Here is a 57,671-nt window from a genome sequence, read left to right as displayed (position 1 = left end):
ACCCACCCCGAATGTCAGGATTCGCGCACGAACGCGATTCGCTTGCCGGGCGGCCTCGGCAATCTGGCCTTCGTTGGTCGTGCCGACGGTGGGGAGCCCGTCCGTAAGAAAGAGAATATAACTGGGTCGGGAATCATCCTTCAGTTGTTCCAGTGCCGTCTTGAGAGATCCGGCGATATTGGTGCCACCGCCGGGGTAGAGTCCTTCGACAAAGCCAATCGCCGCTCGTCGGGTTTCGTCAGTGTATCGTTCGAGTTCTGGTCGGAATGATTCGATGTTTCCGTCGTAGGCAATAATGTTGAATAGATCTTCGCTACGGAGATTGTTGAGGACAAACTTGATCGCCGCACGCGCCTGTTCGAATTTTTTACCGCTCATGCTTCCTGAGCGGTCCACAACGAACAAGACAGTCTTGGGAGGGCGTGCCTCATCGATCGGCTTGACCTGGGGGCTGGCCAGCATCAGGAAGTAACCCTCATCCGATGCGGAGGGACGATAGCTGATCACCCGGGCCCCTACGTCACCTTTATCAACGTCATACATCAGTCGAAAGTCTGTCGTGGGGACGTCATTCGTCCGCGAATAACTGATGACTGCGTTTCTGGCGCCAGGCCGCTTGATCTCGATCGCGTGGGTCGGGGAATAGATGTTTTTGATATCAATAGTCGATTCAATCGCAACCTGGATATCGACCTTTTCGACAGCATGCGATGTGTATTTGGCGGTGCTGAGTGGAAAGAGAAAATCGGTCAGGCCTCGATCCTTTTCCAGTAGCTGATGATAGTGGATTGCTACTTTGCGCTCGGCACCCGCCGGCACGGGGAAGACACTCGTCTGGAATAATCCCATGCCCATCCATTCGAGCAGTGCCGGATCTTTGTTCGATCGGACAATCGATTCGTAGACAGATTTGGCTTCATTGGCGGGCAGCAGCTTTCCGGGCATTTCTTTCCCGTCGACAAGCAACGTCAGCTTATCAATTGCACTGTCATGGGGCAGAGGGAAGAGAAACTTGACTTCGATTGGGTTGCTACCCATATTCACAAACGTCTGTGATACCTGGGTTCGAGCGACCTGGTCCGTGATGCGAGAATGAATTGCAAGCTCTTTGATTTTGTAGGACGCAGAACTCACAACCGGGGTTGATGGTGGGTGAGGAGGATGATGTGGACGGGGGAGCGGAACAGGGGAACTTGTAATGATCAGGACCCCTTGGGCAGCAGCGACGGAGTGCATGAGGCCTGTTATGATGCCCAATGCAAGAAACAAGTAACGTTTCATGGAGCCCTCCTGAACAAGACGAATTTCTGAGGCCGATGTGAATGGTCGTCGTGGCGAGAGGATGCAAAGGCCCGACGTTGTTCACCTGGATCTTCGACGTGACCTGTTGAGGAAAGTTCCCGTGAGAACCCGGAAATCGCCAAATGCTCTGGATTTGACTTCACTGCCATCGACCACTCTCCGGATTGGGTTCCCGAATCGTCTCCATTTCCGGACGAGGGTCTTTAACTCCCTGACACGCCTTCGGAACGGGGTGAAACTGACCCAGATCCGTTGAACATGGCGCCATCCGCTTTTACTAAAACACATTCCTGTGTTTGCCACGTTAAAAATTTCGAGAGACCTGCACACATGCCTTCCGATGCTCAATCGATTCTCGAGACGCGCCGTAACGAACTACTCCATCACGAATTGTATCAATCCGTTCAAACTGTCGAGAATCTCCGATGTTTCATGTGTGAGCACGTTTTCGCAGTCTGGGACTTCATGTCACTGCTGAAGCGTCTGCAACAGATTGTGACCTGCTGCGAGGTTCCATGGCTTCCTTCAGCAGATGCGTCGCTTGCACGGTTTATCAACGAAATCGTCCTGGGAGAAGAGTGTGACGAGGATGGGACTGGCGGATATGCCAGTCACTTTGAACTGTATCTGAGCGCCATGGACGAAATCGGCGCCGACTCGCGTCCGATTCGTGCCTTCGTCAAGAAGCTGGAAAATCGTGTGCCCCTTGCCACTGCGCTGGCCGAGGCGGAAATTCTTCCCAGCACTCGCGAATTCGTGCGGACCACAATCCAACTGGCAACGATCGGCCAGCCACACGAAGTTGCCGCAGCATTCTTTTACGGTCGGGAAGATATCATTCCTGACATGTTTACCCGATTAGTGGAATCACTGCCTCAGCAGGGGGTGAGCGTGGGGAGACTTGAGCATTACCTGCGTCGCCACATCGAACTCGACGGCGACGATCATGGACCGCTCGCCGAAAAACTGGTCACCCGGCTCTCCGCCGACCGGCCCTCGAAAAAAGACGAAGTGACAGCAGTCGCGACGCAGGCGATTTCGCAGCGAATTGCGCTGTGGGACGGGATTCTTGCTGAAATTCGACGCAGTCAATGACGACGCGATCTATTCTGCTCGGATTTGGATGACCAAAGTTGAATGCCCAAAGTTCAGGGCCAGCGATTAAGCGGACTCACTGGAGGATTGCCACCCGTGAAGATTACCTGTGAAGATGGTGTCCGCTGACGCAACTCCGGTTCCGTTCGCTCAGGCGTGCGGTGTGGCTAAGGCACTGAAGGTGACTCAAACTAGGAACTCGGTTCAGAATGGGTTGTTGAGTCGAGCGGGTCTCGGGTATGGTTCCGTCACCCTGAAGGGGCGCGTTCAAACAGGTCGAATCGTTTTGTGAGGGCGGTACATGCAACGTTGTCTGGTTACGGGTGGAGCAGGATTTATCGGCAGCCACCTGTCCGAGCGTCTGCTGGAGAAGGGTTACGAAGTGACAATCCTCGACGACCTGTCCACGGGCCGTCGTGAAAACCTGGTCTCGATCGAGAACCATCCTCGACTGACGATTCGTACGGGATCCATCACCGACTCAGTTCTGCTCGCAGAAGTCATGACGAATGTCGACGTGATCTACCACATGGCCGCCGCAGTCGGGGTGAAGCTGGTCGCCGACGATCCGGTTCGCACAATCCAGACGAACATCTATCCCACGGAAGAACTGTTAAGGCTTGCTGTTCAGCGAAAGCAGCGCGTCTTCATCGCTTCGACCAGTGAAGTCTATGGCAAGAACGAGAAGGAACGCTGGACCGAGGAAGACAACCTTGTGTTCGGGCCAACTTCGCGCCCCCGTTGGGCATACGGCTGTTCGAAAGCCATCGACGAGTTTCTGGCACTGGCGTTTCATCGACAGTTCGGTTTACCGGTCGTCATCGGCCGATTCTTCAACGTCGTTGGCCCTCGGCAGGTGGGCCACTACGGAATGGTCATTCCCCGCTTCGTGGATGCGGCGCTCCAGGGTGGCCCGATCGTGGTATACGACGATGGCCAGCAGATCCGCTGCTTTGGCCACGTTCGAGAGATTGTTGAGGCTGTGATCGGGCTGGTGGAGACCCCCGCCGCTCATGGCTCGGTCTATAACATCGGTAGCGATTTCCCTGTGACGATTCGTCAGCTTGCCGAAGAGATTATCCAGCGAGTCAATCCGGCCATCAAAGTCGAATATCTTCCTTACCGAGAGGCCTATGGCGACGATTTTGAAGATGTTCGCCGACGCGTGCCTGATGTGTCCCGTCTGGAAAACATGCTGGGCCGTAAACCAGAGATGTCGCTGGGAGAAATCCTGGATGACATCATCCGCTGGAAGAGAGAACAACTGACTGCAACAACCCGGTAATTCGCTGGGGCAGATGGAAAGGGAGAGGTTTCCCATCTCACGAGAGGGAACTTGTCTGATGACCAGTCTGCCAGGATGGTCCAGCGACATCGCCGAGTTGGTCATTCGAGAGGTAGAGACGCCGATTCTGATGACACCTTTAACGCCGAATCCTGTGCTGATTGATGACGCTGAACTGCTGCATCTGATCGCAACGCCGCGACAGCGTTTGTTTTCCAGCTTGAACCGGGCATCCGCCTTTACACCCTTGATCGTGGTGTGCTGTGCGCTGCCGGCATTCCTGCTGCTTTCGCACAACGGATTGAACGAAATCGCCTCGATGTGGGGATTGCGAAGTCTTGCCGTTGCCAATGCGAATTCGCTGGAAGAACTGCTTCAACCGGGACTCAATGACGCCGGGCAGCCGTTGCTGTTTCAGCCACCGCTGGCAGCTTGGCTGAACGGGTTTGTGGTCCGAATCCTCGGACCGGCTCATCCCCTTTCGCCGGCGCTCGTCTCATTGCTGGCTACAGGCGCGGCGATCTGGCTGGTCACGCGGTGCGCGTGGCGGATTGGGGGCGCGAATACCGCTCTCATTTCGGCGCTGCTGATGTGCAGTCATCCTCAGGTGCTGGAATCGTCCGTCGTACCGACGAATACCGCCATCGGGACTTGTCTATTCCTGGCATCCGTATTCGGTCTGCAGCGTCATCTCGAACGGAAAACATCCCTGCTGTCACCGAGTCTGCTGCTCAGCAGTATCACATGGGGATTTACCCTGCTGGCGATTGGACCGATCGCACTGAGCCTGCCGCTGGTCTTTATTCTTTTTAACTGGACTTCGCGCCGTACCTGTCGGAGGCAACCGACCGAACCGGCGGCCGATTGTGTGACGGGTTGCTGGACATCAAAACGATCGCTGCTGATCTTCATTTGCCTCGGCCTGTTGGTCGGTGGCTGGTGGGAGGTCATGATGCTCTCGAAATATGGGCTGGCGTTCTGGCAACCCTGGTGGGCGTGTGTCCCCAAAGAGTGTCTCGCAGGGGTGGCTTCGGAATGGCAGTCGACCGTCTGTCCCCTCTTACAGCAGTCAGGTGGTGAGTGGATTGTGCAGACAGCGATGGTGCTCGGCTGGATGTTGATCGGCCTGCATCGCACATTGCGTGAGCGACGTCATTCCGAAAATGACACCGCACGACACCGCTTTCAGCTTCTGCTGCTGTGGTGGGCGGTCATGCTGGCAGGGCGTATTCTCGCGGAAATTATGGGAATGGTCTGGTTCCGCAATACATCCATCTGGAATGTGGCACTGGTCACCCCCACGATCCTGCTCGCCTCGTTAGGGTTCGGAACCGTCAGTGAGCGACTGATTTCCCGCCGCGGGGAAGGGGTGCTGATCGTTCTCGTAGTGGGATTGATCGTCTGGCGACTGACTCTTTCTGAGCTGACCAGCGTGATTGCAGGTGGAGTGACCGCCACAATTCTGCTGTTCGGTCCAATCGTGGGTGCATCCAGCAGACAGACCCAGTCAGGCTGGTCAGAGGGAACCTGGCGCCATCTCATGCGAGTGACTGTCTACGGGTCGTTACTGGCGTGCTTGTCGGCAGGGTTGGGGTTACGAACTTCACGACTTGATGACGAAACCCGGTTGGCTCATTTGAAAGAACGTCTGATTACGCTGCCAGACGTCCGGCGGATCTCACTTGTCGCCTCACGCGACCCGATTCCCGTTGCGCTCAGCTACCTGCTTCGTTGTCGCTGGCCGCATGCAGAAATGGTGTCATCCGAGGGCTGGGACGTCGGGATGTCGAACGCCATGGAGAAAGAAGGGCAGATGCCGGCATCCCGGTTCCTGGTCCTTGAATGGACACGACGCGAAATCCGGATGTCGGCCGACGCCAGTCAGTATTGGCAAATGTCTGCGGTCGGAGAGCCCATGCGCTTCTATGGTCGCCGATTGTCACTGGTGTTGATCGAGCCGAAAACCTGATCCGGTTGATCTGATCCGGTTGCTGAACTGTCGTAGATGTGCCAGGCAGTGCTCGCGCGTCGTTGGCTGCAAAGTGCGAGGGTCGCAGCAGTTTACCGTACCCACTATCTGGGATCGAGCATCGGAAAGAACTGCTCGTAACCCATTTCGATCAACCGTTTCTTCAGTAATTCAATCCGCTCGGACTCGGGCAGACCGTTGAAGACGCTGAAAAGCACGCATCCCATCACAATACTGGTCACACGGACCACGCTCATCGGAAGCTGAAACGGAGTCAGATCTGCAAAGATTTCGTCGGCACTGCAGTATTCACCGAACTTCTGTCCGTTGTAGAGCATTTCGACTCCACAAAAATCACCCGCCCATTCGTAGTCGAACGGGCCATAGACCTTGCGCCGGTGTTTCACCCAGAATCGGCTGCCGTTGAGATAGACGCCATGACTGCCGGACACGATCAATTCTCAGTGAAGGGAAAGGGGGTAAACGAGCGAATCGGGTAAACGATAATCTGAGGGTGGTCAGCCTTGTCTGGTTGTTACGAGCGGAACGGAGTCTGATCGCGACAATTCGTCTTCAAAATGAGTCATCATTGCTTCATTCGATTATGAAGATCGCCACGTTTTCAGCAAGATGGATCGTTCGTGCTGTTGAGCGACTTCGGAAGTGGTCGATACGATCAGCAAATCGATCTTGAGTGAGGCTGGGGCAGCATCGGCAATTGCTGCTGGTCTCGGCATTTTTCCCGCTGCGGCGAGTGACAAATGAAAACGGCTGCCCTGCAAAAGCTGCGAAACAAACTGGCTCAGGATTCGTCCGTCTTCGGGCTATGGGTTACCCTCGAATCCCCCAGCATCACGGAAATTGCCGTGGGCCTTGGTCTCGATTGGGTGGTGATTGACGCCGAGCATGGACATCTGGATTGGAAAGAGATCGTCGAACACATCCGAGCGACGGTCCGCAGTGAGACCGTTGCTCTGGTTCGAATCGCCGAACTGAACTCGGGCCTGATCAAGCGCGCCCTCGACATTGGGGCTGATGGCGTCGTCATCCCGTGGATTGAAACGGCGGATCAACTCCGTCAGGCGGTCAATTTCGCGAACTACCCCCTTGAAGGGTCACGCGGGATCGGGGGCGAACGGGCCACCTGCTGGGGACAGTGTCTGGCTGAACATACGGCTGACGCGAACGAGAACGTGCTGGTGGTCCCGATTGTGGAGACCGTGCGCGCGATCAGGCAAGTCCCCGTCATGTGTCAGGTGGACGGAGTGGAATTGATGTTCTTCGGGCCGGCCGATCTCTCCTCGACGGCTGGGCATCGAGGCCTGTGGGAAGGTCCGGGTGTGGCTGATCAGATTCATCAGGCGCGCGAGACGATCCGCCGCGCCGGCCGTCATTGTGGCGTGCTGGCGACTGGTCCTGATGATATCAAAGCGCGGCAACAGCAGGGCTTTCGCATGATTGGCCTGGGGATGGACGCGGGACTGCTCGTCCGGTCCCTCCGCTCGTTGCTGGCCTCCGTTGGACGAGACCGACTGATGCAGTCGTCACTGACACCGACGGAAAAGCCGCTGAACCCCCCACCGCTGGCCCGCCCTCCCGAATCGATGCGGCCTGATCGGGACGAAGTCATGTGTGATGTCGGAAATGGCCCTCGCGCTGAAATTGCCCAGGGGGTGAACTTCGAGTGTCTGGTCGGGCGGCATAACCAGGCCCGCAATCTCACGACAGGGATTGTCACATTCGCCCCCGGTGCCGTATTGCCTTACCATGATCATATCTTCACTGAGTCGATTACTCTGCTGCAGGGAGTAATGACCGTCGAGGTGGAAGGGCGGTCTTACAGTCTCAAAAAGCTCGATAACGTGGTCATTCCTGCCGGACTCGCCCATACGGCACGCAATGTGTCCGCGTCAGAACCCGCAGTGTTGCACGTGGCGATGGGGACAGATTCACCCAGCCGGACACTTGTTGACAAGTTCTTCTCACGCCGCGCGATGCCCGAGACTTCTACCGGAATGCCGGGGGCAGAACGAGTCAATCGCTATGCCACGGCCCCCCGTGTCGTCCCCGGTCCGAATGCCGAATTCATCGATTGCTTTAACGCGTCTCTGGTTCCCGGAATCGAAATGAGCGGTGGATATGGATTGTTTCATCCCGGGGGGCGACTCCCCGCGCACATTCACGATTTCGATGAGTCGATCTGCATTATCTCTGGAACCGCTACCTGCGTCGTTGAAGGGCGAAGGTACTCGATGAGCGACTGTCAAACGGCACTGCAGCCACGCGGACGAGTCCACTACTTTATCAACGAATCCAACGGACCGATGGAGATGCTGTGGGTCTATGCCGGACCAATGCCCGAACGCATTATCGTGGACGAATCGTGCGCAACTGTTGCGGGGAATCCCTGGCGGGCCACGCCCGCAACTGCACCACTGCACCGCTAAACGAACCTTCCTGCGGGGACGCGATTTTTCGAGTTTGTCGATTCCAGACCGTTGGCCTTCCCGAAGCCATGGTCGCTCACGTTTCCACCGCATATCGCTCGCCTCAATCCGACTTCAGCAGCAGGACTCGCAGCGCGGGACCGTTTCGCACGGAGCCGGAGTTGGGTAGCATGAGGCGACGTCTGACGCGCCAAGCGCGGGCGGTCACTCGAAGCAGGACTTCGGGTGTATCGTGTGAGGCCCATCGAAGAATTTTATCCCCGGATGAAATGACCGTCTGATGATGAATGTCGATCCCGCGGACCATCGCCCATCGCGGGCGGAGCAACTGCTAGAGGCCGCAGAGAATTGCGCCGGGGGTTGCCACTGGCAGCAGGCGAACGCACTTTTTCATCAGGCCATCTCGTGCGATGACACGCCCGCCAGTCGTATCGCGTACGGGGCCTATCTTTATCGACGTGGGCATTTTAATCACGCCATCAGCACTCTGATCCCGGTTCTGGATGGGACAGATCTGAAGGCGATTGGAATCGTGTGTCACAATCTGGCCGCGATCTACCGCGAAGTCGGCGAAGTTGACCTTGCACGCCGTTTTCAGTGGCGGTCCACACTCTTGCGGAATGAATCTGACGCGGACGAACTGTTGGCCATGGCCAATGATGCGATCGCCGTAGGGCGTTTGGAAGCGGCCAAGCCCCTGGTTGCGGCGGCGATTGAACTCAACAGCGATGAGTCGGCGGACTGCAGTGACGGGGACCTGATTGCGACGCAGGGATTGCTGCAAGGGATCATGGATTCGCCGCGCAGCGGGTTGGTGACGCTCTTCTGGGCGTATCAGCTTCACAGGTCTCACCGAGACCTGAAGCGGATGGGGACCGACCTGCTGAACATGGCCAACCTGTTCGGTGAACTGAAGCGATTCCGAGCGGAAAAGTCCTGCCTGCTGCGCGCGATTCGCTGTTTCGAGAATGTCAGCGCGCATGATCTGCTTCACCGGGCCCACGGGCGGCTCGAACGGCATGTTCGAATGCATCTGCTTCGCTCGTTCAACAGCGAACTCAACTAGGCCAAAGCGACTCCGGTTCGTCAATCTCTGCCGCGGCTCACCGTGCATCTGTCGCCGACTGATGCACGGTGAGCGGGTGAGTCGAATGGACAGATCGGAAGCGGACTCGTGCCGACTCGTTCCGCTGCGGAAGACCGTGTATGTTATGCAGTGAGCGGAGATGACGGTTTCATCCCCTGAACGTTCAAGAGGAGTCTGCTGATGCTGGCGGTTGTGTGCAGTCGTATTGGATTTGGAAAATCTCTCCTGGTGCTGGGAGCATTTTCGGGGCTTGCCTTCGTCTCAGGTCAGGCTTGCCTGGCTCAGGAAGACAAAGACTTGGTCGTCGTCACCAAGGCGGTCATTGACGGTGTGGGGCCGGACTGGCGGCCACTTGGCGAAGCCGATTTCGAGAATGTGAATACCGATCCAGATACCTGGACCTGGAAGGAAGATGGCGTTCATTGCAAGGGAACACCTGTCGGCGTGACGCGGTCCAAGAAAAAGTACACAAATTTTGAACTGGTCGCGACGTGGCGGCATCTGAAGTCGGGCGGAAATTCGGGGATTTTCGTCTGGGCCACGGAAGAAGCCCTGACAAACCTGAAACCGAATTCGTTGCCACCCGGGGGGATCGAAGTTCAGGTGCTCGATCATGGATATGCGGAACAATATGAAAAGCAGACTGGCAAAAAGCCTGACTGGTTCACGACCAATGGCGATGTCTTTCCGGTCGGCAAATCTGACATGAAGCCGTTTCCCCCGGTCGCACCGGATGGCAAGCGGAGCTTTCCTCGCAAGAACCTGAGTAAAGGTGTGGGGGAATGGAACCACTACTACGTGCGGGCGATTAATGGTGAAGTCCGATTGTGGGTCAATGGCGAAGAAGTCTCCGGCGGGACGAACTGTGAACCGAAAACGGGCTATCTCTGCCTGGAATCCGAAGGGTCACCGGTCGAGTTCAAGGGAATTCGAATTCGGGAACTTCCCTGATTGACCCGTGCGCATGGGCGACTGACTCCGCGTTTCGATTTCCAATCCTCTGCGGACGCAGTCGCCCTTCATCGGGGGACGACCAATCTCAGCGTTGAGTTTCTCGGGGCCGCTGTACCGTGGAGTCAGGGCGCCCCTTCGTGGAATTTGTGTTCAGGTATGGGCTCTTAAATCGCGTCGCGCTAGAAGCAGGTTCCCGTGACCATCGATTTCCACTGTCCTCACTGCGAAAAGTTTCTCAAGACGACTGAGGACAAAGCGGGACTGCAGGCGAAGTGTCCGGGTTGCGGCGGCGTGATTACCATTCCAGGCGCAACGGGGGCTGAACTTCCCCATGAAGCGACGAGCGAAATGAGTCCTCCTCCCGTTCCTGGCGGAACGGGAAGTCAGGTAAGAGAGTGCCCCGTCTGTCGCGCCGAGGTTTCCGACAGCGCAATCCGATGTCGGACTTGCGGTGAGGTCTTCCCCAGCAGATCGGTGATTGTGGCGGGACGCCCGGCCGGTCAGCGTGAAATCCGGCCTTTCCCACCCGGGGAAGTGATTGAGGAAGCCTGGCGGATCTTTATGCAGAAAATGGGGCTGATGTGCGGTGCCCTGTTTGTAATGGTCTTTCTGTGCTTGATCGCAGGAGGCTTCGTCTTTCTGCTGGCTGTCGTTGCAGGATTTCTGTCCGACACAGGCAACGAGGTTGGTGCGGCGGTCGGCTGGACCTGCTTCGGGATTGGCTACCTTCTGCTGCTTTTCTTCAATCTCTACCTTCAAATCGGCTACATGATCCTGTCTTTGAAGGTGGCTCGTGAAGAACATGCAGAACTGAGTGATCTCTTCACCGGCGGGCGTTATGTCGTTCGAGTGCTGCTGAATTCCCTGGTGTTCTCTCTCATCGTGATGGTGGGATTGGTCCTGCTGGTCGTGCCGGGCGTGCTGGCCTTTTTCATGTTGTGGCCATTCAGTTACCTGATCATCGACAAGAATTATCGCGGTTTAGAAGGTCTGAAACGGGCCAAAAGTCTGACCGAGGGGAATCTCGGCTCGATCTTCCTGATCTTCTGCGTTGGTTGCCTCGGCAATTTGGCCGGTAGTCTCGTGTGTTATGTCGGGATGTTTTTGACCATCCCTTATGTCTGTCTGCTTCTGGCTCTCTCGTACGACCGAATGTCGTGCCAGACGCCTCTTGCCGGTGAAGCGACAGCATCGATCTGACCCGCAGCACAAACTTTGTGTGGCGTCTAAGGGCCTGTCGCACTGATCAGTCTTTACCAGGTACGACACTGTGACACGGGCTGAGAGAATGCGACTTCTCTTTTCGATTCCAACCACGAACGACTCGTAGGGAGATCTGGGATTAACAATTGGGCACCGAAGGCTACCGAAGTATTGAGCCTGATTCGTTTCTGCTCGAAATTCTGACTTCTGTCGTCGCCTTTGTCTGGCATGTTCATTCGCCCGATTCGCTTTCACGCCCCTTTACTCTTCGCATCGACGATCGCTATTCTGAAATGTGAATTTCTGGTGATTGCAATCCCTTGTCTGAACTCGGAACAGATCCCATGAGACTTGTCAGATCTCTTACTCTGGTTTTCGCAAGTCTGTTCGTTGGTCTCGTCTCTGCTGAAGAATCAGGGACCGATCACAAGCCCGTCAGTTTCTACCGGCAGGTGAGGCCCATTCTTCAGCGACAGTGTTCCGGGTGCCACCAGCCAGCGAAGCAGGGGGGCAACCTTCAGCTGGTCTCTTATGAGCTGCTGGTGAAAGGGGGCGAGAGCGGGCCGTCGATTGTTCCGGGGAAGCCCGAAGAGAGTGAAATTATTCGCCAGATCTCGGGTGACAAGCCGGAGATGCCTCTGAACAGTGAGCCGCTCGCCGCTGCCCAGATCGAGATTATTCGGAAATGGATTGCGCAGGGAGCCCGGGATGATACTCCGGCGGTCGCGCGGGACGAGGTTTCCGCGGAAGCTCCGCCGATCTATACGACGTCCCCTGTGATCACGGCGCTGGCGTACTCGCCGGACAGTTCACTTCTGGCGGTCTCGGGCTACCACGAAGTCCTTTTGCATAGCGCCGATGGCGCGACACCTGTGGCACGGCTTGTTGGCCGCTCTCCGAAAATTACATCGATTCAATTTTCGCCCGACGGGACCAAATTGGCTGTTGCAGGCGGCGCACCGTCGTTGTTCGGTGAGATCCAGTTATGGGATGTGGCGACTCGAAAGCTGATTCGTTCGGACACCCTGGGCGTTGATACCGTCTACGGGCTCAGTTTCAGCGATGACGGGAAACTCTTGTCGTACGGAACTTTCGACAATCGCGTGCGGGCTCTCCAAGTGGAGGACGGCAAGCAGGTGATGTCGATGGATGCGCACTCGGACCTCGTCTTCGGGACGACGTTCTCGCTCAAGAATGACCACGTCATCAGTGTCAGCCGGGATATGTCGATGAAGCTCACGGAACTGAAGACCTCACAATTCATCGACAACATTACCAGCATCACCCCCGGAGCATTGAAAGGGGGCTTGATGGCCGTCCAGCGACACCCGCGCGAAGAGCAGGTGCTGATTGGAGGGGCTGATGGTGAGCCGAAGCTGTACAAGATCTTCCGCACTCAAGCCCGCCAGATCGGCGATGATTTTAATCGGTTACGTAGTTACTCGCCCATGCCAGGGCGAATCTGCAGTTTGCAGTTTAACGCCAATGGGACCCGGTTCGTGGCAGGAAGCAGTAATGCCACGGTGGGAGCAGCCCGGATCTACCGGACTGACTCGGAAAAAACGGAAGTCGAACTGAAGGGGCACAGCTCGGGCGTGTTTGCTGTGGCGTTCCGGCCCGACGGACTTCAGGTGGCGACGGGTGGACTGGATGGACTGGTGCGAATCTTCAACGCAGAAACAGGCGAACTGCTCCGGGAATTGATCCCCGTGACCATCACTCCCAGCGTAGCTTCACAGCGCTGAGAAGTCCTGAAGGGAGTGGACCTGTGGAGTTGCTTCTCTCGGTTTTGGGCTTTCTCTTTCCGGCCACCTCGGGAACGATCGGCCTGACCCTCGCTCTTGGGGGTGGTTTTTCGGCTGACGCGTCCTTTGACGAAGTTGAAATGCTTGCACAGGTCGCCCCCGAAGTGCGGATAGGGGTTGATTTTGACTTTAATCACGTCGAGGTGGAAGCGGCAGCCGACTGGGATGCACAGAGCCAGGGACTTCTTCCTGACCTGCTGGAGGGCCTTGCCGAGGGACTTTTCAGTGGCTTGTTTGGCGTAGATCCCGTCGCAGAAATTCTGGGATTATTTCTGGACAGAGACGAGGCAAACCCTTTCGTCGATGAGATTCTCGGCGAGTATGAGCCGCTTCTATTCACGGAATTGAACTTCGTGCGGATCGTTGCTTCCGACCTGACAGTCGCCGAAAGGAAAAATGTCCTTGCCGCCGCTCAGCGAGGGTTAAAGGAAGCGTATCTGGTTGCTTCCAGGCACCATGCCGGATTGCTGCAGACAACGGATGGCCTGGACAATGGCTCATCCGATTCAACGAGTGCATTGCGAGCAGGACTGATCAGCAGTCTGAAAGCCGCCTTACCGGAAGACAAGTTTAGCCGCTATGTCTTCCTGTCGGAGTTTCATCAGTCACAACAGAAGCATGCGGCGATCCTTGACATCGTTTCCCGATTGGATGGTGAGCTCATTCTGACTCAGGCACAGAGGGAATGCTTGATTAATGAGCTCACTTCACATTGGAAGCCAAGTTGGGCGTGGCGATGGAACTTCTTATGGATTGACGAAATTGCACCAATTCCCGATTCCATTATGCAGAAATGTCTCACTGAGGCCCAGTTGGATGCATGGGAATCGCTCGCCCACAACTTTTTTGAAGTTTCGGGGAACATGCTGGAATTTCCAGAGCGGGACGAATGGTGGACAGAGACGGATGCGGCGGACCAATCGAGTTCATCAGACCAATCTGATGTGGAACTCGATTCAAAGGGAGCGGGGTTGAATACTCCTTGACGCGACGCCGGAAGTGCCTGACCCCCAAGCGGGCGGTCGGCACTGTCTATCGGCGGATGGTGACTGGGAGCTCAACGGAGCTTCCACGTCTTCCGGGCAATACCGCTGCCCGTTTGAGAAATCAGGCTCGTCGGAAAGTCTGCTCACCCGTGGGACGAGCGAGTCTCACGGGAACGGACAACAAGGGGAAAAACGGACAGCAAGGGGAAAACAGTCTCTTCCTGCCGGGACCCGCGCGTGAGCCTTTCTGGCATTATTTGGCGGGCATCATGGGACTTCAAGCGGACGTATCAAAAAGTGCATCGACGAACTGTTCTGGGTTGAACAGTTCAAGATCATCAATTTGTTCACCGACACCGACGTATTTGACGGGGATTCCCATCTGCTGGCGAATGGCAACGGTAACGCCCCCTTTGGCGGTTCCGTCGAGCTTAGCCAGCACGATTCCGGTGCAGTTTGCGGCTTCGCTGAAATGCTGTGCCTGATTCAAGCCATTCTGCCCGGTTGTGGCGTCGATGACTAAGAGACATTCATGCGGCGCACCGGGTATTTTCTTATCAATAACCCGGCGGATTTTTTCCAGTTCTTTCATCAGATTGATCTGATTGTGTAGGCGACCGGCGGTATCGATAATTAAGACATCGACGCCACTAGCAAGTGCCGCCTCGCATCCCGAGAACGCCACGCTGGCGGGATCGGTGCCGCTGGGACGGGTCACAATTTCGCATCCCAGTCTCTGGCTCCACATCGTCAGTTGTTCCACCGCCGCTGCCCGGAACGTGTCGGCGGCAGCGAGCATGACGCGCTTCCCGCACGATGTCAGTAGCTTGGCGAGTTTCGCGATCGACGTCGTTTTCCCGGTACCGTTCACACCCGTGACGAGAATCACGGTTGGCTTCGTATCTGCAAAACGAAGTGGCGAAAGGGGTTGCTCGGGGTCCCACTTCGTTCCATCGGTTCCCTTCAGTAGTGAAAGAATCGTTTCCTTGACGGTGCCCCAGAGTTCGTCCAGCACGACGGTGCGGCCGAGGTATTTCTTGCGGAGTTCGGCAACGATCAGTGCAGAAGCTGCGACCCCCATATCCGTTCGGATGAGCCGGCCTTCGAACTGTTCCAGTTTCGCTTCGTCGAGGATTTCGCCGGACCGGAAAATATCACGGACGTCCGTCAGCAGCAGTTGCTTGGTGCGCTGCAGCCCCTGCTTTAGCTTCTCAAAGAAACCCATAATTTATACTTCTCACGTAGCCTGCCAATCTTCAACCTAACCGGATCATAGGTTCGCGTATGGGGCAGGGTAAATCCAGTCAGACGCTACCAGAAAGAGGATCAATCGGACTTCACGAGTTCATAGGCCGCTGATACAATCGCAATACTTCACTGCCAACTGAGCGCGCCAGCCCCGTTTGTGAAGAGCTGTGCCAGCCAGTCTGCCCTCTGCGAGTCTTCCGACGACGAAGTTTCTCCCTCACTGGCTGAATCAGTCGGCCTTTCCCCTGTTTTTTAGTTCGCTTCCTGCGTGGAAGCCCGGTTAACGAGTCGCCATGAAAACCCGACGGAATGACATTCGCAACATTGCAATTATTGCTCACGTCGATCACGGCAAAACGACACTGGTCGATTGCCTGATCAAAGCCAGCGGTCAGTTCCGCGAGTCGCAAGTCCAGCAGGACTGCATTCTGGATTCTAACGATCTCGAACGCGAACGCGGGATCACCATTCTCGCCAAAAATATCGCCCTGAACTACATGGGCACTAAAATCAACATTATCGACACCCCGGGCCACGCGGATTTCGGCGGAGAAGTCGAACGCGTGCTGCAGATGGCAGACGGGTGTCTGGTGCTGGTTGATGCTTTCGAAGGCCCCCGTCCACAGACCCGATTCGTGCTTCAGAAGGCACTGGAAGTCGGCCTGCAGCCAATCGTTGTTGTCAATAAGATCGATCGTTCCGATGCCCGCCCCAATGACGTGTTGTCCGAAACATTCGACCTGTTCGTCGAACTCGGGGCCGATGACGCGACGCTCGATTTTCCTTACATTTTCGCAAGCGGCCGTGCAGGTTTCGCAACCCACGATCCGAAAGTCTACGGCGACACGATTCAGCCGCTGCTTGACATGATCATCGAAAAAGTGCCAGGGCCCGTCACGAATGTGGACGGGCCCTTCCAGATGATGGTGACTTCGCTGGCCTATTCCGAATTCGTTGGCCGTATCGCGACCGGTCGTATCGTCGGTGGATCGATCAAGCCAGGCCAGAAAGTCGTCTTGCTCAAGGCCGACGGTTCCAAGGTGGCTGATCAGGTTGTGACGGTCGAGGTCTTCGACAAACTGGGACGAGCCACCGTCGAAGAAGCCACGGCCGGGGATATCGTCGCCCTGACCGGTCTCAAAAATCCTGAGATTGGTGATACCGTCGCCTGCCCGCTCAATCCGATCCCGCTGCCAAGAATCAGCGTGGACGAGCCCACATTGTCGATGCTGTTCACGATCAATTCCTCGCCGCTTGCCGGAAAAGAAGGGGGGGGCAAGTTTCTCACCAGCCGCCACATCCGTGCCCGGCTGATGCGAGAACTGGAATCGAACGTCGCACTTCGCGTAGAAGAATTTGGCGACAAGGACGCTTTTAAGGTTTCGGGCCGCGGCGTGCTGCATCTGTCGATTCTCGTTGAAACCATGCGACGTGAAGGATACGAACTGTCTGTCGGCAAGCCGACCGTCATTCGCAAAGAAGTCGATGGCAAGATGTGCGAGCCATTCGAAATTCTCGTCATTGATGTCCCCACGGAATTTGTGGGTCCTGTCATGGAAATCTGTGGCAATCGCCGCGGTGAACTGATTGAAATGTCGGGCAACGATGCCGGTTCAACGCATCTCGAATTCTCAATCCCTTCACGTGGTCTGATCGGAATTCGAACCCGAATGCTGAACGCCACCAAGGGTGAAGCTGTGATTCACCACCGCTTCGAGCAGTACAAGCCGGTCGAAGGAACACTGCCCCATCGTCAGAACGGTGTGCTGGTATCGCAGGAACGAGGCAAGGCCGTCGGCTTCGCTTTGTTCAAGCTGCAGGAACGAGCGGAAATGTTTGTCGCACCGGGCGACGAAGTCTATGAAGGGATGATCGTGGGTGAGAACTCACGCGATAACGACATGGTCGTGAATCCCATCAAGGAAAAGCAGCTCACCAATATGCGGGCTTCAGGATCCGACGAAAACATCTCTCTGAAGCCACCACGACGATTGTCTCTCGAAGCGGCGCTGGAATATATCGAAGATGACGAATATGTCGAAGTAACGCCGCAGGTTGTTCGTCTCCGTAAGATCCGGCTGACGGAACAGGAACGCAAACGCGAAGTTCGCAGTTCTTCAAACGTCTGATCCCTGCCAGGTAACGTGTCCACCAGCGTCGCCTCGTCGAATTCCAGTTCGATGAGGCGATGCTCTTTCATGGGTGTGCCAAAAACGCAGCCACGATTTCGGTCCTTTGGTCCCCAGGTCGGACTGGGGTGCCGAGATCAAACGAGGCTGCCTGATCCCGAAAACCGTCACAATCGATAGGATGTTCCTCACATTTTCCCCTTCGGTAATCCTCAACATGGATGACGGGGATTTGTCAGATCAGTTTTACCGGACGGAGGGCTTCCATTCCTCCAGCGGGGTCGTAAACTCAATGAAGGGATGGATTGCATCGAAATGACTGGGACTTCTGGTCGATGTAAGACTCGTGGAGCTGTCAGAGATTGATCACATCGACGTTCGGGTAATTCATTATGAAGTTGCGAGTGGGTTGGCTGAGTGTCGTCGGCAAACGCGACAATAATGAAGACGCGTGCTACGTAGACCCCCGTAACCGATTCTTCCTGGTCGCGGACGGGATGGGAGGCCAATCAGCGGGCGAACGGGCTAGCGGGCTGGCGATGGAACTCGTTCCCCGGAAGCTGCAACTGATCGACTTTGAAAAATCCACGCCAGAAGCCGCAATCAAGATCATCGATGAAGCGATTACGCAGGCCAACTACGAAATCATGGCCCTGGGCGAACTCGATCCCAAACTGAAAAACATGGGGACCACGATTACGTTCATCGTGCACGTCGCCGGAACGATGTTCGTGGGGGGCGTGGGAGACAGTCGGGTTTACCTGCTGCGGGGCGATAAATTGCAGCAGCTTACGACCGACCACTCGTTGACCCAGGCGCTGATCGAAGCCGGTACGTTGACTCCGGAAGAGGCAGTGAATCACCGCTATAAGAACGTCCTTTACCGTTATCTCGGTTGCAAAGAAGGGGGCGCCGGCACGAATCCGAAGCAGGTTCGCCCACAGGCCGGAGATCGGTTTCTGATCTGTTCTGACGGGGTCACCGGGGGCGCCGATGATTCGACTCTGTGCGAAGTTCTGGCACGAGGGACCGATCCTCAGAAAACTGCGGAAGCCGTTGTTCAGGCGGCAACCGACGGTGGATCGAAGGACAATATTACCGGTGTTGTGTTGTTCGTCGACCAGGTGTAGTTCTTCCTGAACACATCGCTCTCGCATCGGCGAACAGTCACTTGCCGGCGCATCGACCCGCTTTCATTGCAGTAAATTCTTCTGTCACTTCGACTTGGAAGTCAGCTTGATGTCGAGAGGCGCGGCCTGATGCCCCTCGGTCACGTCTCGCGTCTGCTGTGCCGATTCTGACCACTCCAAAGGAATGACGCTTTTTCCTTTACTGCCGACGTGGGTGATCCAGACACGCGACTTGCCGACCGCCACCCCTTCAATCCGATCTGCAGGGACGTACATCATGCGGAATTCACCCCGCTCGTCCGCAGTCCCCACAGAAGTCCGAATCCGTTCTTTCTTTGAACCTGCCATTTCCGTTTCAAGTGGCGCAAAGTAGATGGTGGCCCCCTGAAGCGGTTTACCGTCGAGGGTAATCGAACCTCGAACGTAACCCAGTTTGGGTAGTCTCAACTGACTTCCGAACATTCGGTCCGCACCGAAATAGATTGCGCACGTGAGTACAATTCCACCGACCAGGACTCCCAGTCCCTGAAAACCAAACTCCCGGAACAGCATGAAGAAGTCGAATCTTTGCTTTGCATCGGCATCGCGCTGGGCCGCTTCGGCGGTGTGATTCTCTTTAATTGCCTTCTTCATCATCCGGGCCGCAGTTGCCAGATCGACTTTTTCGGTGGCGGGCCGCGGTGTGTGGGGTGCTGGTGTCACTCGATTATGTGTGCGGTGCACCGTGGGCGAACGGAAGGTGTCATCGGAATCCCCCGGCAGCGCAATGTCGTCTCCCCGGCTGTCACGTTTGGTTGCAGGCGCTGGTCTGTCGTCGTCAATTTTGGCGACGCTGGGTCGTTCGGTCGGAGTTTCCGGGAGAGTCTTCGTGGGGGGAACTGGTGTGTTGGAGGGGGGAGAGTTATTCAGAAAACTAAACGGGTCGAAATTTGACGGAATCGGTTTGGGGCGTGTCGTGACAGGAGTTTCAGTGACCTTGAATTCACAGGGGCGCGGCGAGCTGGTCGTCGTGTGAGTCGCGTGAGCAACGAGTTCGGATTCACCGGTGGGAAGTAGCGTGAGCATCATGACCGGAGGGCATTCCAGGTCAGCGAGTTCCCAGTCGACGACAGTGGCCGTGGACGTCAGGTGAACTGTGTCGGAGGATGCCGAGGTCTCGCTGGCGAACTCGCTCAGATCCGGCACGTCGCTCGATTTCCTGCCGTCAGCCCCTTCCGGGGCTTCCGACGCGCTGTGCATCTGGTGCTCGGCAGAGGTCTGCCCATTCAGATTCTGTGGCGTTTCGTGAGCCGTCTGGGAGGCTTGAAGTTCACCGGGGGCAGAAGTGGTTAAACCACTTGTCGGGGTCACTGATTCCGTTCGTGTACTGCCGGGGTCGACCAGGTTGGGGGGGGAATGGTTATTGTCTGGTACAACAAACGGGTGCTTGCATTTCGGACAATGCGCGGACGAGCCAGCGAGTTCGTCCTTGATTTTCAGCACCGACTCGCAGTGCTCACACTTCAGGTGAATGGTCATAGCGCTCGCTTTCGCAGATCGATCGTGGAGACGATACGCAGACGGATTGACAACCGCCCCCGCTTAGGAGGTCATCGAAAATCACCCGGCGCGGCAGTCCTGCAGGGGACAAGGGGGCGCGGTGATTGTGGACGCGACGAGTTGCCGAGCTCCGGGGATTCGGCGAGGGCCTTACGACTCGTCGCGATGAGAGAAGAGACGCCGATTCTCGGGTCAGAATGGGATATTTACCGGGGCTCCCTGGCTCATATTTCCCAGGTTCTGCCATGTCCGCAGGTCGATATTAATACCCACCATTTTGACACTGCCGTCGGCGAGCAGAACCTGTACGACTTGATCGTGGGCGCTGTCGGCTTCGTCGTACCACAATCCACTGTGGGGGGCGATGCGGTTGCTGTAGAGAGTGGCGGGACCACCCCAGATCCAGCCATCGCTGCTGCGCAGGTTCGGCGGTCCAATATTGGAGAACAGCCGACGCTCTGAGACCATGATCACGTTTGATGTCCCGTCCGTGATGTCCCTGAATGCCACGGCCGAATTGACACCGAAGATGCCGATATTCGATTGAAACTGCGTGAACAGTGACGTGGAAACGTTCTGACCGTTTACGACACCTACCGTCACAGTAGCGCCGAGTTGTTGTGGCAAGAGCCAATAGGTCTGTCGATCGGTGGAGTCTGTTGCGTCCTCATGGAACGTGATGCCCGATCCTGTGCAACCCGCGTAGTCATTTCCCCCTTGACTCCAGGTGATCCCCGGGGTGGGAGCCGCCGTATCAATCCTGTCGCAGGCGGAATAGGCCGCGGTTGCCTGCATCTGGCTCCTGCGGCTGGGGCAGTAGAAAACAGCGATCTCTGTTCGTGGCGGATAGATCAGGGCCAGGTCCTGAGTCTGGAAACCAAATTCCCCATTCGTCCGAACGTTGTCCCCAAAGAAGTAACTGTTGTAGAGAGGGGCCTGGTCGATATTGGGAAGAATGTGCAACATCCAACTGGTGCCATGCAGGCCAAGATTGTTGGTGTTACGAGGTTGATACGTCCGTGCTTCAGCCGGATTCGCGTATCGCCCGACGTTGTCAGTCAGGAATGTATTGTTGATCTGGCCTGGCGGCAAGACTCGATGCACGTCGTGGTAATTGTGCAATGCCAGGCCGATCTGCTTCAGATTGTTCTGGCATTGGGCACGCCGTGCCGCCTCGCGCGCCTTCTGCACGGCAGGCAACAGCAGAGCGACCAGCATTGCGATAATCGCAATGACGACCAGAAGTTCAATAAGTGTGAAACCCTTTCTGCGCTGTCGAGTTGGCATGACGATCTCCGTGTTGAGTAAGTAAAACGAACAAGGGATAAAACCTTCGACTGATGGATGGTGATGCGATGTGGACGAAGCTCGTCATAGCGAGATTCGACAGGGGTTCATGACTGTACAAACCGTGGCTAGCTCATTTCAGATTCCTCGATTCTCATCTTGTTAACCCGGGAACTGCGACGCTATCGAAATTGTTCCGGTACGGTGAACAACCGCTGGGAATGAATGTACACTCATCGTCGTAGGAAAATTGTTGGATAGTCAAGCAGTTTCTTTGAAGTCGCGTTTGGGCTGAGCAGGAATTCGCTGTGAATTTCACTTTTGTCGAGCGATCGATATCCTGATCGCCGTGTAACGGCCCCATGGCGCGGGCCGAATTGAGACTGAAGCAGAATTTCAATTTGAATCTGGGGAGCCGACTCGTATGCGCGTTGTGACGTTTGGTGAGGTGATGTTGCGCATGATGCCACCAGGTTGGTTGCGTGTTTCGCAGTCGCTGCCGGGAAGTCTCGACGCCACATTCGGTGGTGCGGAAGTGAATGTGGCAGTCTCGATCGCTCGACAGGGTGGTCAGGCGGCATTCTGCACGGCACTTCCCGATAACCCGCTGACCGACGCGTTCGTGGCCCAGCTCCGTTCGTTTGGTGTGGACGTCGATCTGATTTTGCGGACCAGTGAGGGACGTTTCGGTATTTATTTTGTTGAGAACGGTGCCAATCAGCGGGGTGGGACGGTTATCTATGACCGTGCCGGTTCTTCGATTTCGATGACCCCGGCGAGTACCTATCAATGGGACACAATCTTCAAGGGAGCGAGCTGGTTTCACGTGACCGGGATTACGCCGTCACTCAGCCGTGAGGCCGCCGATGCCGCACTGGCCTCCGCCCGGGAAGCCACACAGCGAAAAATTCCGGTTTCATGCGATCTGAACTTCCGTAAGAAGCTCTGGAACTGGGAGTCTGGTACCAAACCGGCCGCACTCGCACGAAAGACGATGGAGCAATTGCTGCCTCACGTCCAGGTTTTGATCGCCAACGAAGAGGATGCTGAGCAGGTCCTGGGAATCCACTCTGCCGAAACAAATGTTGAAGCCGGGGAACTGAATCTCGAAGGTTACCAGGGTGTGGCCCAGCAGATCGTCGAGCGATTTCCAAATATCCGCAAGGTGGCAATCACACTGCGGGAAAGTATCTCGGCCAGCCACAACAACTGGGGCGCGATGCTGTACGACGCTGAACAGAAAAAAGCGGTCTACGCTCCGACGGATGCATCCGGGACGTATACCCCCTACGAAATTCGAAATATTGTTGATCGGGTTGGTGCGGGAGACTCGTTTGCCGGGGCTCTGATTTTTGCCCTTCAGACGCCAGAGCTGGCCGAGTCGGCTACGGCTTTGCATTATGCGGTCGCAGCAAGCTGCCTGAAGCACAGCATTCTGGGTGATTACAACCAGTCATCCCGGGCAGAAATCGAAGCCCTGATGAAAGGTGGTGGTCGAGGTCGGGTCAGCCGATAGGCTCATTGTGTTGAAATGACAGTCGCGATTCAGACCGCTGAGTGCGGGACGTTTCAGTATCCGACTCAAGGAACCGCCAGCCGCAACTCGGGTGCGGTGGGGCGAGTTCAATTTGATGATTCGATGACTGTCACAAGTTTAGTGCCTTGTTGACTGCGGTGAGACCACGATTCACATCAGTCAGCACGATTGGATTCGGCTGGATCTCTTGGCCGTCGAGACTGCTCCGCGTATGCTTACGGTCTTCGACTTCCCCCGGCATGGAACCGGAGTAGGCCGCCGAGATGGCTTGCCGACTGTTTTTGCCCCCTCAACTAATTTTCGAACGACCAGCAATAACCATGTACCGAGTTCTCATCACCGACGATCTTTCCGCTGCAGGTCTTAAGATTCTTCAAGAGACACCTGGCATTGAAGTTGTCGTTCGCAGTGGCAAGCACACACCCGAGCAGGTCCGTGAATATCTTCAGGACTGTGACGGGATCATCATCCGTAGCGCGACAAAGCTGACTCCGGAGATCCTCAAGGATCAACCGCGACTGAAAGTGATTGTCCGCGCTGGCGTGGGAGTCGATAATATTGACCTCCCCGCGGCGACCCGCGAAGGGATCGTCGTGATGAACACCCCGGCAGGGAACACGACCTCCACCGCCGAACAGGCGATGGCTCTGTTGCTGGGACTGGCTCGCAATATCGGTCCCGCCGCCGGGTCCATGAAAGCCGGCAAGTGGGATCGCAAAAGTTTCACGGGAACTCAGCTGGCCGGTAAATCAATTGCCGTCATTGGCCTGGGACGAATTGGTCTGACGGTCGCCCGACGCTGCATCGCCTTTGAAATGAAAGTTCTGGGCTACGACCCATTCCTGTCGGAGGAACGAGCCCGTGCGGAAGGGATTGAACTCTATCGTGACATCGATGATCTGGTCGGCAAGTGCGACTTCTTGACCGTTCACACGCCGATGACTCCGGAAACGGAAGGCCTGATCAACGCCACCCGCATCGCAAAGATGAAGAAGGGTGTGCGACTGATCAACGGTGCTCGCGGTGGTATTATCGACGAGAAGGCTCTCTTCGACGCCATTCAGTCAGGGCACGTGGCTGGCGCTGCACTGGACGTATTCGTCGACGAGCCGCCCAAGGACTGGAGTCTGGCTCAGTTGCCTCAGGTTCTGGCCACACCTCACCTGGGTGCCTCAACCGAAGAAGCACAGGAACTCGTCGCTGTGGAAGCGGCCGAGATCATCTCGGGTTTTCTGGTCAGAAACGAAGTTCGACATGCCGTCAACATGGCTCCGATCACTGCGGCCGAGATGACGGATATGCAGCCTTACCTCGATCTGGGCCGTCGCCTGGGTCTGCTGCTTTCTCAATTGAACAAGGGTGGCGTACGTGGCGTGCGTCTCCAGTTCAAGGGTGAAGCCGCGAACAAGAAGACCAAACTGATCGCCAATGCCTTTGCCGCCGGTCTGCTGTCGAATGCACTGGCCGACAACGTCAACATCGTCAACGCCGAGATGCTGGCGAAAGAACGCGGAATCGAAATCAAGGAAGAGCTGTCTCACGAAGTGGGCGATTTCTCAACTCTGATTTCTGCGACCGTCACGACGGACAACGGAGAAATCACTGCCGCCGGAACCATCTTCGGCAAGCAGTTCCTGCGACTGGTCCGTGTTGATCAGTTCCACCTGGATGCCTACCTCGACGGCTTGCTGCTGATCTACAAGCACATCGACAAGCCGGGTGTCATCGGGTTCATCGGGAATATCTGCGGTAATCACAAAGTCAATATCGCACATATGGCCCTGGGACGTGAAAGGAACGAACCAGGTGGCGACGCGATTGCCGTGTTGAACCTGGACAATGAACCCGACGCCGCCACACTGGCAGAAGTGGCCGAGCACAAAGCGGTCACCGGTGTGCAACTGGTCAAGTTGCCCAAGGCCGGCGAACCGCTCCCCTGGTTGGTAAGCCGGTAACCTGCGAGATGTTCGGACCCGATTTCGGGGCGAACTGCACTTAATGCGAATCCGATCATTCTGCGATAATCGCTTCGATGATCGGATTCGCTCTTTTTTGGGGGGGTGGCAGAAGGAGCTGCCCCTTGCCGATGACCAGGGATGTTCCAGACAAACCGGGAAAATGAATTCCCTTGAACCAGCCAAGACAGCACAGCCTGTTCTCCGATGACGAGATTCCCGCCAACCTCGAAAAGTGGGAAGTTGCCGATGCGGCCGACCGGCTCGTCGCTGACGTCGTATTTAACCGTCCGTTGACCACCATCTTCCAGTATCTCGTTCCGGATGGGTTGAGAGATGTGATTGGTCCGGGCCGCCGTGTTCAGGCTCCATTTGGTCGCGGAAGTCAGTTGATCACAGGTTACTGCGTCGGGTTAGGAAACACGGTCCCGCCGGGACGCTCGCTGAAGTCCATTGAGTCCGTTCTTGACCGCGAAGCGCTGATCGACGAACGAATGCTCGAACTGACCCGCTGGATTGCGGATCGCTATCTGTGCGGCTGGGGCCAGGTTCTGGAAACGGTGATTCCGAAAGGTGTGAAGTCCAACGCGGGGACGCGCGAGGTCACATTTTTCTCCCTTTCGCCCGAGCTTCGTCGAAAGCTTGGATTATCAGAACCAGCCGCTGCGGGACCTCCCGTTCCCGACACGCGCACCGGGACGGAAGTGACGGAGGGCGATTCCATCGTGGCCTCCGGTTCCGCTGTTCCGGTCCCCGATTTTAAGCCGATCCTGGACGAACTGAAATTGCGAGGGAAGCAGCGCTCGGTGGTCGAAGTTCTGGCACAACTCAATCGGGCCCTCCCGGTCGACGAACTTTCGACGCTGGCCCAGTGCGGGATTTCTCCCATTCAGTCACTACGTGAGAAAGGTTTGATCGTCACGCAGCGGGAACGGGTCTTCACGGGTAACACCGAAGTGAACACCGAGCCGCGCCGGGAAATCACACTGAATGAAGACCAGACGGTTGCCGTGAATACGATCCTGGATTGTGTTCGCTCGGGCGAGCATCGGACGCTGCTCTTGCACGGTGTCACCGGAAGTGGGAAGACCGAGGTCTACATTCAGGCTATTGAGGAAATTGTCAGCTACGGGCGCCAGGCGATCATGCTCGTTCCCGAGATCAGCCTCACTCCGCAGACGATTCGCCGGTTTCGCAGTCGCTTCGCCTCTGTCGCGGTTCTTCACAGTCACCTGACGGATGCAGAACGGCATGGCCACTGGAAGCAGATTTCCAGTGGGCAGGTTCAAGTCGTCGTGGGAGCTCGCAGTGCCGTGTTCGCACCGACGCCGCAGCTGGGACTGATCGTGATCGATGAAGAGCATGAAACGAGTTTCAAGCAGGACAACACGCCGCGCTACCACGCGCGTGAAGTGGCGCGTAAGCGGGCGGAAATGGAACGGGTTCCACTGATTCTGGGGTCGGCCACACCAACGCTGGAATCGTGGCAGCGAGCTGTTGACGGTCACGACACGCTGATCTCCATGCCAAAACGGGTTGCCGGACTGCCAATGCCTCCTGTTGTGCTCGTTGATACTCGCAACGATCCCGCCATCGGGAAGGGGGCTGCGATTGGACGTGCACTTTTCCAGGCCATGAACCTGGCACTCCGCGAAGGTGGACAGGTCATCCTGTTCCTGAATGTCCGCGGCTACTCGTCCGTGATCTGGTGCCGAGGATGCGGACAGGGGATCAAGTGCCCGGACTGTGATATCACGTTGACGTGGCACCGCGAGCGAGCCCTGGCGCTGTGCCATAGCTGCAATTTTTCGACAAAACCTCCAGCTGCGTGCCCTTACTGTCAGCGCCCCGGCCTCTCGTACCTCGGGCTGGGGACGGAGCGGCTTGAAGCCGAAGTCCGTGCTCGTTTTGATCACTTTAAGTGCCTGCGAATGGATAGCGACACCATGCAGCAGCGTGGTGCGCACGACATTGCGCTGGAAAAGTTTCGACATGGCGAGGTGCAGATTCTGCTCGGGACGCAGATGATCGCCAAAGGCCTCGACTTTCCCAACGTGACGCTGGTCGGAGTCATCGATGCTGACACGCTGCTGCACCAACCTGACTTGCGCTCTGCAGAACGGACGTTCCAACTGATCTCACAAGTCGCTGGTCGTACGGGTCGAAGCAGTCGAGGTGGACGGGTGCTCGTTCAGACAGCCTCACCATCGCAGTATCCGATCCTTCGAGCGGCAGAACACAACTACATCGGCTTCGCTCAAACGGAGCTCAGCCACCGGAAAGTGCTGAATGCGCCTCCCTACTCACACCAGGCGAGAATCATTCTGCGGGGACCGAACGAGGCCGAAGTGAAAGAGTACTCAACCAAAGTGGGAGAACTGATCCGTGCTGCGGCGAAAGAGACTCAGTCAAATGTCCGCGTGCTGGGTCCGGCACCTTGTCCCATCACCCGACTGAAAGCCAATTTTCGTTACCACCTGCAGCTTGCAGCACCCGACCTGCAGGCCCTATCCAAAATCTGGGAAGTTGCTGCGCCCGAATTTCCACCCCACCCGAATGTCGAATACCAGGTCGACGTCGAACCCCAGAACTTTCGGTGAGGATCGCCCAGGAGAATTGGGTCATTGTTGTCTGGTACTCAGCGAACATTGTCCGCGGCAAAAATTTCCGCTGTTCAGGAAAAGTTACGACGCGGAGGCCCCGGACGAGAGGACTTTTAACGTTTCTCTCAAGACAAGATCCGCCGCGGCCCATTGACGTTGTTCACGGAGAGTTGCACCCGGGAATTGCGTCATCGCGTCAATGTTCGTGAGGTGATGTTCGAAAATCTGTGCCGGCTTATTCCGGAAGCCGACCCCGATGTACACGAGCCCATCTTGGGCGCTTGGAGCGCCCGGTCCCAGATGCCCCGTAATCGAAGCGGCCATTGTTGCCTCGGGAGTTCGCGCGAGAACCCCTTCCACCATCAATCGTGCGACACATTCACTGACCGGACCGGGATCCACGAGGATGTCCGGTGGAACCCCCAGCCACTTTGTCTTCGTATCGAGACGATAGACAACAGCCGATCCACAATGAACACCGGACACACCCGGAACCCGTCCGAGGACTGCCGACACCAATCCCGCCGTACAGCTTTCCGCAAAGATGATCCGCTGCTGCTGGCTGATCAACAGCCTGGCAACATCATGAGCCTGCTGGTCAAGGGGTTGTTTCATGGGCTGTCCTCGTTTCAATCGTGTGCCGGAGCGTTAATCGTCGTTGAGAAATCGTACTGACTCGCAAAATCCCGGGTCGACAGTCCGTCTGCAATTCCTTGGGCGGTGAGGCGTGCACAGTCCAATGTGGCAGGGATCGCCGCTTCCAGCCTTGGCTGATTTCGCGAACAAATCAATTCAATGTCAAGTTTTCACGGACGGAGACGCAGGATCTCAAAGTGGCCTGATTCGCGAATTCCAACATGATAACCTGGGTAGACTTTGTCGAGGACGGCTCGATGTTCGCTCAAAAAAATGTGGCGGGCGGTTCCGTCTCGAAGCTCCTGAAAAGCTGGGAAAAACTGAGTAAACAGGGTGCAAAAGCAGAGTTTCCCTGCGTTTTTTAATCTCTATCGGGGTCGTAGCGAATGTGCCGATGAATCCTCCGCTGGACTTCAGGACGCGATCGGAAGTGAAGGGAAGTCCAGGATCAGTGGCACCTGGTTGTCATTGCAGTTGCTCGCGGTGGAGAGGGACAGTCGCCTGACGGCGCTGTCGTGATCGGTACAACGGGGGGGAAGATAGGTATGCCACACTCGATCCTGCGGGGGAGATGGCTGCGCTCGGTGACGGCAATTGCAACGCTGTGCATCACGACAGCGAGGAGCGAAGCAGGCGACCGCCCCGAGATCACCGAAGCGTTAACGCAGGTCAACACCAAGGTGACCGCCCGCGATCTTGAAAACGACGAGAATACTGCTTACCCGGGATTAACGATCGTCAAGAATGGATCGTCCTCCAGCGCCATCCGTAAGCAGGCCATCGCGGACCTGGGACTGGATCGCCTGAGTGTGAACAGTCAGCGGAAGTCGCAGTCGCTGCTGAAGAACGTAGGGATGTTCCGTCGATTGCCGACAATTTCGTTCGAATGTGATCCCGCCGTTTACGAGTATTTTCTGAAGAACCCGGATGTGGCCGTCGCAACGTGGCGAGCGATGGATATTTCCCAGTTTCAGCTGCAGCCATCGGGGCCCGACCAATACCATGCCGATGCAGGTGACGGATCCGTTGGTGAACTGGAACTGCTGCTGCATACCTCATCCGATACGATGATTCATTGCGATGGGGCATTCAAAAGTCCGCTGCTGCCAAAACCGATTCTTGCACGTTCGCTGATGCGGGTTCAGACCTCATTCGCAAAAGAGCAGGACGGTCGGATTATCGGGACCCATTCCGGCGATGTTTTCGTCGAATTTCCCTCGCAGGCGATTGAAACGGCAGCACGAGTGATCGCCCCAGTCAGTCACAGTATTGCGGATCGAAACTTCAAACAGATGACCCTCTATGTTCATCTGATGTCGCAGGCGATGGTGAAGAACCCGGGATGGGTCGAGCACATCGGCAATAAGCTGGAAGGAATCTCCGAAGCCAGAAAACGCGAATTTCTGGAAGTCTCGGCCCGCAGTTGCGGTGAGGCACGGCGAAGGTTCATCGCAGCAAACTCCAGCTCCGGATTTACTCCAGACGAAGTGCTGACCCCATTCCGACAATGGAATACTACGGGATCAGGCCTGGGGGCAGCACCCGTTGCACCCCGCGGCACATCCGGTCGGTCTCCGGAAGTGACCAGCCAGGTCATCCAGGCGACATCCAGAAATTGATGAGATTGATTCGTGGCAGTGCGACCCGGCCTGCCGCTGAACCAGCAGCCCGATCGCCTTTGAGCGGTTGGGCTGCTTGCCTTTTATCGGCGTGTTAAATGGATTCTCGGCCGAGAATTTCCTCGACGAGTCCCACTTCGCTGGGATCCAATTCAAACAGGGACTGCACGCGTCGATCGATCTCGAACTCAACGGATTGCTGCAGAGCGAGTTCGTCACTTCCTTCCATCGTTCCCGACCGGAATCGATTCTGCGACAAACCCAATCGAAGATCGACTAATTGCACCAGCTCGTCGTGACAACGACGTTGGTGTAAATCGCTGAAGTCAATCCGCGGAACCGGTGCCTGTTTCAGAACGTGACCATTCAGTTCAAGTCCGATGCCACGGCGTTTACTGTGATTCGCGAACCAGGCCCACAGGACTCGGCTGTTCAGGACCGCGCAGACATAATTCAGGTGCTCGCGCGTCTGGGGGCGGGGAACCCAGACATTCGTGCTGAACGGGACATAGCAGGCGCCCCAGACCGGAACGATACTTGGTCGAACCGCCATCTGAAGGACGACCAGTTTATCGGATAGCCAGACTCGTTCCTCACGGGGCCAGTGCAGGTGCCACCAGGAATTTGTCCCCCGCTGGGTCTCGCGCCGCGCTTCCAGAACGACCCGGAAACGAGCAAGGTGTTTCTTCAGATTCGGAAAATCCTCGATATCCGGACACGTTGCCGGGGTCGAATAGATCAGTTGCCGCGATGCGTCCGGCGAACATCGGTAACGGTCGAGGTCACAAAGATCATGGTAGGGCCGCAGCAGGCTCAATTCTGGGGGGGTGAGACCCAGATCCCCAACTTCTGCCGGGGTGAGCGAGAAAACGCCTTCGTCCTGAATCCAGCCGAAGGTTTCGGCCGGCTTGGGAAAACGGACAAGAGTACGCCGATTCAGTGTTGCTGGGTTCTCTGCAATCCCCTGTCTCACTTCGCCAAGCTCGCCAAGTCGCGGAAACTTTTTCAGCTTGGTGAGCAGTCCGTCGTGGGAGGGGAAGACATCGATCCGGTCGCCGGGAAAGAGTTGTGATCGGGACTTTTCGAACCGGATCATCTGGCCGGGACTGTCTGACAACGAAGTTGCCAGAACCGCTCCAGACTGTCCCGCGATTCGAATGACCGTGTTTCGATCGGCCGGTCCCCGAGTCAACTTAAATATCACATGCTGTCCTGTGACTCGGGGGAATACGGGAGTGTTCCTAAGTAACAGAATCTCATCCACGCGAACTTGCTCACGCAGGGCGGCAATCAGCTTGCTGGACCCGCTTCCCTGCAGCCAGTAAGCATTCGTGATGTAGGAAAGAGTTCCACCTTCCTTCAGCAGATGAATTCCGCGAAAAACAAAGTAGTACCACAGGTCCATCCGGGCTGACTGGTGGTGACGCCCCCAGCGTGTGCGCTGGATGAGATCGAGTTCCCTTTTGTGGTCACGTTCTCGCCGGTAGGGAGGATTCCCGACCACCAGATCGAACCCGCCCCGTTGTTTGATGCGTGGAAATTCTGTTGGCCAGTCGAAGGGCGATATCCGCGTGCGAACCCCCTTTGAAGGGGAAGCCCGACTCTTGATCGAGCACTTCTCCGAAAAAGTGGCACCAATCAGCGAATGTCCCTGTTTGAAATTGGATTCCAGAAAGTGCCAGTCGACTTCCTGCGCCGTGGGGCGTGTTTCGGGAGCTGAGGAATCAAGCAGGACCAGCCAGAGAATTCGTCTCGCAACTTCGATTGCTGCGGCATCGAAGTCGACGCCGTAGAGGTGTGTCAGCAGAATCTGGCGGCAGGTATCGAATGAAAGGTGTGGCCCGGACTTTGTCTTGATCAGGGTGACACTCGTTTCAGTCTGCCCGGATTCGACAAGTAAACGCAGGTACCACGCCAGTAAACGGCGATAGGCGGCGACGAGAAACGCTCCACAACCCGCCGCAGGATCGAGGAGGCTGTGTTCGAGGGCATCTGCGGTGGTGCCTTTTTCTAATCGCTCGTCCAAAGTCAGCCGCAAAATTTCGTCAACGACCGGTTGCGGCGTATAGAAAGTCCCCGTTCGCTTACGAACTGAAGAACGGGGACGCTTTCGATCGGTCTGTCCTGAGTCACCTCGCAGACTTACCAGCAGTTCGTGAATTTCACCGAGGATCTCAGGCCGGCTCGTTTCATCGAGGGGGCAACGCTCAACAAGTGACTCCAGCCCCCGTGGCGGAAGCACTTCGGCGGAATGGAAATCAGGGAGAGGAAGCGAAGCCGTTATTTCGCGAACGCTCAGCAGCTTTCGGAAGGCGGCCCAATCAACGATCGATTCGGCGGGGTATGCTGGTGTGCCCGGCGAGGAATTGGCTTTCGGAGGAACTTCGCCCCGCCGAAGTGACTTGAACGACTGACGGCACCACTTCCGCAGGGATTCGTCCACCGGTAGGCTCGCTGAGTGTGTCTTCGCGCGCTGAGATACACCACTACGTTTCAGCTTCAACCGGTGCGAACGCAATCAGGCCTGTCCGCACCCTTGTCCCTGACCGCAGGCGGTGATCTGCTCGGCGAGTCTCGACGAGAAACCCGTTGCCTCAACATTGGCTGGGCAGATTTCCGAACGCGTCACTTTCCGGCCGGGGACAATTTATCTGACTGCAACGGGAGCGAGACTGCAACCTTACAGATCCGGAAGGTTCGCGGCGGATGACGTCTTCGGCCATCTGCCACACGCTTCGCGGGGGGCCGACGCAGGGAGGGGAAATTCCCGTGAGCGCGCGTTATCTCAGCCGTGGGGTGATCGTCAAATCATCGACCCACAATTTGCCCGTCGCTCCGTTCAGACCAATTCGGACGATCATTTCGCGGGCTTTGAGGGGGACTGCGATCACTTTCGTGACCGTGGTCCATTCCTGCGTTCCCGTCCAGGGGCCGATGACCGGGTCATCGAAAGACCGTCGATTTTCATCATAGAAGTGAAATCGGACCGAAGCGAACTCGTGGTCCTCACGGCCACTTCGAATGTCTTCGGCCTTGTACCGAACGCGAACATGCAATGCGCTGATCTTGGTTCCATCGATCGCGGCTGCCTGTAACCCCTGCGAAAGTCGTCCCGATTCCGGGGACGAGAACAGCAGGCAGCGCTTCCCTTCGGGAGCACCGATATCGACCAGGGTGGTCTGGCGCTGGTAGTGCCAGTGGTCGGCGTATCCGTCCTCGTTTTCATCAAGTTCGAAGCCTCCGTTAAGAATCCGTGGGTTCAGCGGATCGGGCTTCACCTTGCGTTGATCTTCTGATTCCCCCGTCATGGGCACGAAGAGTGTGGAGATCAATTTCTTCTCTTCGAGCTTGCCGTCTTTCTTTTCAAATTGGTGAAAGACCTGCTGATAGCGCTGACCAAGAGGCACCAGCAGACGGCCTCCTTCTTTTAGTTGATCGATGAGGGGCTGCGGAACGTTTTCCGGTGAGCAGGTCACGATGATCTTGTCGAAGGGGGCGTACTCTTCCCAGCCCAGATAGCCGTCGCCGATCTTTGTCTTCACGTTGTCGTATTTGAGGCGACTCAATCGTTCGGCGGCAGACTTTCCCAGTGGTTCTACGATCTCGATCGAATAAACCTCTTTGACCAGGTTTGCGAGAACCGCCGCCTGATATCCGCTGCCCGTGCCGATCTCGAGAACGCGATCTTCCGGTTGAGGATCAATTGTCTGAGTCATATACGCCACGACGAACGGCGGCGAAATGGTCTGCTTGAAACCGATCGGCAGCGCCGCGTCGGCGTAGGCCTCGGCTCGATATTTGGGTCCGACGAATTCGTGACGAGGAACCTGTCTGAGACTTTCGAGCACGCGTTCGTTCGTGATTCCTTCCCGTTCAACGTATTCGCTCACCAGAAAATATCTTGCCTCTCGGAAAGGGTCCTTCTTCTGGGCAACGGCAGTCTGGCCTGCTCCTACGCAAATACCAAGGGCCAGCAGTCCCGCTGCAGTCAGTGTTCCCCGTCTGTGAAGCATTGTCAGCTCCTCTCAATCAATGAAAACCCAAAGTGACGATCCATGTCACTCAAATGCCGACCCCGCGCTGATCGATCGGAGTCTGTTTACGCGGAATCTAAACAAATCAGTGAATCTTCACGAGACCGAGTTGTCCACTTGAGTCACTGATATCCAGATCGTCAGTGAGGAACTCCCCCACCGGGGTTCGTGGAGGAGGTACGTTGTCGAGCGGCTCTTCCGCTGAGGCCAGCGTAAACGACTTGTTTTTGCAAGAGGGGTCTAACGGATTTCCGCTGAGCAGCAGTTCGACGCGAGGTCGGCTACTTGACCGTCTGCTCGAAAGACTCATACGATTCATGCTGACGGATATGGTGCCGTCGTTGAATTCGGATAGGCAGGAAAAACTCCGCAGGGGAGGTGGTTCTGATGAGATCGACCAATTTAAGATGGGGCGTCGCCCTGTTGTCACTGGCCTTTGTGGCCACGTCGGAAATGAAACTGGAAGCAGCCGGTCCGGCAACGGCCCAGCAAGCCATGATGCAGACTCAGTCGGCATTAAACGATGCGTCACTCGGCTGGCATCGGGGCTGGGGTTGGGGCGGCGGATGGGGCTGGGGTGGACCACGTTTTGGTGGCTGGGGATATCGCGGCTGGGGCGGTTGGGGTGGCTGGGGATACGGTGGCTTTCGCAGCTACGGGTATGGCTATCCCGGCTGGGGCTACGGTGGATTTACCTATGTTCGCCCCGTGATTTACACGTACCCCGCGTACTCCTATCCGGTCTACTACACGAGTCCCTCGTACTGCTGTAATTACAGCTACGTCTCTCCTTACCAGTCGTCTTACTACTGCGCATCCAACTCTTCACTTCCTGTGAGTTACAGCGTGGCAAGTTATGACAATCCTTCGCAGCCGGTGCCCTACACCTCGACGCTGGCAAGCACCCGGACTTACAGTTCCCCACGTGCTTCGACCGGTGCTTATGTGGCGAAGACCTTCAACGGAAACTCTGACAGTGTCGTCGTGAGCAGCCGACCTGTTAACAGCCCCAGCTACTACGCTCAGGTGAAGCAGTCCCAGGCAATGGGTTCTAACCTGAGCATGGAACGAGTCGCCGCGAAGACCAGTCATCAGGCTCCGCTGCCGCCGCTGCCGAATCCACCTGTCTCGTATGCGCAGGCAATCAAGAAATCAGAACCGGTCCCATCCCGGTTTGTCGCCGCCAAGCCATCTGCTCTTCATCAAGAGTATCTGGCTGCCTCGGCGAACGTCAGCGCCCGAAAGCGAATGGCGAACGAACCCCTGATTGGTTCCACCGACACCCGCAACGGATACTCATCGGCTGCCAGACTGGCTTCGGGTAGCCTCGACTGACATCTCAATCGCTTCACGATTCAGAGAACCGAGCCCTCGGCAAGCAGATTTGTTTTGCCGGGGGCTTGTTCTCTTTCCAGGGGGACTGCTCGATTTGGCTCGAACCCGTCAAGACAGGATCGAGTCGATGGCATGTAAGAATACGTTCAGCGGGCTTCGAGCGTCTCACCCGTTGAACCTTCCTCGGGGGTACCAGGCTACCGGTGTGCGATCCGCAAGAGGCTTCCAGTGGGCGCAGATTCATGATGACGAATCCCGCGTTGAAACCGCCAAAAACGATGCAGGGCTCACAATTACGGAGAGTTCAGATCGCGAGCCCCAGTATCCCCTCCGTTCCGGGAATATCTTGATGATTCCGCCGCGGGCGCCATTGTGACCCGCCACGGCTCTGATAGCGGATCTCTTCTCAAAGTGTCCGATCGTCCCGTTGGCGCGGGAATGGTGCTTCGTGTGTAACGTAGCGGCACGGAGATACTGTGACTGCTCAGCGGATTTACAACAATGAATAAGGCCCGGCTCGATTGTTCGAGCCGGGCCTGTTTGTTGGATCTGAGTTCGCTGGACATCGCAAAATCAGTCTCGTTCGAGCTGACTTCGACGGTCTCGCCACTCACTGGGGTGCTCTTTCACATACTTGGTCAGGAACTCGAAGATGTGCTTGCGGAGGTTGGCATTTCTTGTAACGAGATCCATTCCGCTGAAATTTGCTTCGTATTTCCACAGATACGGTGGATCGTTCTGGTCGCCTTCCTTCTCTTTGTCTTTCTTGACGACAAGCAGGTCAAAAATTTTGTTAGCGGCCGAGACATCACCTGCATTTTTTTCAGAAACGGCAATCACGACCGGTCGTTTCAGAGCCCGAATGACGGGCATCGATTTGGTCACTGTCAGGCCGGGGACGGTCGCGTCGGGCGAGATCAAAGCGAGTGCCTGGACATCCTGCCCCTTGGGCGTTCGCCCCTCCAGAGTGGGACTGTCGTCGAAAGGGATTTTGCCCCAGTCGAGTTCCGTGTAGAGCACGGCGACTGCGGCGCTGAAATCGGAACCGACGATGCCCAATTTGTTCATGTTCAGGTTCTTCTTCTGGTGTTCTTCCATGATGAAGTCTTTGACGGCTTCCATATCGAAAGCCACCATCGCCTGATAGTCGTTCTTGCTCAGTCCTCCCTTTTTCGGAAAGGGGCTCTCACCATGTCCGCGAAGATCGACGGCGATGACAGCGAAGTCACCTTTCTGCTGCAGATCGGTCGCGAGTGTTTTCCACTGCTGGCGGGTCCCCCGCTTGCCATGCAGCAGGACGATGACCGGCGCATCCTGCCCACCGAGAGACTTGTAGTAAGTCACCTTGATCTTGAAATTGTCAGCCGTGACCAGGTCACGGTCTTCGATGGTGTGCTTTTTGGCTCCCTGAGCGAACAGCGCCGGTGACGTTGATGCCAGAAGGATTCCCAGAATCACTCCAGCCCACACTCTGGCCACTCCACGCGATCCCTGGGATCGGAGCGAGCAAAAAGCGGATAAATGCGACGGGGCATTCCACATATGAATCTCCACGATCAAGCGAGGCAGCATCTTCAAAAACAGAATGACACATCAGAAGCCCAAAGCAACTCGTAGTGTGAGTACTTAAGCTGCTCCAAGACGGGTTTCACTGTCATCAACTGACGGTTTCACAGAACATCAAATGCCATTTGAAGTTCCGTGGCAAGTCAATTGACGGTGATAGCTTCATATGTCAGTGTAGAATTGTCGAAAAACGGGGTCAATCCGCGCTTACGGCGCGATTGCACAACTCGACCAGAATTCTTTTCAAATAGACGGTTTAAATGGCTTCCAGCCTCGGATCTGCGTGTCGCTGTATCACATTTCTCTCGGACTTCGGCATGCGAGACACTTATGTCGCGCAAATGAAGGGTGTCGCTCTCGGGATCAATCCCGACGTCCACCTGGTCGACCTCACGCACGAGATCCCCCCGCAGGACGTCTTGCTCGCGACATTCCTGTGGAGTGATGCTCTCGACGCATTTCCGGAAAATACAATCCACGTGGGCATTGTGGATCCCGGAGTGGGGAGCGATCGGAATCTGATTGCTGCGGAAATTGGTCCGTTCAGAGTGGTTTGCCCCGACAACGGACTGATCTCGGTGTTGCTGCAGCGCGAATCCGTTCGACGAGTCGTCAAGCTCGATCACCAGAGCCTGTGGCGGCGGACGGTTTCCAGCACATTTCACGGTCGCGATATTCTGACTCCCGTCGCCGCAGCCTGGAGTCGTGGTGTTGATCTCTCTGAGTTGGGAACCGTTTACTCAGAGCCCCTGGTCACACTGCCGCTCGCCACCCCCACGTTCAGCCAGTCTTCGATTGCCGGACGAGTCATCGATGTCGACCGTTTTGGGAACCTGATCACGAACATCGCCGCGTCCCTGCTGCCTGAAGTCCGGAACTCACTGCGGTTTGAAGCAGGGCCCTGCCAGGTCCATGAACTCTCCCGCTGTTATGCCGATGCGCCTGTCGGAGAACCACTCGCATTGATTGGGAGTTGTGGTCGATTGGAATTTGCGATTCGGGATGGGAACGCGGCAGAAGAATTTCAATTGAGTCGGGGTCGTCGCGTTGTGGTGCGGTGGTAAGTGTCAGTGGGGACCCGGCGATGTGGGATCGCGCGTGACTCTTGGACGCTGTGAGTGTTCGGAATTCGATTGGTGATCGGCTATGATGCGGGCCGAAGCACAGGACAACCCACGGACATCAGTCGCAAGCCACTGATGAGAAAGGAAATGGAATACGATGGATCGCTCAGGGACGCGGTGGCTGGCGGTGATGCTCATGGGCATTGTGGGCTGTGGTCAGTCCCGACAGGACGTGGCGGAACCTTCACCCGCGAATGTCACCGAATCCACGGACAAATCACCGCCAGCGACTCGTAACGACAGGGGTGAAACGGCTTCTACTTCGGCAAGTCCGAAGGTCGGTCTGGTTGCGACAGCACAGGATGGGTCTGCGGAAGCGACGTTCCAGCGAACGCTGCAGTCATTCCAGGACGGTCGGTTTGATGATGCGTTCGAGTTCTTGCCCCCCTCGTACCAGGCAGACGTCGACCAGTTGCTTCAGGTGTTCGCTGAGAAGATGGATCCCCAGGTCTGGACGAACTCGTTTGAACTGCTCGGCAAGATTGGTCGAGTTCTGAAGAGTAAAAAGAATCTCATTCTCGACATGGACGGAGTGAAGCGACTCCCTCAAGTTGAGTTAATCAAGCCGCACTGGGATGCGATTGCGGGTGGGATGAGTGATCTTCCTTCGAGCGACTTCGGCGATCTGCAACGGCTGAAGCAGACGAAGGTCCGACAACTGCTCGGCTCGGCCGGGGGACTGTTTCGCGGACTGCCGCTGCCTCAGTTTGGGGATATTCAAGTCACCACGATCAAATCGGATTCGAAGACCGCAACTCTGTCGTATCGAGAGAAGAAGGACAGCGAACCAAAAGAGGTCGAATTTGTCCTGATGGAAGGAAAATGGCTGCCGAAATCGATCGCCAGCGGATGGAGTGCAGGTATTGCCGAAGCACGAGCTTCACTCGATAAATTGCCTGAACGGATGGCTAGCTGGAAACCGGTCATCATCTCTCAGTTAGAGAAGGTCGAGGGAATGATTGATCAGTTGCAGGCGTCACGGACGAAAGAAGAGTTCAGCGCGGCCGTGGCACCCCTGTTCTTCACGATCGCGTATGGGGCCCAGCTGGCGCAGCAGGCGGTGCTCGAATCGACGGCGGCTGCTCGTGCAGCGGATGTGGTTCACTGCGAGATCAACCGAGAATTGAATGACGAAGACCTGACGAAGCTCAAGGACGTCGTCGTTCAGTTTCTAGGAGAGAGCGGAGCCGATGCCGAGTACGAGCTCATTCCCAACGATGGACGAACGCGTTGCCGGTTCACCATGGTGACGGACGCCGCAGCAATGGCGTCCGTGCTTGCCAAACACTTTGACACGGCGACAGTCCGCCTGGACCTGGAAAGCCGCACCGTTCACATCGATTTCAAATAAGCTGCTCTAGCAGAAACGAGACTTATCATGTCCCCGCTCATCGTTTCTCCCAAACGTCGATACCTGGTCAATTTCAATCTGAAGCGGGTCCCTCACCTGTTTACCGATGTGCTGGTGATCGGTGCCGGAATTACCGGGATCCGGGCTGGACTGGCGATTGATCCCCGGCTGAATGTCGTGCTGGCCACGAAAGACCGGCTGAAGGAATCGAACAGCGCCTACGCTCAGGGGGGAATCGCGGGGGTGTTTGACCCTGTAGACGATTTCGCCAATCACGTCGCGGACACGCTGGCCGCGGGCAAAGGGCTATGTAATCAGGACATTGTCGAGACAGTCGTGCGGGAAGCCCCGGCACGTATCCGTGAACTTGTTTCGATGGGCGCCCATTTTGATCAGGCCGACGGGGAAATCGCCCTCACGCAGGAAGGGGGCCACAGCCACCGTCGTGTTGTCCATGCCCTGGGAGACGCCACGGGCAAAGAAGTCATGCGGGCCTTAATCGAGCAGATTCGCAGTGCGCCGCAGATCGATATCTGGGAAAATACATTCACCATTGATCTGCTGACTCACGAAGGCGAATGCCGCGGAGCCTTGGTCTGGAATGCCAGCCACGGAAAAACCTTCGTCTGGGCCAAACAGACGATTCTCGCGACGGGCGGAGCGGGTCGGCTTTACCGGGAAACGACCAATCCCGAGATTGCCACAGCGGACGGGCATGCGATGGCCTTTCGCGCGGGGTGTGAACTTCGCGACATGGAATTCATGCAGTTCCATCCTACCGTTCTCTACATCGCGGGATCGTCACGGCACCTGATCTCAGAGGCGGCTCGTGGGGAGGGGGGACTGCTGCGTGACTGCTTCGGTCATCGCTTTATGCCCGATTACGATCCGGCAGCGGAACTCGCTCCACGCGATATCGTCAGTCGGTCGATCACGCGGCAAATGGAAAAGACGCGGCATCACTGTGTCTACCTGGACCTCACACACCTTCCGCACTCCCTCGTGATGGAGCGGTTTCCGCACATTCGGCAGGTTTGTGCGCAATTCGGCCTGGATTTGTTGCGCGATCTGATCCCGGTTCGGCCGGGGGCTCACTACATGATTGGTGGTATCGCCGTCGACGATGAGGCAAGAACCTCGTTGCCGCGACTGTGGGCTGCGGGGGAAGTAACTTCCACGGGGCTGCACGGAGCCAACCGTCTTGCGAGCAACAGTCTGCTGGAAGGACTTGTGTTTGGATTGAGAGCCGGTCGCAACGCCTCGGCCGCAGCCTGTGGTGAGAAGGATCAGTTCACGGCGATGGCGATTACGCCCGACAAGCTCCCCTCAGTTCCGAAAGGAGACACACTAGGGGTGCTGGGAAGCGACTTCGATGACTCGACACTGAAACTCGATGACTTGCTCAACTCGCTCAATAGCGAGATGTGGAGAAAAGTAGGGATCGAACGGAATGCTCCGGATCTGGAATCAGCTCTTCATCAGATTGAGTTCTGGGATCGGTACGTGGGACCGCACGAATTTTCGATCACAAAGGGATGGGAGTTACAGAATCTCCTGTTAGTTGCGAGGCTGATGGTGGCGGCGGCGATGGCACGCAAGGAAAGTCGCGGCACACATGCCCGTAGCGACTTTCCTCAAACCGATCCTGAACAAGCCAGACACATCAGTCTGGTCGCAGCAAAGTAGCGGGCCACACATGCGCCGGGCGGTTGAGAGGCCGGCCTTACGAGGCCTCGACCCACTTTCCAGTGCGAATGTCGCGGATCAGCTCCAGAAGTTTTCGCCATGCCAGTTCATGGGAGGCTTCGTCTGGACCTCGATATCACCATTCACGCACGTCTGACAGGCCAGTCGCAAATTCTTTTCATTGCCAAGTCTGGCGAAGAACGTCAGCGGATGCGCCGTCATCGAAACCTTTTCGAACAGGCTTTGTGACGAACAGTTCTCAACCCCTTTTTTGACCATAACCTTGCAGCTCGTGCAGAGGCCAAAGCCCATGCAGTTCACGTAATTATGTGGGGTGGGGTAAAGCTGTACGCCCGCCTTGAGTGCCTCGCGCCGCAGGTTGGCCCCCGCAGGAACTTCGATCGATTTCTTCTCATTGACGAATGTCACGGTCGGCATCTTGCTGCTCTTTCCCAATCGAGATGTTGACGAACGAATCAGCGATAACGTGAATCATATTCACGAAGGGAAGTTCAACGCAATCGATCGTCGAGCAGCGGCGGACCAACGACAGCGGGAGTGCGCTGTACATGACAGTGCACAGTCCCGAGAACGAGGCGCAAAGCCTCGGTGATGAGAGATCGAGCGAATCGCTGCAACGACTTGATCAAACCAGCATGAGTGCGGACGACCCGGTCGGCAGGAACCGGCGCCATTCCTGAATCATGCGCTTGTACTCGATTCCAACGCTCCTGGGTTGACGGTCGAGATCATACAGGCCAACCGGGTGGACGTTGTTATTTTCTTCCCGCAGCGCAACGTCCCAGTCGATTTGGTCCGTCAGACTGTACCAGGTAAAACCGACGATGGGGACACCATCTTGCCGCAGTCGCAGCATCGTATTCCACTCTTTCCACAACCACTGAACGGATCCCGACTCTTCGCGGATGTTCGTTTCCGTATGCATCAGGGGGAGTCCGTAGCGGTTGTAGTAATCCTTGGCAATGACGTAGTACCCGAAGAACTCGCCCGCGGCGACGGTTGAACCGTCAGAACGCAAAAGATGTTCGTTCGTCACGTAATAGTCAGTTCCCATGATGCAGCGGAACTTGTAGTCCTGGTTCATAAAAAAGTTGTAATCGCTCTCCGACATCCCATGCTCAGTCATATAGCGATAAATCGGAGCACTAATGACGTGACCGTAGGTGAGATCGAGCGGGATAAATCGCCGCTCGTTGTAGAACTTGGCAGCCTTGACCAGTTCCGGCCCTGCCGGGTGTGTATATTCGCTGGACTCGCTTTGAATGAAGACGGCGTCTGGGACAGACTTCAGAATCGCCTTCATCGCGAAGAGGTTGGCTTTGCAGAGATTGATCGTCGCTCGCACGAACGATTCGTCATCCGTTCGCATTTCGTTCCACCAGCCATACTTGGCAGAGAAGAGAGCCGTAATCAGTATCTCGTTGACGGGAGTCCAGTACTTGGTTCCCGGATAGCGACGAGCGACTTCCCCCGCATATTCGGCGAACAGTTGTGGGAAATCTGTATTCTGAAAATTACCCACCCAGTCGGGAACACCAAAGTGACATAGATCCAGAATGGGAAGGATGCCCATCTCGTCCATGCGATTCATCACATCGTCGAACCATGACCAGTCATATCGCCCTCGGCCGAGAAACACCTTATGGAGCGCTGGCCCCCACCGGAGGTAAGTGATATTGAGATCTTGCACGAGTTGCAGGTCCTCTTCCCATCTCTCGTAATGTCCGCATTTTTCCATTTGGTCGATGCGTTTGCCGCCAGCGATGGTCGGGTAGCTGTTTTCGATACCCGTAGCGAACATAAAACCGTGCATGAAGACCTTCCGTAGCAACGAAGGAAAAAGCAGGTGCGCGCTGAACGATCAGCGCGCACCTTGATCCCAATTGACCTACCCAACTGAGCGATTCTCAACCTTTTGCAGGAGGGGTATAGACCTGCATATCCCCTGGCCACCAGCGCGCCTGGAAATCCCGACGGAACTGTGCTTCGCCGGGTTCCAGGTCACCGGACACTTCGATTGGCTCCAGGGACGAACCCGCCGTACGTTCAAAAAAGAGGGGAACCTCGGTCAGAGGCTCGGAGTTGGAAAAATTGGTATCTGCCAGATATTCGGTCGTATTCATTTCGCTTCCTATTGTTGTGAAATGTTCCATCTGCTGTTCGGCAAGTTTGATGCCACCGTGTTTAGAGTTGCTGTCGAAACCTACAGCATGTGGCTGTCACGCAGATAACGAGAGATCGCGACCCGCCAAGGGGACAAGGTGATCCCCCTCTCACTCGCGATGGCTCGGTAGGCCGATGGTGCTTGACGAGTGGATTGGGTTGGTTTCCGGACAAAGACCCGAGGTTGTTCAAGGCGAAGTCTGCTCGCCAGTTCTGCCGCGACTTCTTCAAGTGTCGCGACCCCTTCCCCCGCGAGGTGCCAGATCCCTGAATTGCCATCGATTAACAGGTCGAGCCCTGTGTTCACGATCTCGGGAAGATAGGTGAGGGACATGGTGATCGGGTCAAGGCAACAGGGAACCCCATCGTTGAACGCCTGTACGCTCCTCCTAAGGAATCCATTCTTCGCCGAGATATCCAGATATGCGCCCGGGCGGACCAGCAGTGCATGAGGTGCCGTGTCGAGAATACGAAGCTCCGTCTGGAGTTTCGTTCGTCCAAACTCGCAGATCGGGTTCGGAGTATCACTCTCCCGATAGGGTTGCTCCCTTTCGACTCCAAACACCGAAGAGGACGAGAACGCCATCAACGGAAGATTCGCGGCCCGCGAGATCGTCGCAAGTGCCCCGGGTTCATTCAGACTACGGGGGTCGCTGGCTCGCGTGCGGTATTTGAGTAATGTGTCTTCGCGCGACTGACCTGTATAGATGATGGCCCAGGGCTTCGTGCGCAACAGCACGTCGTCGATGTTCCGCGGGTTTGAGAAGTCATGCTTCGATCGGCTGATTGCCTTCACGGGTAGACCACGGATCTCACAGCAAACTTTGATCGAGCGTCCCAACATATCCCCATTGCTGATCAGCAGAATTGGGGGGCCCTTGATCGGCTGTCGACGGGGCGAAGTCTGTGGAGGTCGAATCAAAAAGCGGATGTCGCGCCGCCACCAGCCATCCCCTGCCAGGACCGGATGTGAGGGCTTTGTTCCTGAGGCGAGTTCTTTTGCCAGCTTCGCGACTGCTGTCGGGCGCGGAACAGGTCCCCGGACGTCGAAGGCGCCCGATTCATAGTAGCCCGCTTTGCGGGTGAGCAGAGAGTTCCAGTCAAACGAACCCAGGAGTGCCCAGGCCGTTACGGCGCGGAGATCGACTCCGTCCTCCTGTCGAGCTTCGTGGGCGTGGTTCCAGACTTCGTTCAACCATCTGAGTTGCTCTTCACGCGTGCAACCAATGTGAGCTTCCGTGATGGCGATTGGAGTGCGGTACCGTTTCCACGCCTCCTGGACCAGTTTTTTCACCCCCACAAGGCCTTCTCGTCGCACGCGCACCGCTTCGATGTCAGCGTAGACGTGTTTGCCGTTACTTCCCCGGCAACCGATCGGGTACCTATGGTATCGCCGGTCGAGATACCGCTCGCTGGTCACATAGTAATTGATCCCGAGGATATCGGCGGGAAGCGGATTGTCAGCGAACCACCGGAGGGATTCTTCGGGCACCCCCAGCCATTCAAAGTAAGATCCGATGGGGTGATGTCGATCGACGGCTCCCGCCAGCAAGTCAAAGGTCAGCCAGCGACGCTGATTATCGAAGTCAGCCTGATATTGCAGGGATGGAGAGGCAAACGTCTTCCCGAGATCCTCTGTCTGAATCAACCGAGCCTCAGGATTCACTTTTCTGATGGCGCGCATCGCCAGTACCGTCGCCTGACACTGGTTGAGCATAGCCAGAGCGAATGCTCGGCTGTCTCGTTGGTGAGGATACCAGTGACCATAAAGAGCGCTGAATCGAGCCGTGGTGAGAGGTTCGTTGACCGGGGTGTAGCCTGTCACCCACGGATACCTCGAGGCGAATGCGAAAGCATACGCCTCGAGTCCCGTAGCAAAACTATCCTTCAGCAGATCGACTCCGTGCGGGCCGCTGCCGTGATGGACTAAACCTGCAATGGGGGCGATATTGAGCTGTTTCAGTCGCTGAAACCTCTCATCGATCCATCCCCATTCATAGTGGGCCGAAGCAGCTGGCGACGCCCACTCCCAGAGAGCAGGGTACCTCACGACCTTGATACCCAAGGCGGCGATCCGATTCAAATCGTCGACTCGAACCCAATGTCCCGAACGTTGGAACTGATCATGGAAGTCGTCTCCGACTCGATTACGAGTGCATTCCAGGCCACCCCAGAATCGGAGCCCTTGATCGTCAAGAATATCCATCTTCTCAATGCCTCGTGAAAACCGGCGTCATGTAAAGGTGACTGCTCACACGACTTTGACGACTTCACCGGGTTGCAGAGAGTGACCATTCGTCTGATGTGCAGCCCGCAGGCTCAGTGCCTTTTCTGCTGCTTTCTTGCCCGCCAGAAACGCGTGATCCGAATTGTAGTACTCCCATTCGCTGTAGCGCCCGGCAAGGATGACGTCATGCTGGCCCAGCCAGTCACGAATCAGGGTCACGTTTGCTGTACGAGCGTGGTCATAAAGGACGTAGGCGTGCGGCATATCAATTTCTGCTGTTGTCCAGATCTCATCGTGGGGCTTGATGATTCCGACCTTGCGGCAGTCGTCGATACATCGCTGGATCAGTTTTTCACCCTCATAAGGAAGTGGTTTCGATTCGGCCCGGTAAGTGATCTCACATGTGATCCCAAATCCGCCGGGGGGGTTGCAGTGCGGACTGGCGTTCCCCTGCACAAAGATCCGGTGGAACACCGTGTCCTCTGGATAGTAGATCCAGTGCTTGTCCGTCACCGCCTCACGCCCGATTCCAATGTGGACGCAGCGAACCGAGATGTAGCGAAGTCCTGCCGCGGCCTGCTTGACCTCTTCGGGTGCTTCGTCCCCGGCAAGACGAACCAGCACGGGGAGTGGCATCGTGCTGATCAGTTGATCGTAAGAGATCACCGATCCATCCCGCAAAGTGATCTGGTGCTGACTTGGAGAGAAGCCCGCTACATCCGCGTTCAAACGAAGCTGACTCTTAATATGGGGAATGAAACCATCCATCAGCGCCTGGAACCCCCCACGAAGGGGATAGCCGAACCGTGCGTTGGGTCCCATCGGTTTGGGCACCGGTGAAAGTGCACCATCGATCATCTCTTCAAGGTCAGGCATGGGAACTCGGCCACCCAACCATGACGTTTCCATCTCGGTCAGCGGAACGGCCCACAATTTTCGGTTGTAAGGAATGGCGAAATGTTTCGCGATCCCCTTACCCCAGACCTGATAGATAAACTCTTCAAAGTTCGCGGGACCGCTCGGCTTCGGGGTTTCCGTTCGTTTCGTCGACAGTTCTGCCGTGCTTTCAATGATCCCATCGGCACAACAATCCTCCAGACGATTGCGAGCTGTACCATTGCTCGGTCTATCGACGTGGTGCGATGCGTCATGGCCATTTCGCAGTACCTGCGTACCTGCGTCGCGAGAATGTCCATTACTCCGGTTTGTCCCATGAGTGATTCCGCTGTGCCCATTGGAACCGCTGTGTGCGTCGCTTTCACGCTGTCCATTCGACGCTTGCGTTCCATTCGTCGAAGAACCGTTCTTAGCCTGCAGGCGACTGACGGTGGTGACGCTGCCCTGGGCGTTTCCGTTCAAGCACGCGGCCCTTGTCACCCGTTCATCCTTCTGCGTCTCAGACGCGTCCGTCTCGTTGGTCGACCCGAAACGAGCCTCGATCGCTCCCATGATACACTCCCGGATGACGTCAGGTGGGAGGCCATAGAGTGCACCTTGAAATGGATACCGTGTGAACACGGCTTTGCTGTAGACCCATGCCTCCCGGTCCTGCCAGTGGACGTTGTCTCCCAGGAGCAGCTTGTACATCTCGTGCACATACGAATCGTTGCTGAACATGATGTGGCCAGCAAAATCGAACGTGAAACCGTCGACTTCGATCGAGCGGCACCATCCTCCGACGGTGTCATTCCGCTCAAGCAGTAGCGCATCTTTCCCCAGGTGGTAGGTCGCACTTAATCCAGTAGGGCCGGCTCCCACGACGACGACGGGATGGTGCGAACTCACGGGATTGCCGGCGCGTCCAGGGTGCACTTCCTCCGTGGAGTTGGATACCGATGTGCTCTCTTTCTCGGAACTGATCGCCTCCGTGATCAAGTCTGCCATATGACGGACCGTTCTATCCCACGAAGTGGCCTTCAGCACTTCATCCATGCGTTTGACTCTCTTGTCTCGTTCCGCATCGGATTGTTCCAGTGCCGCCACGCAAGCCGCTTCGAACTCGTCAACGGTATCGCCGAAGTAAACGATGTCCGAGTAAGGTTCTACGACGTCCGTAATCGATGTACTGACGATGGCTTTCTCAGCAGCCATGTACTCGAGGGTTTTGGTGGGACTGATGAATTTCGTGGATGCGTTCTTCGCGAAAGGCAACAGACTGACATCCCAGCCGCTAAGGTACGCAGGAAGCTCTTCGTACTTCCGTTGTCCCAGATAATGAATGTTTGCTGCGTGTGGTAACCGGCTCGGCTCAATTTTCACCACAGGGCCGACGATGACAAATTGCCATTCGGGGCGTCGCTCTGCTAATCCCGCCAGCAGGTCGACGTCGAAGCGTTCGTCGACAACGCCGAAGAAACCGAGCCGTGGATGTGGCAGCGAAGCCTGGTCGTGCGGTTCCTCGAGCGTCTCCTTCGCTTTGCCGAAGTGTGCTGCGTCGACACTACTGCTGAAGCAGTAGACATGAGGATGTCGCGAACACTTGGCTCTGTAGAGACTGGGCCCCCCGGTGAACACGAGCGCCGCTTTCTGAAGAAGTTGGTTCTCAAGTTCCAGCAACTCGGGTGGGGCGTGCAGGAAGGCGGAAAGTTCATCCATGCAATCGTACACCACCAGCGACGGTTGCAGTGATTCGAGCAGGGGAACAGCCATCGGTGTATAGCACCAGGCGACAGGATCATGAAGTGACTGGGATGACTTCAGCTGGACGATCAGGCTCTGCAGTGCGGGAATCTGATTGGGGTGAAAGCCCCCGTCTCGCACATTGGTGACAGGAGTGAATACGAAGAGGTTGGGACCCGCTTCGGTAATTCTCCATGACGGAGTTGCTGATTCATCGAAGACCGGCTCTTCGATGTAGAAGACGCGAGTATCAGAGGCCAGCCGACTCAAAATATGCTGAGGTCGCTGCCACACAAAACTCCATCGAAGATGGCAGAATACCACGATGTCATATTTCAAGTTCATCTATCATCTCCACTGAAGGGATACTAGTACGACGACTTGCCGATCGGGCCGCAAAGTCTGTTCCGTGCCATCCCTCTCGTCACACTCCGCGCCGCCTTCATTTTCATTTCATGTGAAGCGAAACTGATCCTCCATCTGCATCATCTCAGCGGATAAACTGATCACTCTTAATGAATTCCGACCCATACAGTCATTCGCCAGCGAAGTATGGAAAGAGAATGCTCATTCCTAATTTGCTCGATCGTACTGCCTACAGCCCATTGGTGATTGACGTGCGATCGCCCACACTGGATTAAAATCTCACAGTGTATTCATCAATTCGTCATTCAGAGCACCAAGCGGCGCATTGGTTGCACCTCAGCCGCGCGGGCAAGGGGAACGGTCATTTTCTCAGAGGATGCGACGATGAGAATTCTCGTGACGGGCGGGGCCGGGTACATCGGCAGCCATGCAACCCGGGTGTTCCTCAGTCGAGGACATGACGTCGTGGTCTATGACAACTTAAGTCGTGGACACGAAACGGCAGTACCGCAGGGACGGCTGATCGTTGGTGAACTGACTGACAGGCAACTTCTGGCCAGTACACTAAGAGAATATGACGTCGAGGGGGTCGTGCATTTTGCCGGCCTGACGTATGTGGGTGAGTCCGTCGAGGACCCTGCTATGTACTATCAGACTAATGTTGCGGGATCATTGAGCCTGCTGGAAGCAGTTCGCGCTGCGAACGTGCGTCGTGTCGTCTTTTCCAGCACCGCAGCCGTCTACGGAATGCCGGATTCATGTCCCATTCAGGAAGAGAGTTCACGGTCACCGATCAACCCTTATGGCCGCACCAAGCTGATGGTGGAACAGATACTGGCCGACTATCAAACGTCTTATGGAATCGGTTTTGTAGCCTTACGATATTTTAATGCAGCGGGGGCGGACGCGAGCGGTGAACTCGGCGAGGACCATGCTCCCGAGACGCATCTCATCCCGCTGGTGCTGCAAGTGGCACTAGGGCAGCGTGAATCAATCGCTGTCTTCGGCAACGACTACGACACTCCAGATGGGACCTGTATTCGGGATTACATTCATGTGAACGATTTGGCGGATGCACACCTTCGCGCACTGGAATGGCTCGAAGCCGGGAAAGCAGCGGCCTTTAATTTAGGGACAGGCCGCGGCCACAGTGTTCGCGAGATTATTGACGTCTGTCGAGCGGTCACAGGGAAAGAGATACCTGAAGTCATTCGAGACAGGCGTCCCGGGGATCCGGCGCGACTCGTCGCCAGTGCCGAAGCGGCGCGGCGTGAACTTGGCTGGAAACCTCGACATACCGAAATTCAAGATATTGTCGCGACCGCGTGGCACTGGCATTCCCAGCGTCCTGCCGGTTACCGCACGTCACTTTCAAATGCCCGGCCGTAAGCTCGACGTTTTCGAAGATTTACTAACTGTATGTATATGAGGTCGCTAGCACGCGCAAATGGACCCGGCTTTACGACACCAGAGATCCATTTAATCGAGGTGCAGTTTACCGTCTCGTGTCGCCGATGACCGAGGGACATGTTCAGCGGAGCAATTTCAAGCTGGCTGCGCGGCGCACCACTTGCAAGTGGTCCCGAGTTGCCTCATCCGCCTGCAGCGATGTCTGCTCCGTCGATGTACCCACCCTTCCTCTAGTCCAAAGGACCCCGGCATGTACCATCACGTCAAGAAGCTCATGTACACAGTCGACGTTGGCACTCCCGACCCCCGTTTCGGCAATATGCTGCTGGAACAGTTCGGTGGCGCGAACGGGGAGTTGGCTGCCGCGATGCAATATTCCATCCAGGGAATGAACTGCGATGATCCGGCGCTCAAAGACTTGCTCATGGACATCGGCACAGAAGAGCTTTCGCATCTGGAGGTCATTGGTGCTCTTGCACGATTGCACCTCAAACCGACGAAGGAAGCTCGCGAGGCCGCAGAAGCCGACCCGCTGGTGGCCATTGCGGGAGGTGGCGGAGTCTGCCTGTTCAACTCACAGGGAAATCCCTGGACGGCGGACTATCTGAAAATTACTGGCGAGCTGGATGTCGACCTGCGCAGCAACATCGCCGCTGAAGCACGAGCGAAAATCGTTTACGAGCGACTGATCAATTTCAGTGACGATCCCGGCACGAAGGACGCCCTTCAATTTCTGATGACGCGCGAAATCACCCATCTGAAAGCGTTCACTTTGGGGCTCGAAAGTCTGGGTAAGAACTATCTGGACATCGGAGTGATCCCGCCATCGGAGGAAGTGGTGAATGTCTACTTCAACGACTCCACCGGCCAGGGAGACGAAGGGGAAACAGACAGCACTGGTCCCTGGAACGAAGGGGACGAGTGGGAAGTCGTTGAATCGCCGGCGTTCGAAGATACTTCCCGGCAGGATCAGGTGAAGAATCTTGCCCGACAGCGAAAGACTCGTACGGCAAAGAGTCTCAACGGTCGGAGCAAACGGTGATGCGGACGATTGGTCCCTAAATCCCTGCGCATTGCTCGCCCTTCAATCAGCGTCCAAAGATTGGGACAGGGGATAGAAGTAATGCCTCAGCTCAGCGTGCGGAAGATCCCCCTTCACGGAGGGGCTGCACGACTCTTCGCTGTTACCACATCACAATTCGGAATAGTGGGCGGCAAGGTTTAGTGCAGCGGGGGATTCTTGGCACGGAGTCGGAGCGATTGGATCTTTCCGTCATCTATGTTTCGCCTTTCATCGCGGCGCGTTCAAGCACTTCTCCCGCCGACAGGTGCCCCCAAGCAGCAAAGGGGAACTGGGTCACACCCATTCCCTGATCAGGTTGCCTTCGATCAGGCGCACTGGGCGGCCGTCCGGGCTTTGGACGTGCAGATCCAGAGGAAGGCCAAGCTTGTGATAAATGGTGGCCACCAGGTCTTCACTGAAGTATTGATTGCGAATTGGCTGCCCACCTTCGTCATCGGTGGCGCCGACGATACTGCCGCCAGGGATGCCGGCACCGGCCATGACGGCGAAACCGGCAGAGGCCCAGTGGTCACGGCCGCTGGCTGAGTTGATCTTGGGGGTACGGCCGAAATCGGTCAGCCATACGACGAGGGTTTTCTCCAGCATTCCCCGCTGCTCAAGATCAATCAGCAACTGAGGCAGGCCCTGATCGATCCGGGGGAGCAGATGACCTTTGAGCGCACTGAAGTTGTTCTGATGCGTATCCCATCCTCCGTCCGAAATCGTCACGAAGCGAACACCAGCCTCGATCAGTCGACGGGCCAGCAGGCACTTTTGCCCGAACGAGTTTTTACCGTATTGTTCGCGTAGTTTCGGGTCTTCCTTGTCGAGTTCAAATGCCTGACGTGTTTCCTGTGCGGTGATCATGTCGAGTGCGGTCTTATAGTTTTCATCCAGCGCATCAAAGTCAGTTGGCTGGACGCTCGTGCTTCGTTGCAGCGAATCGACCATCCCCAGAACGCGTTTACGCCGATCGACCCGTTCGTTCGTAATACCACTTGGCGGCGAGATGTCGCGAACCACGAAATTCTGGGCATTGGGATCCGCTAGGATCTCAAACGCGTTGTGTTCCAGTCCCAGGATGCCCGCTTTCCCGCCACCAAACGAGCGATCGACGGCATTGCCCAATTGAATGAACGGGGGCATCGCCGTTTTGAAACCCATCTGGTGGCTGACGACAGACCCGATGGTGGGGTAGTGCATGGCAGGATTAAATGGACGTCCCGACATGACGTGCTGGTCAGCCACCCCGTGACTGCCGTTCATGGGGTTCCAGCTTCGCAGCAATCCGTACCGCCCGATCTCTTGCGCCATGCGAGGCACAATCTCTGTAAACTGCACGCCCGGAATGGCGGTATCGATGACCCCGTATTCCCCTTTGACATTGATCGGGGCCTGAGGTTTGGGATCAAACGTGTCGTGATGACTTGTGCCCCCCTGGGTCCAGATCAGGATGCAGTTGACATCCGACGAATTTCCACGTCCCTTTTTCTCTTTCGACTCCGCCTGTGCTTTTGCGGCGAGGAGATGAGGAAGTGAAAGTCCCAGTCCGCCCAGAGTGCCCACCTGCAGAAAATTCCGTCGCGAGAGACCGGTACAATTGCGATCCGTTTCAGGACAAATATTCAGCAAGATAGACTCCCCTCGGTGGCAAGTTTGTCGCAGGGGTCCTGGTCAGAGAGTTTTCATAACCCTCCGCACTACGTCGGACCCGATCCGCGACTGCCAGTCTAGGCGAGCCGACGGGCTGATATCAAGAGACTCTTGCGCATCTTGAGAACCGTGCAGCCTGCCGTTTTCCGAAGGAAAAGCTCAATTCCCTTTACCGGTCATATTCGTCAACAGGTTACGGGCGACCTGACTGACCTGAGCCTTGATGAACCCGGGCGCCAGCTCTTTGATCTTTGTGCCGACCGACATTAACTGGTTGACGACCTGCCAGGCCCGCTGCTTGTCGTATTCACGGTGCAGTGACCGAACGAGTGAACAGGCTCGAGCTTCATCCAGCAGGAGCGTGATAGTCGGGAGCAGGTATTCCTCGATCCCAAAAACACGCCCATTTTCGCGGTCACTGCAGACGGGAACGACGGAAGCGAGGCGGTCAGAAAATGTCTTCCGTACGAACTCCAGGGCGTCGCGGATATTCCGTTCTTTAGGGCGTTGTGGATTCTCCCACGAATAGGGTGGCGCCCATTCCATGATGGGACTGAGGCCATCGATCTTCGAGACGACGCCGACAATCGCCGGGGGCTTAAACCGATGACGTTCACGAAACCACGTATCCAGTTGATCCAGAATCGCGACGTCGGCCTGCTTTGCCGGGGATCGCACATCCATCACGAGCAGAACCAGATCCGCGTTCTTGACCGCTTCAAAGGTTTCCGAGATCTGCTGTGACGTTGCGCCTGAGTCACTATAGCCCGGTGTATCGAGCAGGATCAGTCGATCCGAGTGCTCATTCATCCGCAGGTCGTAGCGTGTCACATCGCGTGTCAGGGGCAGGATATCAACGGCGGCCCGCTGTTCCCCCAGCAGGCAGTTGACGAGGCTCGATTTACCGGCTTTAACCTGTCCGATGACGGCGATCGTCACCGTCACTGCATCCGGCAGGACGGTTGTCTGGTTGTCGGGATCCGTGACGGGAATCGGTTCCAGCCTGCGCATCGCAGCGCGGTACGCGGCGGATCCCCCTCGGAGACGTCCACTGTTGAGCTCAATCAGGTAGAAGCCCAGTTGCCGGATAAAAAGCGCGTAGAAGGTTCCCAGGATGTTTGTCTGAAGCTGTTCCGAAAGGGGATCGACAAACGCTTTGGAAACGGCAAAGCGTGCCAGACTGGTGGGATTCAGAATGACAGAGGCGAGCCAGCCGAAATTGTTCGCCGTCCGCCACCAGGCGGGAGCATTCGACAGCATCCGCCATTGTGAAACGGTAACGAGATGGCTTCCCGGAATGCTGTTACGGAGCGTCGATTCCAGATCTTCTGCCACCAGTTGAATCGTCGTCAATAGTTCGACGACCGATGCGGCTCCGAGAGGATCTTTCGCATTGGGGTGGTAGTGTTTCGCAAACTCCGTCGCCAGTTCGATCGATCGAGTCGTGTAGAACTGGGGATCCGCGAGCTGTGTGGCGGTGAAGTCAACCACTCGCTTCTGCTCGGCTTCGATGAGTGCCGCGGCGGCGTGATCGCGGGGCGTCCAGTGAATCTTCGAGCCAATCTCGGGAAGCGGCACCTGCACTGGTTTGGCAAAGCGGTGCAGCAGCCAGGCCGAAGTCCAGCAGACGGTGATCGTCCATGAGAGCCAGAACCAGTTCCCGGACACCCACAATAGCCAGCCACTCACCCCTGCAATCAGAATCAGTGGCAGCAGGACGAGCACAGAAAAAACGATAAACGGCCATCGAGACATGTTTGCTAGGTTCTCATCAGGAAGATTTGCATCACTTCTTCTGCCGGCTGCTGTTTTTCCTGGTTTTGCCGAGGAATCGCGGTGGTGGTGCGACTTCAAACCGTTCAAACAGCTCTTCAATCTGCTTGTGATATTCGGGAATCTGTTTGAAGTCGCTTAGTGCCTCCTCGCCCCGCAGTTCCATGGATTTTCGGATCAGGTAAATCTTCATGCGGGCTGCCGACTGATTCATGATCCATTCGCGTTCCGCCGGCTTCATCTCTTTCAAGATCTGAAGCTTCTCGTCCTCGGTAGGAAATTTGACTTCGTCACGAGCCTGTTTCATCACTCCCAAGAGCAGCATCCGGACCATGACGTCGCGTTTGGAGTTGGGATTCAGTTTGCTGAACGTCTGCGCCGTTTCCTTGTTGAGCGATCCAATCATTTCCTGAAGCAGTTTTTGTTCCGGCCATGTCTGATAGTCACCCCCTGTCGACTGGACACTGGCGTGGATCAAAGGAATGAATGCCGCCAGATCCGGATTCTCGAAGGCGGGCTGCATGTGCTGTTTGTCGAGATCATCTGTCAGAACTTTCAGCACCGACTTCAAATCTTTGGGGACCAGGGCTTCGCGCTTCGTGAAGACTGTGTTGAGCTGCTTGACGTTTTCGTCGGTCACGAGTTCCGCTGCGATCGGCGGATTGGATTCGACGGGCTCCCCCGGTTCTTCCTGTTCTTCCTTGAATTTCCGGACCAGAGCGAATCGATGTGAGAGGTTCGATTCCTTCTGAAGTTCATCCCGCTGAGTCGGCGTCAATGTCTGGACCCAGACGGAATAGGTCTGAAGCAGGGTTGCGAGATTCCCTCCACTGGCCGCATCGGCTTTCAGTTCGCGATGAAGTTTGCGGAAGTGCTCTTTCTCGGCATCGCTGAGCTTGCGGAATTCGGCGATGTTGCGGTTCAGCCGATCCCGCTCGATGGGGGACATTTTTTGTAATTGATTGGCTCGTGACGCAATCAGTTGACGGTCCACCGCACGACATGGATGGGGCGCGACGAGTGTCAGCAGAGTCATCAGGAGGGGGACTCGAAATCTCATGACTTACTTCTCCTGCGGATCATCGAAGAGGCTGGACCGTTTCAATTCCCTGAGGAATTCGATGTCCTGGATTTCCTGATACTGGTCCAGATTCTCGATCGTTGGCAGATCCAGCAGCAGTTCGTCGTTCGGGTTGGGGATCAGATGCTGTGTGAGGTACAGGCCGAACCACGTACAGAGTGAGATCGCCAGCAGCCACATGGCCGCGATCCCTGTCCGGCGAAGGTGAATAAACCAGGGCTGCTCCCGCAGGACAAACGGCTTTTCCAGTGCTTTCAGGTGCGACAGCGTCTTGTCCGCAAATTCAGGCGATGCATCAATCGTGGGCAGCAAGTCGAGTAGTTCCCAGGTCCGCGAGAGAGCTTCGACTTCATGACGCGCGACAGCGCTGTTCGCCAGTATCTGATCGATTTGCCGCACCTGCTCGTCGGGGAGTTCTCCGTCGAGATAGGCGACCAGATCCTCGCGTTGCTCAGCATTGAGTCGGACGGTCTTTTCCATGGTGCTTCTTGAAAACGCCGGGACGTAAAATGAGGACTATTTGCTTAGCTGCATATAAGGCGCAAGCGCGGTTCTGAGGCTATCTCGAGCACGAGAGAGAAGGGATTTGATGGCGGGAACAGACATTTCCATCGTCTCCGCGATCTCAACGTAACTCATCCCTTCAAACTTGTGCAGCAGGACGGTCAGTCGCTGGCTTTCGTTCAGTTCGGCCATCGCCTTCTGGACGATCAGTTGCAACTCCTGCTTGTCGACCTGGCGGGCAGGCATCAGGGCGGACTTGTCGGCGATTGCCTGGTCGCCCGGACCGACACTGGTCAGTGTGACCGAATCGCTGGCGGGAAGCTGCACTTCTTTTCGCTGGGACTTATGCCGGTGCGAGTTCATCGCCAGGTTATTGGCGATACGGAACAGCCACGTCGAAAAACGGGCTGTCGGCTGGTATCCATTACGGGCACGGTAGATCCGCAGAAAGACTTCTTGCGCCAGATCTTCTGCAGCTTCCTGGCTTTGCGTCATGTGGCGGAAGATTGTTGTCAGGCGGTTCTGATAGGCCCTCACCAGTTCCGTGAACGCCGTCTCGTCCCCCTCTTTGACGCGCAGCATCAACTTCACCTCGGGGTCCTGCAGGAACCCCGATTCGTCGACGTTCTCTGGGGAACTTTTCGTCAGACCCACAGTTGAAAGCCCTTCGTCTAACGGTTAACGCCGATGCTTTATCACGTCGCTACTGCTGGGCCGATCCGGATACAGGACCGGCTGATCTCGCTGACTGTACTCCGAAGCAAATCATGTCAACTGGTGCTTCGCGAGGGAAGGGCAGACGCGACGACCCGCTTTGATTTGAGCGGTTGCAACAGGAAACCAGCCCGTCACGCGGGACGGCAGACGTCTCAACGGACCTCTAACTGACGCTTCGATAACTGCAATTTTTCAGGCAGGAATTGCGCGAGAGGGGATCGCGTCGAAAAATTCAGAGCGGAAATCGAAATCGCGTAAGTAGCACTGTGCGTGAACGCGGTCGTTCCATAATCTATGATTCTCGTTCGAACTGAACTCGAATGACGTCCCTTTAGCCGTATGGATGCAAGATGCTCGATCTGCAGTTTGTCTGTGAAAATCTGGATGCTGTTCGCGCGAACTGTCAAAACCGACACGTCAACGCCGATTTGGACCGTCTCCTGGAACTCCGCGAACTTCGAAGCCAACTGATCGTGGCTGTCGACAAGGATCGCCAGCGCCAGAACGAAATTGCTCAGGCGATTCCCAAGGAAAAGTCTCCTGACGCAAAAAAGGCCCTGATCGAAGAAGGGAAGTCGCTCAAGCAATCGGCGCCCGCCAATGAAGCTCGGTTGAAAGAGGTCGAAGCAGACGTTCGGGCGGCTCTCATGACCATCCCGAACATGACACATCCCGTCGCTCCGATCGGGGAAGAGGCCGATTCGGTGACCGTGCGCACATGGGGACAAAAGCCCGAGTTCTCGTTTAAGCCTCTCGATCACGTCGCCCTGGCGGAAAAACATGGACTGATCGATCTCGAAGCAGGCTCACGCGTCGCCGGACATGGATTCTATTTTCTCAAGAACGAAGCCGTGCTGCTGGAACTGGCGCTGACACAGTTCGCCATCCGCAAGCTCGTCGAACACGGCTTCACACTTCACACGACGCCGGATCTGGCGAAACTGGATGTGCTCGAAGGGACCGGCTACCAGCCGCGGGGGAATGAGACACAGATCTACTCCATCGCCGGCATGGACCTGTGCCTGGTGGCGACGGCCGAAATTCCACTGGGAGGAATCCACCGGGACCAGATCCTCGACCTCGACAAACTACCACTCAAGTACGCCGGCGTTTCGCACTGCTTCCGTACCGAAGCGGGTGCCCATGGTAAGGCGACCCGTGG

Annotated in this window: 41 protein-coding genes (2 of these 41 running past the window's edge); 22 read left to right on the top strand and 19 right to left on the bottom strand. The window is 56.2% G+C overall.

Annotation, left to right across the window (positions count from 1 at the left end):
- On the bottom strand, window positions 1-1,281 hold the 5' portion of the coding sequence (locus ACGY09_RS03645) for a VIT domain-containing protein (RefSeq protein ID WP_397570504.1). Its footprint begins 1,071 nt before the window's first position; the window shows 1,281 of its 2,352 coding nt (coding positions 1-1,281); its start codon is at window positions 1,279-1,281; its stop codon lies off the left edge, out of view.
- Between the two features lie 351 nt (window positions 1,282-1,632).
- Here ACGY09_RS03645 and ACGY09_RS03640 point away from each other — a divergent pair, with 351 nt between their 5' ends.
- The 3 genes from ACGY09_RS03640 (at window position 1,633) to ACGY09_RS03630 (ending at window position 5,651) form a co-directional block, all read left to right on the top strand.
- A complete protein-coding gene (locus ACGY09_RS03640) occupies window positions 1,633-2,397 on the top strand; it encodes a DUF3050 domain-containing protein (RefSeq protein WP_397570503.1) in 765 nt (254 codons plus the stop codon).
- A gap of 301 nt (window positions 2,398-2,698) precedes the next feature.
- Entirely contained in the window at window positions 2,699-3,682 is a 984-nt protein-coding gene (locus ACGY09_RS03635; protein ID WP_373651551.1) for an NAD-dependent epimerase/dehydratase family protein, read from the top strand.
- Window positions 3,683-3,740: 58 nt separating this feature from the next.
- A complete protein-coding gene (locus tag ACGY09_RS03630) occupies window positions 3,741-5,651 on the top strand; it encodes an ArnT family glycosyltransferase (protein ID WP_397570502.1) in 1,911 nt (636 codons plus the stop codon).
- Between the two features lie 104 nt (window positions 5,652-5,755).
- On the opposite strand, the gene ACGY09_RS03625 is transcribed toward ACGY09_RS03630, so the two are convergent.
- A complete protein-coding gene (locus ACGY09_RS03625; RefSeq protein WP_373651553.1) occupies window positions 5,756-6,103 on the bottom strand; it encodes a hypothetical protein in 348 nt (115 codons plus the stop codon).
- A gap of 309 nt (window positions 6,104-6,412) precedes the next feature.
- On the opposite strand from ACGY09_RS03625, the gene ACGY09_RS03620 reads away from it, so the two are divergent.
- The 6 genes from ACGY09_RS03620 to ACGY09_RS03595 all read left to right on the top strand — a co-directional run bounded on the left by ACGY09_RS03620 (window position 6,413) and on the right by ACGY09_RS03595 (window position 14,133).
- Window positions 6,413-8,098: an aldolase/citrate lyase family protein gene (locus ACGY09_RS03620; RefSeq protein ID WP_397570501.1), complete on the top strand. Its 1,686-nt coding sequence runs from the start codon at window positions 6,413-6,415 to the stop codon at window positions 8,096-8,098.
- A gap of 280 nt (window positions 8,099-8,378) precedes the next feature.
- Window positions 8,379-9,164, top strand: coding sequence for a hypothetical protein (locus ACGY09_RS03615; protein ID WP_397570500.1), 786 nt, complete (start codon window positions 8,379-8,381; stop codon window positions 9,162-9,164).
- 201 nt (window positions 9,165-9,365) lie between these two features.
- Entirely contained in the window at window positions 9,366-10,136 is a 771-nt protein-coding gene (locus ACGY09_RS03610) for a DUF1080 domain-containing protein (protein WP_397570499.1), read from the top strand.
- A gap of 198 nt (window positions 10,137-10,334) precedes the next feature.
- Entirely contained in the window at window positions 10,335-11,339 is a 1,005-nt protein-coding gene (locus ACGY09_RS03605) for a hypothetical protein (RefSeq protein ID WP_397570498.1), read from the top strand.
- A gap of 347 nt (window positions 11,340-11,686) precedes the next feature.
- A complete protein-coding gene (locus ACGY09_RS03600; protein WP_397570497.1) occupies window positions 11,687-13,087 on the top strand; it encodes a c-type cytochrome domain-containing protein in 1,401 nt (466 codons plus the stop codon).
- Window positions 13,088-13,110: 23 nt separating this feature from the next.
- Window positions 13,111-14,133, top strand: a complete 1,023-nt coding sequence (locus ACGY09_RS03595) for a hypothetical protein (RefSeq protein ID WP_397570496.1) — start codon at window positions 13,111-13,113, stop codon at window positions 14,131-14,133.
- Between the two features lie 277 nt (window positions 14,134-14,410).
- On the opposite strand, the gene ftsY is transcribed toward ACGY09_RS03595, so the two are convergent.
- Window positions 14,411-15,358, bottom strand: coding sequence for a signal recognition particle-docking protein FtsY (ftsY, locus tag ACGY09_RS03590; RefSeq protein WP_373651560.1), 948 nt, complete (start codon window positions 15,356-15,358; stop codon window positions 14,411-14,413).
- 316 nt (window positions 15,359-15,674) lie between these two features.
- On the opposite strand from ftsY, the gene typA reads away from it, so the two are divergent.
- Together typA and ACGY09_RS03580 are read left to right on the top strand one after the other, a co-directional pair.
- Window positions 15,675-17,510 (top strand): translational GTPase TypA, encoded by a 1,836-nt coding sequence (gene typA, locus ACGY09_RS03585; protein ID WP_373651561.1) that lies wholly within the window; start codon window positions 15,675-15,677, stop codon window positions 17,508-17,510.
- 392 nt (window positions 17,511-17,902) lie between these two features.
- A complete protein-coding gene (locus tag ACGY09_RS03580) occupies window positions 17,903-18,640 on the top strand; it encodes a PP2C family serine/threonine-protein phosphatase (protein ID WP_373651562.1) in 738 nt (245 codons plus the stop codon).
- A gap of 84 nt (window positions 18,641-18,724) precedes the next feature.
- Here the strand turns inward: ACGY09_RS03580 and ACGY09_RS03575 are convergent, their stop codons facing one another.
- Together ACGY09_RS03575 and ACGY09_RS03570 are read right to left on the bottom strand one after the other, a co-directional pair.
- Window positions 18,725-20,158 carry a hypothetical protein gene (locus ACGY09_RS03575; protein ID WP_397570495.1) on the bottom strand — a complete coding sequence of 478 codons (1,434 nt, stop codon included), beginning with the start codon at window positions 20,156-20,158 and terminating at the stop codon, window positions 18,725-18,727.
- Between the two features lie 213 nt (window positions 20,159-20,371).
- Entirely contained in the window at window positions 20,372-21,466 is a 1,095-nt protein-coding gene (locus ACGY09_RS03570) for a DUF1559 domain-containing protein (protein ID WP_397570494.1), read from the bottom strand.
- A gap of 424 nt (window positions 21,467-21,890) precedes the next feature.
- Between ACGY09_RS03570 and ACGY09_RS03565 the strand changes: the two genes are divergently transcribed.
- The 3 genes from ACGY09_RS03565 (at window position 21,891) to priA (ending at window position 27,558) form a co-directional block, all read left to right on the top strand.
- The gene (locus tag ACGY09_RS03565) at window positions 21,891-22,982 is read left to right on the top strand and encodes a PfkB family carbohydrate kinase (RefSeq protein ID WP_373651565.1); all 1,092 of its coding nucleotides are present in this window, start codon (window positions 21,891-21,893) and stop codon (window positions 22,980-22,982) included.
- A 341-nt stretch (window positions 22,983-23,323) separates the two neighbouring features.
- On the top strand, window positions 23,324-24,958 hold the full coding sequence (serA, locus tag ACGY09_RS03560; RefSeq protein ID WP_373651566.1) for a phosphoglycerate dehydrogenase: 1,635 nt from the start codon (window positions 23,324-23,326) through the stop codon (window positions 24,956-24,958).
- 173 nt (window positions 24,959-25,131) lie between these two features.
- The gene (gene priA / locus ACGY09_RS03555; RefSeq protein WP_397570493.1) at window positions 25,132-27,558 is read left to right on the top strand and encodes a primosomal protein N'; all 2,427 of its coding nucleotides are present in this window, start codon (window positions 25,132-25,134) and stop codon (window positions 27,556-27,558) included.
- Between the two features lie 84 nt (window positions 27,559-27,642).
- Here priA and ACGY09_RS03550 read toward each other — a convergent pair whose 3' ends face one another.
- Window positions 27,643-28,176 (bottom strand): CinA family protein, encoded by a 534-nt coding sequence (locus ACGY09_RS03550; protein ID WP_397570492.1) that lies wholly within the window; start codon window positions 28,174-28,176, stop codon window positions 27,643-27,645.
- 566 nt (window positions 28,177-28,742) lie between these two features.
- On the opposite strand from ACGY09_RS03550, the gene ACGY09_RS03545 reads away from it, so the two are divergent.
- Complete coding sequence (locus tag ACGY09_RS03545; protein WP_373651569.1) at window positions 28,743-29,816, top strand: hypothetical protein; 1,074 nt, start codon at window positions 28,743-28,745, stop codon at window positions 29,814-29,816.
- Between the two features lie 94 nt (window positions 29,817-29,910).
- Here ACGY09_RS03545 and ACGY09_RS03540 read toward each other — a convergent pair whose 3' ends face one another.
- Together ACGY09_RS03540 and ACGY09_RS03535 are read right to left on the bottom strand one after the other, a co-directional pair.
- Window positions 29,911-32,259 carry an Eco57I restriction-modification methylase domain-containing protein gene (locus ACGY09_RS03540; RefSeq protein ID WP_397570491.1) on the bottom strand — a complete coding sequence of 783 codons (2,349 nt, stop codon included), beginning with the start codon at window positions 32,257-32,259 and terminating at the stop codon, window positions 29,911-29,913.
- A 337-nt stretch (window positions 32,260-32,596) separates the two neighbouring features.
- Complete coding sequence (locus tag ACGY09_RS03535) at window positions 32,597-33,829, bottom strand: protein-L-isoaspartate(D-aspartate) O-methyltransferase (RefSeq protein ID WP_373651571.1); 1,233 nt, start codon at window positions 33,827-33,829, stop codon at window positions 32,597-32,599.
- A gap of 408 nt (window positions 33,830-34,237) precedes the next feature.
- Between ACGY09_RS03535 and ACGY09_RS03530 the strand changes: the two genes are divergently transcribed.
- Entirely contained in the window at window positions 34,238-35,185 is a 948-nt protein-coding gene (locus ACGY09_RS03530; protein WP_373651572.1) for a hypothetical protein, read from the top strand.
- A 573-nt stretch (window positions 35,186-35,758) separates the two neighbouring features.
- Here ACGY09_RS03530 and ACGY09_RS03525 read toward each other — a convergent pair.
- The gene (locus tag ACGY09_RS03525) at window positions 35,759-36,664 is read right to left on the bottom strand and encodes an alpha/beta fold hydrolase (RefSeq protein WP_373651573.1); all 906 of its coding nucleotides are present in this window, start codon (window positions 36,662-36,664) and stop codon (window positions 35,759-35,761) included.
- A 347-nt stretch (window positions 36,665-37,011) separates the two neighbouring features.
- Between ACGY09_RS03525 and ACGY09_RS03520 the strand changes: the two genes are divergently transcribed.
- The 3 genes from ACGY09_RS03520 to nadB all read left to right on the top strand — a co-directional run bounded on the left by ACGY09_RS03520 (window position 37,012) and on the right by nadB (window position 40,912).
- Window positions 37,012-37,815 carry an S-adenosyl-l-methionine hydroxide adenosyltransferase family protein gene (locus ACGY09_RS03520; protein ID WP_397570490.1) on the top strand — a complete coding sequence of 268 codons (804 nt, stop codon included), beginning with the start codon at window positions 37,012-37,014 and terminating at the stop codon, window positions 37,813-37,815.
- A gap of 157 nt (window positions 37,816-37,972) precedes the next feature.
- Window positions 37,973-39,226, top strand: a complete 1,254-nt coding sequence (locus tag ACGY09_RS03515) for a hypothetical protein (protein WP_397570489.1) — start codon at window positions 37,973-37,975, stop codon at window positions 39,224-39,226.
- A gap of 27 nt (window positions 39,227-39,253) precedes the next feature.
- Complete coding sequence (gene nadB / locus ACGY09_RS03510) at window positions 39,254-40,912, top strand: L-aspartate oxidase (RefSeq protein WP_397570488.1); 1,659 nt, start codon at window positions 39,254-39,256, stop codon at window positions 40,910-40,912.
- A 78-nt stretch (window positions 40,913-40,990) separates the two neighbouring features.
- Here nadB and ACGY09_RS03505 read toward each other — a convergent pair whose 3' ends face one another.
- The 5 genes from ACGY09_RS03505 to ACGY09_RS03485 form a co-directional block, all read right to left on the bottom strand.
- Window positions 40,991-41,350, bottom strand: a complete 360-nt coding sequence (locus ACGY09_RS03505) for a 2Fe-2S iron-sulfur cluster-binding protein (protein WP_373651577.1) — start codon at window positions 41,348-41,350, stop codon at window positions 40,991-40,993.
- Window positions 41,351-41,558: 208 nt separating this feature from the next.
- Window positions 41,559-42,746, bottom strand: coding sequence for a family 1 glycosylhydrolase (locus ACGY09_RS03500; RefSeq protein ID WP_397570487.1), 1,188 nt, complete (start codon window positions 42,744-42,746; stop codon window positions 41,559-41,561).
- 94 nt (window positions 42,747-42,840) lie between these two features.
- Entirely contained in the window at window positions 42,841-43,056 is a 216-nt protein-coding gene (locus ACGY09_RS03495; RefSeq protein ID WP_373651579.1) for a hypothetical protein, read from the bottom strand.
- Window positions 43,057-43,136: 80 nt separating this feature from the next.
- Complete coding sequence (locus tag ACGY09_RS03490; protein ID WP_397570486.1) at window positions 43,137-45,302, bottom strand: family 1 glycosylhydrolase; 2,166 nt, start codon at window positions 45,300-45,302, stop codon at window positions 43,137-43,139.
- Window positions 45,303-45,347: 45 nt separating this feature from the next.
- Window positions 45,348-48,287 (bottom strand): FAD-dependent oxidoreductase, encoded by a 2,940-nt coding sequence (locus tag ACGY09_RS03485; protein WP_397570485.1) that lies wholly within the window; start codon window positions 48,285-48,287, stop codon window positions 45,348-45,350.
- Between the two features lie 405 nt (window positions 48,288-48,692).
- Here ACGY09_RS03485 and galE point away from each other — a divergent pair, with 405 nt between their 5' ends.
- Window positions 48,693-49,697, top strand: a complete 1,005-nt coding sequence (gene galE, locus ACGY09_RS03480) for a UDP-glucose 4-epimerase GalE (protein WP_397570484.1) — start codon at window positions 48,693-48,695, stop codon at window positions 49,695-49,697.
- A gap of 271 nt (window positions 49,698-49,968) precedes the next feature.
- Window positions 49,969-50,760, top strand: a complete 792-nt coding sequence (locus tag ACGY09_RS03475; RefSeq protein WP_397570483.1) for a manganese catalase family protein — start codon at window positions 49,969-49,971, stop codon at window positions 50,758-50,760.
- Between the two features lie 315 nt (window positions 50,761-51,075).
- Here ACGY09_RS03475 and ACGY09_RS03470 read toward each other — a convergent pair whose 3' ends face one another.
- The 5 genes from ACGY09_RS03470 to ACGY09_RS03450 form a co-directional block, all read right to left on the bottom strand.
- Complete coding sequence (locus ACGY09_RS03470) at window positions 51,076-52,347, bottom strand: DUF1501 domain-containing protein (RefSeq protein ID WP_397570482.1); 1,272 nt, start codon at window positions 52,345-52,347, stop codon at window positions 51,076-51,078.
- Window positions 52,348-52,593: 246 nt separating this feature from the next.
- Window positions 52,594-54,189, bottom strand: coding sequence for a GTPase family protein (locus ACGY09_RS03465; RefSeq protein WP_397570481.1), 1,596 nt, complete (start codon window positions 54,187-54,189; stop codon window positions 52,594-52,596).
- Window positions 54,190-54,220: 31 nt separating this feature from the next.
- Entirely contained in the window at window positions 54,221-55,267 is a 1,047-nt protein-coding gene (locus ACGY09_RS03460; protein WP_397570480.1) for a hypothetical protein, read from the bottom strand.
- 3 nt (window positions 55,268-55,270) lie between these two features.
- On the bottom strand, window positions 55,271-55,768 hold the full coding sequence (locus ACGY09_RS03455; protein WP_397570479.1) for an anti-sigma factor family protein: 498 nt from the start codon (window positions 55,766-55,768) through the stop codon (window positions 55,271-55,273).
- Window positions 55,769-55,804: 36 nt separating this feature from the next.
- Window positions 55,805-56,446 carry an RNA polymerase sigma factor gene (locus ACGY09_RS03450; RefSeq protein ID WP_397570478.1) on the bottom strand — a complete coding sequence of 214 codons (642 nt, stop codon included), beginning with the start codon at window positions 56,444-56,446 and terminating at the stop codon, window positions 55,805-55,807.
- A gap of 413 nt (window positions 56,447-56,859) precedes the next feature.
- Between ACGY09_RS03450 and serS the strand changes: the two genes are divergently transcribed.
- Window positions 56,860-57,671 carry the 5' portion of a serine--tRNA ligase gene (gene serS / locus ACGY09_RS03445; RefSeq protein WP_397570477.1) on the top strand. 466 nt of this gene lie beyond the right edge of the window, so only the first 812 of its 1,278 coding nucleotides appear in the window; the start codon lies at window positions 56,860-56,862; the stop codon falls past the right edge of the window.

Origin of the sequence: Schlesneria sphaerica, from assembly GCF_044336245.1 — a bacterium.
In the GTDB taxonomy this organism is placed as follows: domain Bacteria; phylum Planctomycetota; class Planctomycetia; order Planctomycetales; family Planctomycetaceae; genus Schlesneria; species Schlesneria sphaerica.
Note: the sequence above shows the minus strand (reverse complement) of the source record. Positions and strands in the feature narration are given on the sequence as shown.

What these genes read in the sequence shown, in the direction of transcription:
- ACGY09_RS03640 (WP_397570503.1), top strand. Translation starts at nt 1,633, where the DNA reads ATGCCTTCCGATGCTCAATCGATTCTCGAGACGCGCCGTAACGAACTA.
- ACGY09_RS03635 (WP_373651551.1), top strand. Translation starts at nt 2,699, where the DNA reads ATGCAACGTTGTCTGGTTACGGGTGGAGCAGGATTTATCGGCAGCCAC.
- ACGY09_RS03630 (WP_397570502.1), top strand. Translation starts at nt 3,741, where the DNA reads ATGACCAGTCTGCCAGGATGGTCCAGCGACATCGCCGAGTTGGTCATT.
- ACGY09_RS03620 (WP_397570501.1), top strand. Translation starts at nt 6,413, where the DNA reads ATGAAAACGGCTGCCCTGCAAAAGCTGCGAAACAAACTGGCTCAGGAT.
- ACGY09_RS03615 (WP_397570500.1), top strand. Translation starts at nt 8,379, where the DNA reads ATGATGAATGTCGATCCCGCGGACCATCGCCCATCGCGGGCGGAGCAA.
- ACGY09_RS03610 (WP_397570499.1), top strand. Translation starts at nt 9,366, where the DNA reads ATGCTGGCGGTTGTGTGCAGTCGTATTGGATTTGGAAAATCTCTCCTG.
- ACGY09_RS03600 (WP_397570497.1), top strand. Translation starts at nt 11,687, where the DNA reads ATGAGACTTGTCAGATCTCTTACTCTGGTTTTCGCAAGTCTGTTCGTT.
- ftsY (WP_373651560.1), bottom strand. Translation starts at nt 15,358, where the DNA reads ATGGGTTTCTTTGAGAAGCTAAAGCAGGGGCTGCAGCGCACCAAGCAA.
- typA (WP_373651561.1), top strand. Translation starts at nt 15,675, where the DNA reads ATGAAAACCCGACGGAATGACATTCGCAACATTGCAATTATTGCTCAC.
- ACGY09_RS03580 (WP_373651562.1), top strand. Translation starts at nt 17,903, where the DNA reads ATGAAGTTGCGAGTGGGTTGGCTGAGTGTCGTCGGCAAACGCGACAAT.
- ACGY09_RS03575 (WP_397570495.1), bottom strand. Translation starts at nt 20,158, where the DNA reads ATGACCATTCACCTGAAGTGTGAGCACTGCGAGTCGGTGCTGAAAATC.
- ACGY09_RS03570 (WP_397570494.1), bottom strand. Translation starts at nt 21,466, where the DNA reads ATGCCAACTCGACAGCGCAGAAAGGGTTTCACACTTATTGAACTTCTG.
- ACGY09_RS03565 (WP_373651565.1), top strand. Translation starts at nt 21,891, where the DNA reads ATGCGCGTTGTGACGTTTGGTGAGGTGATGTTGCGCATGATGCCACCA.
- serA (WP_373651566.1), top strand. Translation starts at nt 23,324, where the DNA reads ATGTACCGAGTTCTCATCACCGACGATCTTTCCGCTGCAGGTCTTAAG.
- ACGY09_RS03550 (WP_397570492.1), bottom strand. Translation starts at nt 28,176, where the DNA reads ATGAAACAACCCCTTGACCAGCAGGCTCATGATGTTGCCAGGCTGTTG.
- ACGY09_RS03545 (WP_373651569.1), top strand. Translation starts at nt 28,743, where the DNA reads ATGCCACACTCGATCCTGCGGGGGAGATGGCTGCGCTCGGTGACGGCA.
- ACGY09_RS03535 (WP_373651571.1), bottom strand. Translation starts at nt 33,829, where the DNA reads ATGCTTCACAGACGGGGAACACTGACTGCAGCGGGACTGCTGGCCCTT.
- ACGY09_RS03530 (WP_373651572.1), top strand. Translation starts at nt 34,238, where the DNA reads ATGAGATCGACCAATTTAAGATGGGGCGTCGCCCTGTTGTCACTGGCC.
- ACGY09_RS03520 (WP_397570490.1), top strand. Translation starts at nt 37,012, where the DNA reads ATGGCTTCCAGCCTCGGATCTGCGTGTCGCTGTATCACATTTCTCTCG.
- ACGY09_RS03515 (WP_397570489.1), top strand. Translation starts at nt 37,973, where the DNA reads ATGGATCGCTCAGGGACGCGGTGGCTGGCGGTGATGCTCATGGGCATT.
- nadB (WP_397570488.1), top strand. Translation starts at nt 39,254, where the DNA reads ATGTCCCCGCTCATCGTTTCTCCCAAACGTCGATACCTGGTCAATTTC.
- ACGY09_RS03505 (WP_373651577.1), bottom strand. Translation starts at nt 41,350, where the DNA reads ATGCCGACCGTGACATTCGTCAATGAGAAGAAATCGATCGAAGTTCCT.
- ACGY09_RS03500 (WP_397570487.1), bottom strand. Translation starts at nt 42,746, where the DNA reads ATGCACGGTTTTATGTTCGCTACGGGTATCGAAAACAGCTACCCGACC.
- ACGY09_RS03495 (WP_373651579.1), bottom strand. Translation starts at nt 43,056, where the DNA reads ATGAATACGACCGAATATCTGGCAGATACCAATTTTTCCAACTCCGAG.
- ACGY09_RS03490 (WP_397570486.1), bottom strand. Translation starts at nt 45,302, where the DNA reads ATGGATATTCTTGACGATCAAGGGCTCCGATTCTGGGGTGGCCTGGAA.
- ACGY09_RS03485 (WP_397570485.1), bottom strand. Translation starts at nt 48,287, where the DNA reads ATGAACTTGAAATATGACATCGTGGTATTCTGCCATCTTCGATGGAGT.
- galE (WP_397570484.1), top strand. Translation starts at nt 48,693, where the DNA reads ATGAGAATTCTCGTGACGGGCGGGGCCGGGTACATCGGCAGCCATGCA.
- ACGY09_RS03475 (WP_397570483.1), top strand. Translation starts at nt 49,969, where the DNA reads ATGTACCATCACGTCAAGAAGCTCATGTACACAGTCGACGTTGGCACT.
- ACGY09_RS03465 (WP_397570481.1), bottom strand. Translation starts at nt 54,189, where the DNA reads ATGTCTCGATGGCCGTTTATCGTTTTTTCTGTGCTCGTCCTGCTGCCA.
- ACGY09_RS03460 (WP_397570480.1), bottom strand. Translation starts at nt 55,267, where the DNA reads ATGAGATTTCGAGTCCCCCTCCTGATGACTCTGCTGACACTCGTCGCG.
- ACGY09_RS03455 (WP_397570479.1), bottom strand. Translation starts at nt 55,768, where the DNA reads ATGGAAAAGACCGTCCGACTCAATGCTGAGCAACGCGAGGATCTGGTC.